General features: G+C 36.8%; 52 protein-coding genes, 8 tRNA genes and 1 pseudogene (1 of these 61 running past the window's edge). 28 read left to right on the top strand and 33 right to left on the bottom strand.

Features of this window, described 5'->3' with window-relative positions; genetic code table 11:
- Positions 1-219: 219 nt before the first annotated feature.
- Positions 220-1104: pseudogene (locus E2R68_RS11610) on the bottom strand (DUF6236 family protein); the annotation flags it as partial.
- A 221-nt stretch (positions 1105-1325) separates the two neighbouring features.
- Here E2R68_RS11610 and E2R68_RS13920 point away from each other — a divergent pair.
- Positions 1326-1496 (top strand): hypothetical protein, encoded by a 171-nt coding sequence (locus E2R68_RS13920; protein ID WP_166738852.1) that lies wholly within the window; start codon positions 1326-1328, stop codon positions 1494-1496.
- Positions 1497-2125: 629 nt separating this feature from the next.
- On the opposite strand, the gene pnp is transcribed toward E2R68_RS13920, so the two are convergent.
- Positions 2126-4237, bottom strand: a complete 2112-nt coding sequence (pnp, locus tag E2R68_RS11615) for a polyribonucleotide nucleotidyltransferase (protein WP_134277859.1) — start codon at positions 4235-4237, stop codon at positions 2126-2128.
- A gap of 241 nt (positions 4238-4478) precedes the next feature.
- Here pnp and E2R68_RS11620 point away from each other — a divergent pair, with 241 nt between their 5' ends.
- Complete coding sequence (locus E2R68_RS11620; RefSeq protein ID WP_134277860.1) at positions 4479-5147, top strand: glutathione S-transferase; 669 nt, start codon at positions 4479-4481, stop codon at positions 5145-5147.
- A gap of 43 nt (positions 5148-5190) precedes the next feature.
- Here the strand turns inward: E2R68_RS11620 and E2R68_RS11625 are convergent, their stop codons facing one another.
- From E2R68_RS11625 to E2R68_RS11655, 7 genes are all read right to left on the bottom strand, one after another.
- Positions 5191-5838, bottom strand: coding sequence for a TenA family protein (locus E2R68_RS11625; protein WP_134277861.1), 648 nt, complete (start codon positions 5836-5838; stop codon positions 5191-5193).
- 83 nt (positions 5839-5921) lie between these two features.
- A complete protein-coding gene (locus E2R68_RS11630) occupies positions 5922-6725 on the bottom strand; it encodes an ABC transporter ATP-binding protein (protein WP_134277862.1) in 804 nt (267 codons plus the stop codon).
- A complete protein-coding gene (locus E2R68_RS11635) occupies positions 6722-7627 on the bottom strand; it encodes an ABC transporter permease (protein WP_134277863.1) in 906 nt (301 codons plus the stop codon). Before E2R68_RS11635 ends, E2R68_RS11630 begins: the two co-directional genes overlap by 4 nt.
- A gap of 12 nt (positions 7628-7639) precedes the next feature.
- Positions 7640-8599, bottom strand: a complete 960-nt coding sequence (locus tag E2R68_RS11640; protein WP_134277864.1) for an ABC transporter substrate-binding protein — start codon at positions 8597-8599, stop codon at positions 7640-7642.
- A 421-nt stretch (positions 8600-9020) separates the two neighbouring features.
- Positions 9021-9290: a 30S ribosomal protein S15 gene (rpsO, locus tag E2R68_RS11645; protein ID WP_028870486.1), complete on the bottom strand. Its 270-nt coding sequence runs from the start codon at positions 9288-9290 to the stop codon at positions 9021-9023.
- A gap of 227 nt (positions 9291-9517) precedes the next feature.
- Positions 9518-11932, bottom strand: a complete 2415-nt coding sequence (locus E2R68_RS11650; RefSeq protein ID WP_166738853.1) for an ABC transporter permease — start codon at positions 11930-11932, stop codon at positions 9518-9520.
- Positions 11929-12615, bottom strand: coding sequence for an ABC transporter ATP-binding protein (locus tag E2R68_RS11655; RefSeq protein WP_134277866.1), 687 nt, complete (start codon positions 12613-12615; stop codon positions 11929-11931). The genes E2R68_RS11650 and E2R68_RS11655 overlap by 4 nt, the downstream gene beginning before the upstream one ends.
- Between E2R68_RS11655 and tesA the strand changes: the two genes are divergently transcribed.
- Entirely contained in the window at positions 12614-13225 is a 612-nt protein-coding gene (gene tesA, locus E2R68_RS11660) for a multifunctional acyl-CoA thioesterase I/protease I/lysophospholipase L1 (protein WP_134277867.1), read from the top strand. The two genes, E2R68_RS11655 and tesA, sit on opposite strands and share 2 nt — an antisense overlap.
- A 69-nt stretch (positions 13226-13294) precedes the next feature.
- Positions 13295-14170, top strand: coding sequence for a DMT family transporter (locus E2R68_RS11665; RefSeq protein WP_134277868.1), 876 nt, complete (start codon positions 13295-13297; stop codon positions 14168-14170).
- Positions 14171-14279: 109 nt separating this feature from the next.
- Here E2R68_RS11665 and E2R68_RS11670 read toward each other — a convergent pair.
- From E2R68_RS11670 to grpE, 9 genes are all read right to left on the bottom strand, one after another.
- Positions 14280-14365 (bottom strand) — tRNA-Leu (locus tag E2R68_RS11670).
- Between the two features lie 10 nt (positions 14366-14375).
- A tRNA-Cys gene (locus E2R68_RS11675) sits at positions 14376-14449 on the bottom strand.
- 8 nt (positions 14450-14457) lie between these two features.
- Positions 14458-14533 (bottom strand) — tRNA-Gly (locus E2R68_RS11680).
- 163 nt (positions 14534-14696) lie between these two features.
- Entirely contained in the window at positions 14697-15251 is a 555-nt protein-coding gene (gene pgsA, locus E2R68_RS11685) for a CDP-diacylglycerol--glycerol-3-phosphate 3-phosphatidyltransferase (RefSeq protein WP_134277869.1), read from the bottom strand.
- 137 nt (positions 15252-15388) lie between these two features.
- Complete coding sequence (gene uvrC, locus E2R68_RS11690) at positions 15389-17221, bottom strand: excinuclease ABC subunit UvrC (protein ID WP_134277870.1); 1833 nt, start codon at positions 17219-17221, stop codon at positions 15389-15391.
- A 76-nt stretch (positions 17222-17297) separates the two neighbouring features.
- A complete protein-coding gene (gene uvrY / locus E2R68_RS11695) occupies positions 17298-17942 on the bottom strand; it encodes a UvrY/SirA/GacA family response regulator transcription factor (RefSeq protein ID WP_134277871.1) in 645 nt (214 codons plus the stop codon).
- Between the two features lie 339 nt (positions 17943-18281).
- Positions 18282-19406 carry a molecular chaperone DnaJ gene (gene dnaJ, locus E2R68_RS11700; RefSeq protein ID WP_134277872.1) on the bottom strand — a complete coding sequence of 375 codons (1125 nt, stop codon included), beginning with the start codon at positions 19404-19406 and terminating at the stop codon, positions 18282-18284.
- A 102-nt stretch (positions 19407-19508) separates the two neighbouring features.
- Complete coding sequence (gene dnaK, locus E2R68_RS11705) at positions 19509-21428, bottom strand: molecular chaperone DnaK (protein ID WP_134277873.1); 1920 nt, start codon at positions 21426-21428, stop codon at positions 19509-19511.
- A gap of 210 nt (positions 21429-21638) precedes the next feature.
- Positions 21639-22241: a nucleotide exchange factor GrpE gene (gene grpE / locus E2R68_RS11710; RefSeq protein WP_134277874.1), complete on the bottom strand. Its 603-nt coding sequence runs from the start codon at positions 22239-22241 to the stop codon at positions 21639-21641.
- Between the two features lie 142 nt (positions 22242-22383).
- On the opposite strand from grpE, the gene nadK reads away from it, so the two are divergent.
- The 8 genes from nadK to ychF all read left to right on the top strand — a co-directional run bounded on the left by nadK (position 22384) and on the right by ychF (position 30537).
- Positions 22384-23283 carry an NAD(+) kinase gene (gene nadK, locus E2R68_RS11715; protein WP_134277875.1) on the top strand — a complete coding sequence of 300 codons (900 nt, stop codon included), beginning with the start codon at positions 22384-22386 and terminating at the stop codon, positions 23281-23283.
- 117 nt (positions 23284-23400) lie between these two features.
- The gene (recN, locus tag E2R68_RS11720; protein ID WP_134277876.1) at positions 23401-25080 is read left to right on the top strand and encodes a DNA repair protein RecN; all 1680 of its coding nucleotides are present in this window, start codon (positions 23401-23403) and stop codon (positions 25078-25080) included.
- A gap of 389 nt (positions 25081-25469) precedes the next feature.
- Entirely contained in the window at positions 25470-26081 is a 612-nt protein-coding gene (gene lolB / locus E2R68_RS11725) for a lipoprotein insertase outer membrane protein LolB (RefSeq protein ID WP_134277877.1), read from the top strand.
- A gap of 8 nt (positions 26082-26089) precedes the next feature.
- Positions 26090-26947 carry a 4-(cytidine 5'-diphospho)-2-C-methyl-D-erythritol kinase gene (gene ispE / locus E2R68_RS11730; RefSeq protein WP_134277878.1) on the top strand — a complete coding sequence of 286 codons (858 nt, stop codon included), beginning with the start codon at positions 26090-26092 and terminating at the stop codon, positions 26945-26947.
- 81 nt (positions 26948-27028) lie between these two features.
- Positions 27029-27976, top strand: a complete 948-nt coding sequence (locus tag E2R68_RS11735; RefSeq protein WP_134277879.1) for a ribose-phosphate pyrophosphokinase — start codon at positions 27029-27031, stop codon at positions 27974-27976.
- Between the two features lie 229 nt (positions 27977-28205).
- The gene (locus tag E2R68_RS11740) at positions 28206-28829 is read left to right on the top strand and encodes a 50S ribosomal protein L25/general stress protein Ctc (RefSeq protein WP_134277880.1); all 624 of its coding nucleotides are present in this window, start codon (positions 28206-28208) and stop codon (positions 28827-28829) included.
- A gap of 2 nt (positions 28830-28831) precedes the next feature.
- Entirely contained in the window at positions 28832-29422 is a 591-nt protein-coding gene (gene pth, locus E2R68_RS11745; RefSeq protein WP_134277881.1) for an aminoacyl-tRNA hydrolase, read from the top strand.
- 23 nt (positions 29423-29445) lie between these two features.
- The gene (gene ychF / locus E2R68_RS11750) at positions 29446-30537 is read left to right on the top strand and encodes a redox-regulated ATPase YchF (protein WP_134277882.1); all 1092 of its coding nucleotides are present in this window, start codon (positions 29446-29448) and stop codon (positions 30535-30537) included.
- A gap of 64 nt (positions 30538-30601) precedes the next feature.
- Here ychF and E2R68_RS11755 read toward each other — a convergent pair whose 3' ends face one another.
- Genes E2R68_RS11755 through sbcD form a run of 3 tightly spaced genes read right to left on the bottom strand, consistent with a single transcriptional unit; the run spans position 30602 to position 36351 of the window.
- Positions 30602-31363: a DeoR/GlpR family DNA-binding transcription regulator gene (locus tag E2R68_RS11755; RefSeq protein ID WP_134277883.1), complete on the bottom strand. Its 762-nt coding sequence runs from the start codon at positions 31361-31363 to the stop codon at positions 30602-30604.
- A gap of 57 nt (positions 31364-31420) precedes the next feature.
- Positions 31421-35143 (bottom strand): SbcC/MukB-like Walker B domain-containing protein, encoded by a 3723-nt coding sequence (locus E2R68_RS11760; protein WP_134277884.1) that lies wholly within the window; start codon positions 35141-35143, stop codon positions 31421-31423.
- Positions 35140-36351 carry an exonuclease subunit SbcD gene (gene sbcD / locus E2R68_RS11765; protein WP_134277885.1) on the bottom strand — a complete coding sequence of 404 codons (1212 nt, stop codon included), beginning with the start codon at positions 36349-36351 and terminating at the stop codon, positions 35140-35142. Before sbcD ends, E2R68_RS11760 begins: the two co-directional genes overlap by 4 nt.
- Before the next feature lie 245 nt (positions 36352-36596).
- Here sbcD and E2R68_RS11770 point away from each other — a divergent pair.
- From E2R68_RS11770 to E2R68_RS11790, 5 genes are all read left to right on the top strand, one after another.
- A tRNA-Met gene (locus E2R68_RS11770) sits at positions 36597-36673 on the top strand.
- A 10-nt stretch (positions 36674-36683) separates the two neighbouring features.
- A tRNA-Leu gene (locus E2R68_RS11775) sits at positions 36684-36768 on the top strand.
- Positions 36769-36823: 55 nt separating this feature from the next.
- A tRNA-Gln gene (locus E2R68_RS11780) sits at positions 36824-36898 on the top strand.
- Between the two features lie 143 nt (positions 36899-37041).
- Positions 37042-37116 (top strand) — tRNA-Gln (locus E2R68_RS11785).
- A 5-nt stretch (positions 37117-37121) separates the two neighbouring features.
- A tRNA-Leu gene (locus tag E2R68_RS11790) sits at positions 37122-37206 on the top strand.
- Positions 37207-37552: 346 nt separating this feature from the next.
- On the opposite strand, the gene E2R68_RS11795 is transcribed toward E2R68_RS11790, so the two are convergent.
- From E2R68_RS11795 to E2R68_RS11810, 4 genes are all read right to left on the bottom strand, one after another.
- A complete protein-coding gene (locus tag E2R68_RS11795; RefSeq protein ID WP_134277886.1) occupies positions 37553-37888 on the bottom strand; it encodes a PBPRA1643 family SWIM/SEC-C metal-binding motif protein in 336 nt (111 codons plus the stop codon).
- 78 nt (positions 37889-37966) lie between these two features.
- Entirely contained in the window at positions 37967-38443 is a 477-nt protein-coding gene (locus E2R68_RS11800; protein ID WP_134277887.1) for a threonine/serine exporter family protein, read from the bottom strand.
- Complete coding sequence (locus E2R68_RS11805) at positions 38443-39219, bottom strand: threonine/serine exporter family protein (RefSeq protein ID WP_134277908.1); 777 nt, start codon at positions 39217-39219, stop codon at positions 38443-38445. The genes E2R68_RS11800 and E2R68_RS11805 overlap by 1 nt, the downstream gene beginning before the upstream one ends.
- A 3-nt stretch (positions 39220-39222) precedes the next feature.
- Complete coding sequence (locus E2R68_RS11810; protein WP_134277888.1) at positions 39223-40179, bottom strand: methylenetetrahydrofolate reductase; 957 nt, start codon at positions 40177-40179, stop codon at positions 39223-39225.
- 221 nt (positions 40180-40400) lie between these two features.
- Between E2R68_RS11810 and rsmE the strand changes: the two genes are divergently transcribed.
- The 8 genes from rsmE to E2R68_RS11850 all read left to right on the top strand — a co-directional run bounded on the left by rsmE (position 40401) and on the right by E2R68_RS11850 (position 45519).
- On the top strand, positions 40401-41129 hold the full coding sequence (gene rsmE, locus E2R68_RS11815; protein ID WP_134277889.1) for a 16S rRNA (uracil(1498)-N(3))-methyltransferase: 729 nt from the start codon (positions 40401-40403) through the stop codon (positions 41127-41129).
- A gap of 55 nt (positions 41130-41184) precedes the next feature.
- Positions 41185-42138: a glutathione synthase gene (gshB, locus tag E2R68_RS11820; RefSeq protein WP_134277890.1), complete on the top strand. Its 954-nt coding sequence runs from the start codon at positions 41185-41187 to the stop codon at positions 42136-42138.
- A 101-nt stretch (positions 42139-42239) separates the two neighbouring features.
- On the top strand, positions 42240-42887 hold the full coding sequence (locus tag E2R68_RS11825) for a YqgE/AlgH family protein (RefSeq protein ID WP_208380225.1): 648 nt from the start codon (positions 42240-42242) through the stop codon (positions 42885-42887).
- Positions 42887-43321 carry a Holliday junction resolvase RuvX gene (gene ruvX / locus E2R68_RS11830; RefSeq protein ID WP_134277891.1) on the top strand — a complete coding sequence of 145 codons (435 nt, stop codon included), beginning with the start codon at positions 42887-42889 and terminating at the stop codon, positions 43319-43321. Before E2R68_RS11825 ends, ruvX begins: the two co-directional genes overlap by 1 nt.
- Positions 43322-43383: 62 nt before the next feature.
- Positions 43384-43890 (top strand): DUF3087 domain-containing protein, encoded by a 507-nt coding sequence (locus E2R68_RS11835; protein ID WP_134277892.1) that lies wholly within the window; start codon positions 43384-43386, stop codon positions 43888-43890.
- Complete coding sequence (locus tag E2R68_RS11840) at positions 43890-44519, top strand: LysE family translocator (RefSeq protein ID WP_134277893.1); 630 nt, start codon at positions 43890-43892, stop codon at positions 44517-44519. The genes E2R68_RS11835 and E2R68_RS11840 overlap by 1 nt, the downstream gene beginning before the upstream one ends.
- Positions 44520-44567: 48 nt before the next feature.
- Positions 44568-45179, top strand: a complete 612-nt coding sequence (locus E2R68_RS11845; protein ID WP_134277894.1) for an alpha-ketoglutarate-dependent dioxygenase AlkB family protein — start codon at positions 44568-44570, stop codon at positions 45177-45179.
- A gap of 79 nt (positions 45180-45258) precedes the next feature.
- Complete coding sequence (locus E2R68_RS11850; RefSeq protein WP_208380227.1) at positions 45259-45519, top strand: MFS transporter; 261 nt, start codon at positions 45259-45261, stop codon at positions 45517-45519.
- 38 nt (positions 45520-45557) lie between these two features.
- Here E2R68_RS11850 and E2R68_RS11855 read toward each other — a convergent pair whose 3' ends face one another.
- The 3 genes from E2R68_RS11855 to ung all read right to left on the bottom strand — a co-directional run bounded on the left by E2R68_RS11855 (position 45558) and on the right by ung (position 47830).
- The gene (locus E2R68_RS11855) at positions 45558-46232 is read right to left on the bottom strand and encodes a 2OG-Fe(II) oxygenase (protein ID WP_134277895.1); all 675 of its coding nucleotides are present in this window, start codon (positions 46230-46232) and stop codon (positions 45558-45560) included.
- A 286-nt stretch (positions 46233-46518) separates the two neighbouring features.
- Positions 46519-47064 carry a hemerythrin domain-containing protein gene (locus E2R68_RS11860; protein ID WP_134277896.1) on the bottom strand — a complete coding sequence of 182 codons (546 nt, stop codon included), beginning with the start codon at positions 47062-47064 and terminating at the stop codon, positions 46519-46521.
- 115 nt (positions 47065-47179) lie between these two features.
- The gene (gene ung / locus E2R68_RS11865; RefSeq protein ID WP_134277897.1) at positions 47180-47830 is read right to left on the bottom strand and encodes a uracil-DNA glycosylase; all 651 of its coding nucleotides are present in this window, start codon (positions 47828-47830) and stop codon (positions 47180-47182) included.
- Between the two features lie 381 nt (positions 47831-48211).
- On the opposite strand from ung, the gene grcA reads away from it, so the two are divergent.
- The gene (gene grcA / locus E2R68_RS11870; RefSeq protein WP_134277898.1) at positions 48212-48592 is read left to right on the top strand and encodes an autonomous glycyl radical cofactor GrcA; all 381 of its coding nucleotides are present in this window, start codon (positions 48212-48214) and stop codon (positions 48590-48592) included.
- A gap of 263 nt (positions 48593-48855) precedes the next feature.
- Here the strand turns inward: grcA and leuE are convergent, their stop codons facing one another.
- A complete protein-coding gene (gene leuE / locus E2R68_RS11875) occupies positions 48856-49536 on the bottom strand; it encodes a leucine efflux protein LeuE (protein ID WP_134277899.1) in 681 nt (226 codons plus the stop codon).
- A 236-nt stretch (positions 49537-49772) separates the two neighbouring features.
- On the opposite strand from leuE, the gene E2R68_RS11880 reads away from it, so the two are divergent.
- Positions 49773-51065 carry an alpha/beta fold hydrolase gene (locus E2R68_RS11880; RefSeq protein ID WP_134277900.1) on the top strand — a complete coding sequence of 431 codons (1293 nt, stop codon included), beginning with the start codon at positions 49773-49775 and terminating at the stop codon, positions 51063-51065.
- 125 nt (positions 51066-51190) lie between these two features.
- Here the strand turns inward: E2R68_RS11880 and E2R68_RS11885 are convergent, their stop codons facing one another.
- Complete coding sequence (locus tag E2R68_RS11885) at positions 51191-51586, bottom strand: ACT domain-containing protein (RefSeq protein WP_134277901.1); 396 nt, start codon at positions 51584-51586, stop codon at positions 51191-51193.
- A 105-nt stretch (positions 51587-51691) separates the two neighbouring features.
- The gene (locus E2R68_RS11890; protein ID WP_134277902.1) at positions 51692-53485 is read right to left on the bottom strand and encodes a protein adenylyltransferase SelO; all 1794 of its coding nucleotides are present in this window, start codon (positions 53483-53485) and stop codon (positions 51692-51694) included.
- 795 nt (positions 53486-54280) lie between these two features.
- On the opposite strand from E2R68_RS11890, the gene E2R68_RS11895 reads away from it, so the two are divergent.
- The gene (locus E2R68_RS11895) at positions 54281-55393 is read left to right on the top strand and encodes a PQQ-dependent sugar dehydrogenase (RefSeq protein ID WP_134277903.1); all 1113 of its coding nucleotides are present in this window, start codon (positions 54281-54283) and stop codon (positions 55391-55393) included.
- Between the two features lie 335 nt (positions 55394-55728).
- On the opposite strand, the gene E2R68_RS11900 is transcribed toward E2R68_RS11895, so the two are convergent.
- The gene (locus tag E2R68_RS11900) at positions 55729-57045 is read right to left on the bottom strand and encodes an ATP-binding protein (RefSeq protein ID WP_134277904.1); all 1317 of its coding nucleotides are present in this window, start codon (positions 57043-57045) and stop codon (positions 55729-55731) included.
- Between the two features lie 26 nt (positions 57046-57071).
- A protein-coding gene (locus tag E2R68_RS11905) for a response regulator (RefSeq protein ID WP_134277905.1) crosses the window boundary here: on the bottom strand, positions 57072-57671 show its 3' portion. It continues 102 nt past the right edge of the window; only the last 600 of its 702 coding nucleotides appear in the window; its start codon lies off the right edge, out of view — the gene reads right to left on this strand; the stop codon is at positions 57072-57074.

A 57671-nucleotide genomic window follows, 5' to 3' on the forward strand; every position in this document is an offset into this window, starting at 1 on the left:
CTGAGCGAATAATAACTATTAGATCACAGAGAGTCAGCTCAATCAAGGTTGTTTTTTGTACAATTAAAGGTAATTAGAAAAAACGCATAAAATGCGTTTTTGGGAGAAATTCTACAGCCTCAACGCCCGCTTAAGCGGAAAAAATAGTTGGCTATAATTGTGTAGCGGAGCGAAACAGCCAACTGTTTTTGTTCCGTTTAAAGCGCTTGTTAGGCAATACTAGCTACTAAAAAAACCATTGAATTCTGATAGGTATGATAGTTTTAGTTGTTCTGCTGTTTTAGGTGTTATCGGTGTTCTGGAAATATCAGCTGATACTTTTAATGTAGAAACAGCTACACCAAATAAAGCAGCAACACCTTGGGGTACATTATCAAGAGCAGGCACAAGTGTTGATAAATATTCAGCCGCACCTCCACTAGCTAGGTTCTTGTAATCAAAGGATATTGAAGGCTTAAAATTTGTAAGATGGAATCCTCTCCATCTCTCTTTTGTAACCCTCATAGAGGCTTCTACTGCTTTACCAAAATCAGTAACAATAAGGTTTTGAGCTAGAGCCCGATCAGGCTCTTTTTGAACTTGTAAACATAACTCATCCAAATAATACCAAAGTTCTCCAAGCTGTTCTTTTCTTTGATATTTGAATTCAAGAACATCTTCGATAGGAGTACTTCCAGGTGGGACAGGCATTATATTTGCAATATCTAGTGTTATATTACTACGGAGTTCAGAATGTTGATCTGCAAGGTTTAATCTATCTCCATCCTGCATGAAAACCCACTTTCCTGGCTCCATACCCATTAATGCTTCAGCAACGATTGCTTGAGCTTCTAAAAGCGATCTTCCACCATCCCCACCAATTTGATTGAGGGTAACCCTTGGCCGTCTAATTAAACCTTGTTCAATAAGAAGTTCTTCATTTTCTATTCCAAAATGCATTAAGCTATTTGTTGGAATGACTACATCATCCCAATACAGCAAGTAGTACCTAAGCTTCTCATTGCTCATACCAACTTTCAGAGAAAATTCATTTTTATGTCTTGATTTGACAGCAACCGGAGCTGCAATTATTCCTCTTTCCATTAGTGACTCACTTTGTTTGTATTGCCTAACAGCATATTATCCATAATTCACGATAGTAACGGATTATGAAATAAAAAATAACAAAACAATAATAATTAAATCATTACCTGTCAAAGCCTTATAGTCAAATAAGCGATCTTATTTGGACTATTAACCTTGTAGAAACTAAGCACTGCGGCTACATCAACTTCCCGTTATCGTTTTTCTGAATCAATCACTACCTTTAGCAAGCTAAGGCATGGATGCCGTTGCTAGTTCAGTTCGCCACAGGGATGTGGCGTATGAACGGTGCGCTAAGAAGGGAGTTATTTATTCAGATTAAAAAACGTTACGGGCGAGTTTCTTTTGGTTCTGTTTTCTTTGTTCGTATAAAGAAAATGAACTCGCCGACAGGGCGAAAACACAGTGAATAAACATCAAACTGACCGGACGAGCGCAGACGACTTAACACCTATTCATAAAGGTATCAAAGCACATCTAAACCAAGGCAGGATGAATCCTGCGCCCCAAAACCTAACCTTTACGCTTTGCTTAAAGTACAGAAATGACAAGTGAATACTCACAACATAAAACCTTACTCTGCATGTCTACAACTAGCCCACCGTTGAGCTTTCCCAAATAATTAATAACTTTCAGCAACAGCAAACAGGATGTTTGCTGTAAGTTCATTCGGCACATGGACGTGCCGTATGAACTGATGCGTTAAGAAAGTTGTTGATTATTTGGATCAGAAAGCGGTTCGGTAGCCAGTTTCTTTGCCTCCTTTCTTTTCTGGTAAAAGAAAGGAGATCGCCGACAGGGCGAAATAAACGCCAGTAAAAATCAAACTGCCACGACGAGCGCAGACGCCCCGATATCTAAAACTTGAGTAAATACCCTTTCCTACGCACACCATAGGAAAGGACTATTATTTAAAAAAGCAGGCTAAACCCAGCGGACCAAAACACCACCACTTTATTACAGGCACAAAAAAAGCAAGCCGAAGCTTGCCCTATAAAGTTATGCAAAGGTTTACTTAACTAAAAGCAAACCTTAAGAAAAATTACTCTGCTGCTGCTGGCGCTTCTTCTTTTTTCTCTGCTGCTTCTTTCATAGAAAGACGTACGCGACCTTGGCGGTCTACTTCTAGTACTTTAACTTTAACTTCTTGGCCTTCTTTCAGGTAATCAGAAACTTTTTGAACACGCTCTTCACAGATTTGTGAGATGTGAACAAGACCGTCTTTACCAGGAAGAATGTTAACGAATGCGCCGAAATCAGCTAGACGTACAACTTTACCTGTGTAAATAGTACCTACTTCAACTTCAGCAGTCAGTGCTTTAATGCGGTTGATTGCATCTTCTGCTTGCTCGCCGGATGTTGCTGCAATTTTAACTGTACCGTCATCTTCGATTTCAATTGTTGTACCAGTTTCTTCACAAAGAGCACGAATAACTGCGCCGCCTTTACCAATAACATCGCGGATTTTATCCGTGTTGATTTTCAGTGTGTGAATACGTGGAGCGAATTGAGAAATGTCATCACGACCTTCAGAAATTGCTTCATCCATTACAGATAGAATGTGTAAACGTGCAGCTTTTGCTTGGTTTAAAGCAATTTGCATGATTTCACGAGTGATACCTTCAATTTTGATATCCATTTGTAAAGCTGTGATACCGTTAGTTGTACCCGCTACTTTAAAGTCCATATCACCAAGATGATCTTCATCGCCTAAGATATCAGAAAGAACAACGAACTCTTCGCCTTCTTTAACTAGACCCATCGCGATACCCGCAACAGAAGCTTTAAGAGGAACACCAGCATCCATAAGCGCTAGAGAAGAACCACAAACAGAAGCCATTGAAGATGAACCGTTAGATTCAGTGATTTCCGATACAACACGTACTGTGTATGGGAATTCTTCAACCGTAGGCATTACAGCTAATACACCACGTTTCGCTAGACGACCGTGACCAATTTCACGACGTTTAGGAGAACCAACAAAACCAGTTTCACCTACACAGTATGGAGGGAAGTTGTAATGTAATAAGAAGTGATCTTTCTTCTCACCCATTAGACTATCGATGATTTGTGCGTCACGTTGTGTACCAAGCGTAGCTGTTACTAATGCTTGAGTTTCACCACGTGTAAATAATGAAGAACCGTGAGTACGTGGTAAAACACCAGTACGAACGTCAAGTGCGCGAACACTTTCAGGATCACGTCCGTCGATACGTGGCTCACCTTTAATGATGCGAGTACGTACAACAGTTTTTTCTAAATCATGTAAGTATTCACCTACTTGCTTAGCCGCTAACTCTTCGTCAGCCGCTAATAATTTTTCTTTAACTTCAGCAGTGATAGCTTTGATTGCGTCGTAACGCTCGCCTTTGTCACTGATTTGGTAAGCCGCTTCAAAACGTGCTTGTGCTTCAGTTGCAACAGCCGCATCTAATGCTTCGTTACGAACTGGTGCAGTCCAATCCCATTTAGGACGAGCTACTTCAGCAGCAAATTCTTTGATTGCTTCAACAACAACTTGTTGCTCATCGTGACCGTATACTACAGCGCCTAACATTACGTCTTCGCTTAAGATACCAGCTTCAGATTCAACCATTAATACTGCGTTGTCTGTACCAGATACCACAAGGTCTAGCTCACTTGTTTCTAATTCTGTTTTAGTTGGGTTAAGTAGGTATTGACCTTCTTTGTAACCAACACGAGCACAACCGATAGGACCATTAAAAGGCATACCAGAGATAGAAAGTGCCGCAGATGTTGCAATCATAGCAACGATATCTGGGTTAACTTCTGGGTTGATTGAAACAACGGTCGCAATCACTTGTACTTCATTTTTGAAACCTTCAGGGAAAAGAGGACGAACTGGACGGTCAATAAGACGTGCAATTAACGTTTCTTCTTCAGATGGACGACCTTCACGTTTGAAGAAACCACCAGGAATTTTACCTGCAGCGTATGTTTTTTCCTGGTAGTTAACAGTCAGAGGGAAGAAATCACGCTCTTGATCATCAGCATTTTTACCAACAACAGAAACGAATACACAAGTATCGTCCATGCTACACATTACAGCGGCAGTTGCTTGACGTGCAATTACGCCAGTTTCTAGTGTTACCGTATGTTCGCCATACTGGAAACTTTTTACAATAGGAGTCATTTTTTTTCCTTTATTAAAATAATTTTCTCTATGCTTTTTATCGCGCCCACAGTATACGTCAACCCGACTTTTTTTAAACTTTTTTAGGTTAATTTTTTACGATTTATACGTCACTAAAGAGATAAATTAGCGATAATTATCAATTACCTTAAAAAATAGATATAAATATGTGAAGTCATATATTTGTCTCTTAAACTAAATTGCTACACTGCAACTATCCAACAATACCCAAGGTTTCATCATGACACCTCAAACATTGCCTATTCTTTACTCTTTACGTCATTGTCCTTATGCGATGCGAGCACGTGTTGCCATTTTTAAATCCAATCTGCCTGTTTTATTACGTGATATAAAATTAAATAACAAACCATCAGAGATGCTTGCCCTATCGACAAAAAAAACAGTGCCTATGATGGTGATAAAAACAGATAATTCATTACAGGTGCTCGAAGAAAGTTTAGAGATAATGCTAAAGCTATTAACGACAAATGATCCACAGCAATTATTAAGCCCGCCCAATACAACATTAGAAGAAATGCTGTCACTTATTCATTATTTTGAAGCTGAATTAATTCCTGCAAATGAAGCTTATAAATGTGCCAAACGTTACCAAGAAAAGAATATTGTTGAGTGCCGACAAGCATGTGAGGTTTATCTTCAACAATTAGAATTACGATTAACTCAACATCGCTATTTATTATCAGATAATGAAAGCTTAATGGACATTGCTTTAATGCCATTTATTCGTCAGTTTTCAAAAGTGGAACGTCAATGGTATCAACAATCCCCCTATCCTAAATTAAGAGCTTGGTTAAACCATTATTTGCAGAGCCCTATGTTTACCAAAATAATGGCAAAGCATGAATTATGGGTAGATTGTCATCGAGACATCATTTTTGGAGCAAAATAAGCCAACATAATAGAATAACTAAATGTTGGCTTTAACTTGTTTTTTATTGATAACAAGCATCAAAAAACTGCTTTTCTAATAATACAGCTTGTTGAAAATACTCTTGCATTGATGCTTGTTGAGTTGCATCTGCTTCATTAAATGCAGTATCAAGTTGAGAGCGTAAATGCTCAATGACAGATTCAAAATACTCACCTGAATGTAAAGTGATCCATTCACCAAAATAAAAGGGTAATGATTCAACAGCCCCAACCATTGGTTCTGCCCAGCTTAAATAAACCCATTCAGCAACACATAATACCGCGATCATATTTACGTATTCACCACTGTTTGCCGCTTTCAGCATTAACGCTTGGAAATCACTGGTTGGTGTTAATAATTTAGGCGCTGTTCGTTCTGATTCAGGCACATTCAACATATCAAAAGAGCGTTGAAAATAAGTATTCTCAGGGCCGGCAATGATCCCTAAAAAATGCGCTAACGGTAAACGGTCTGGTAAAGAAGGTGCATGATGAATAGCTGATGCCGCTAAACGCACAAAGTTATCGATGAAAGTATAATCTTGAGCTAAATAAACTCGCATTTTTTCTAATGATAAACTTCCATCTGCTAGCTCAATACAAAATTTATGGTTAGTTGCAGCTGACCATTCTGCGATACAAGTTTGTTTTAATTGTTCACTTGGGCGCATGATAATCCCTCATCCATAATGTTTTTATGTGTAATAAAAAAAGAGCTATAAAGCTCTTTCTATTTAAGTTGAAAAGTTAAAAATTAAGCGCCTAACAATAGCTTATCATCATCTAACTCTTCACCATCAGTGCGCGCTTGTGCAAATAGGTTTAATAAGTCTTTAACCTCATAACCAGCACGTTTTTCACCTGATAAGTCAAATATGATTTTACCTTCGTGAAGCATGATAGTACGAGAACCATGATCTAAAGCTTGGCGCATAGAATGGGTAACCATCATCACTGTTAATTGTTTTTCAGCAATGATCTGCGAAGTAATATCCATTATTAATGCTGCTGTTTTTGGATCCAGTGCAGCTGTATGTTCATCTAATAATAAAATAGTACTTGGTTGCAATGCAGACATTAACAAACTAACTGACTGACGTTGCCCACCTGATAACAATCCCATCTCACTGTCGAGTCTATTTTCAAGGCCAAGGTTTAAGCGACTTAACTGTTCACGAAAAACCTTACGCATATTACTATTTAAAGCTGATGAAAGACGTCCCCTTTTTCCTCGACCATAAGCAAGAGCCATGTTTTCTTCGACGGTTAAATCGCCACAGGTACCGGCTAACGGATCTTGAAAAACTCGGGCTATATCTGCTGTTCTTCCCGTAGCGGGTAACTTAGTAACATCTCGCTCACCAAAAAGGATTTTGCCTTTAGTACTGCTTATATCACCTGCAATGGTATTTAATAAAGTCGATTTCCCGGCACCGTTAGAGCCAATTACAGTAACAAATTCACCCATCGGAATAGTTAAATCGATACCACGTAATGCTAATTTTTCAGTGGGTAAACCACGGTTAAAAGTTACATGTAAATCTTTACAACAAATCATGCTTCATTCCTCGCAGCTTGTTTTGCTTTCCACTCTTTACGTAATTTAGGGAAAATTAATGCTAAAGCAACAAGTACCGCAGTTATCAGATTTAAATCTGATGCACTAAAACCTAAGAAATCGGCATTAAGCGCCATAGAAACAGCGATTCGATATAACACAGAACCGACAATACAGCTGAGTACAATGACGTACATTGAGCGACTAGCAAATAATGATTGACCAATAATAACGGCAGCTAAACCAACAACAATTGTACCAATACCCATTGTTGAGTCAGCAAAGCCATTAGTTTGTGCAAACAAAGCACCCGCTAAACCAACTAATCCATTAGACAACGCTAGACCAGCATAAACCTTTTGTTTAACGACAATACCGTTTGCTTGCGCCATACGCTTATTAGAGCCAACCGCTCGCATTGCCAAGCCATACTGTGTTCTTAAGAACCAAGCAACTAACAAGCCACCAGCAACAGCACAGATACCAACAAATATCACCCGCATATACATATCGGGCAGACCAAACAAACCTTCAAAAGGTGTTAATATGGTCGGCTCCATTATAAGCGCGACATTGGGTTTGCCCATCACACGTAGGTTAATGGTATATAAGGCAGTCATTGTTAAAATACTGGCTAACAAATGCAATATATCAAAGCGTAAGTTCAACCAAGCGGTTACTAGCCCCGCACATGCTGCGGCAAGAGTACCGGCAAGTGTTGCTACTAACACATTAACGCCCATTACAATCAGTGTTGCTGTAACAGCAGCTCCAAGTGTGAAACTGCCGTCAACGGTTAAATCAGGAAAATCTAAGATACGAAAAGTGAGGTAAACACCAATGGCAACAAGGCCATAAATCAAACCAATTTCTAACGTACCTAAAAAAGAAAAAAGAGACATTGTGATCCGTTCTTATTTAATAATTTTGGTTGCACGAGCTAACGCATCAGCAGGAATCTCTACACCCATGCGTTTAGCCATTTTAGGATTAACATACAAGTTTGTACCTTCTGCCATTTTCACATCAATCTCACCTGGCTTTTCACCTTTTAGTATACGTACAACTAAGTCACCTGTTTGACGACCTAAATCGAAGTAGTTATAGCCAACAGCAGCGACTGCGCCACGAGAAACTGAATCGGTATCACCAGCAAAAACAGGAATTTGAGCATCAATCCCCACTTTAACAACTGATTCAACAGCACTAATAATAGTGTTATCAATTGGGCAGTAGATTGCATCAACTTTACCAACTAACTGCTTAGTTGCGATCATCACATCAGAAGATTTAGGGGCAGCTGATTCAATAATTTTGATGCCCATTTCAGCAGCAGCTACTTTTAATGCAGCAACGCTTGATACTGAATTGGCTTCACCTGGATTATACGGAACACCAACTGTTTTTAAATTAGGTATAAATTCTTTCATCAACTCTAAATGTTGTTTCACATTTACCATGTCAGACAAACCTGTCACATTGCCACCTGGCTGTTTTAAGCTAGGGACCAATTTAGCGCCAATTGGATCGGTTACTGCAGAAAATACAACGGGAATATCACGACTTACACTAACCGCAGCTTGTGCGGAAGGTGTTGCAATAGCAACAATAACATCAGGTCGGTCGCCTACCATTTTACGCGCAATTTGTGCGGCAATAGCAGGCTGTCCTTGAGCACTTTCATAAGTGAACTTTAAGTTATCCCCTTCATAACCATTTTCAACTAAAGATGACTTAATTCCATCACGTACGGCATCTAATGCAGGGTGTTCAACAATGGCTGTGGTGGCAATATAAACAGGCTTTGCTTGTAAACTAGTAGAAATGACGGCAACAGCCAGAAGAGTACTTTTAAGAATTGAATTGAGCTTCATATTTTAGTCCCTTAAATTAGCTTTATTGTTAGAAGGATCAGCATAAAATTTTTGATATGTTAACTCTTTTAACGTGGGTAGGCAGTATTGTACGAGTTCTAACCGTATCAGTTAATATTAATTTAACCAATAGGAAATGGATAAAATAGTTAACAAATCACTGCATAATGACAGAGATTTTATCTCTCTTTATAATATTGAGACTAGGCCGCTTGTTTTTTGTGCATCGCTTGATGTCGTTTTCAACAAAAAAACTAAAGGTTCCTTTAGCAACAGGCTCTAAGTCGATTTTAAGTGCTTATAAACGATATAGATCTAATTCAACTTCTAATACCTTTGATGAGTAATAGCTAAATATTCATTAAGCAGAAACAAAAAAAGAGCCCTTAGGCTCTTTTTGGAATCAAGATTTAAGTCGAAATTAACGACGTAGACCTAATTCTGCGATTAATGCTGTGTAAGCTGCAACATTTTTACGCTTTAAGTAGTCAAGTAATTTACGACGTTGACTAACCATGCGTAATAGACCACGACGGCTGTGGTGATCATGGATGTGCTCTTTGAAGTGACCTTGAAGGTGGTTGATTTGTACTGTGTACAATGCAACTTGAACTTCAGGTGAACCAGTATCGCCTTCTGCGCGACCAAATTTTGCTACAATCTCAGCTTTCTGTTCTGCACTTAGTGACATAACGTACTCCGATATTTTGTGGTTATGTGAATAACCTATTTTAATTATTATCGCCGATCACTAATTCAGCGATAAAGTGAACGCCGAATAATACGGACTTTATAGTGACTGTGCAACTATAAAAGCGGCTTATTTTAGCTGTTCTATTAAAATTGTTAATAAACAGAAAATGGGGGTTAATAAACCGATATAAATGAAGAATTTATATCGGCCTGACCAATCCCATTTTATCTTAATGGTTTCAATAATGCTTTAATCACAGAGCTTAAACTAGCAAATACAATTAACACCGCAAGAAGCGGTAATAAAAACCACATTGCCGGATGTAATTGGGCAGGCAATTCAAAGCCCCACCTCATCAAAGCAAACAAAATCATTTCAGCAGCAATAGCTGCGACAATACCAGCACTCAAGCCTAATAAACCATATTCAGCCCACAATGTATGACTAATACGTTTTTTGCTCGCCCCTAAGGTGCGATACAAGGTAATTTCTCTTTTACGTTCATTAAGACTGAGTCGCAACAAGGTAAATATGAGTAAAATTCCAGCCATAACACCTAAAGTAGCTAAGCCAGTCAAAGACCAAGAGATTTGCCTTAATAAACTTTGAATTTTATTCGCCATTGTCCGTAAATCTAGTAACGTTACCGTTGGATAGGAACGTGCTAATTGAGTCACCCTGTCAGTTTGATTTTCTTCTGCTCTAAAACTCACCATCCAAGTGGCAGGTAAATCAGCAATAGCATCTTCACTAAAGATAAAGACAAAATTAGGTTTCAAACTTTGCCATTCAACAGCTCTAAATGAGTTGATAGTGGCACTAAAGCTTTGACTATTAACTTCAAAAGTAAGCTTATCGCCCAATTTCAGCCCTAATTCATCAGCAATATTTTGCTCTACTGATACCGTTTTTTCTCCACTCCACTGTCCAGCAACCACTTCGTTATATTCAGGTAGCTGATCCATCCAAGTAAAGTTAACTTCCCTTCTTAGAATGCGTGTTTCTGCACTTTCATAAACGGCCATATCGGTTGTTTGAATGTCATTTATTTCTGTCACTCGTCCACGAATAATCGCAAAAGCATCACTACGGGGCAGCGTTAATGAATCTATATCCTGTAAATAAGAAGCGCGTTGTTCAGGACTGATATTAATAGAAAATACATTGGGTGCATCTGGTGATAATGTTTGCTGCCAATCTCCTAGTAAGTCACTTTTAACAAGCCAAATAAGTGACACCAGCATCAAAGAGCCAGACAAAGCAGCCAACTGCATCATGCTATTTTTAGGCGAGCGACTGATTCGGCTCAGCGCTAAACTCAGTGCAGCACTCCACTTCAATTTCGCTAATAAAGTTAATAAACCATAACTCAATCCTGCTAGTACAATAAAGAGGATCAACAATCCAGCTAACACCATCCAAACCAATTTGTTACTACCATAGAAAACAACTAATGCAGTTATTGGGAGCAGCAATAACCACCAGCTTTTTTTAGAGTATTGTACGGTTTGTTTTTGAATAACATTAATAGCAGGCGCATCTAACAAACGCATTAATGGTATCAATAATGCGGGCAACCCAATACACAGGGAAACACCAATAGCGAATAAGAAAGGTTGTATGCCAACACTTGGTAAAACTTTAGGTAGGATATCAACTAAGGGAATACGTAATAAATATTCTAATAATAATCCTAATGAACTCCCCACCACAAAAGCAACAACAAACATGATCAATACTTGCGTTGTTAACCAACTACGTAACCAAGCTCTACTTGAGCCCATGCTTTTGAGCATGGAAACAGTTTCACTGCGATTACGAACATAATGCAGACAAGTTAAAATCAAGGTCACGGCAGCCATTAAAATAACCATTAAAATAGTTAATGATAAATACTGCTTCGCTTTATCCATCAACCTAGCAGCTCGACTTTCACTATTTTGGTCAACCCATCTTTCACCAGCTTGTAATTCATAGTTACTTTGAAAAGCTGCGAGAGTCGTTGGTTCGCCATTAATAAATAAACGATGTCTAACTCTACTGCCTAATTGTATAGCCCCTGTTCCCTCTAAATTACTACTGTGGATAAATAAGTTAGGAATACTGTTAAATGGGTTATAAGCCAATTCAGGCTCATCAATAATCACACCGCTAATCGTTAATTCTGCATCACCAATTGCAACGGTTTCTCCGACCTTAGCTTCTAATATGGACAATAACCTGGCCGATACCCATAACTCATTAGGGTTAACTTGGTGTTTTATCTGCTCAGTTTCATCACGTAAGTTTAATACTCCACGTAATGGATAAGTACTTTCAACACTTTTAACCGTAACCAACTGCATTTTGGTATCGCTAAAAGCCATGGTTTGAAAACGACTTTGTGTTGAAACCGTTAATCCGGCCTCTTCAGCTTGATTAATCAATGAGGGTGAAATAGGGTTAGTGGAGCGTAATACAAGATCCGCAGCCAATAAGGTTTTACCTTGGTTTGTCATCACCTTTTCAACCCGTAACGCTAAGGTTGATAAAGCAACAACACAAGCAATGATTAAGGTTAATGCCACCATCACAGGCCATAATTGGCCTGACCAAATTTCTCGCCAACTCCAGCTAATGATCATTTTATTTGCTTTCATACGCTTTCCTGACATTGACCATCATTAATAATCAGCGTTCGCTGACAGCGCTTAGCAAGTTCAGCATCATGTGTAATTAAAACTAATGTTGTTCCCTGCTCTGTATTCATTGCAAATAATAATTCAATAATATTTTGTGCTGTTTGCTGATCTAAGTTTCCAGTTGGTTCATCAGCAAATAAAATTTTAGGTTGAGTTACAAATGCACGCGCTAAAGCAACGCGTTGCTGCTCCCCACCTGATAGTTGAGTGGGTAAATGTGTTTCTCTACCGGATAAACCGACTTTTTCTAACAATGCTTTGGCTTTAAGCTCATTGTTTTTTTGATCTTCATTACCACGTAACAACATAGGTAAAGTGACATTTTGCAATGCTGTTAAAGAAGGAATTAATAGAAAATTTTGAAAGACAAAGCCAATAGACTCACTGCGAATTTTTGCACGTTGTTCATCATCCATTGATGAAATAGTAGAATCTAATAATGTAATGGAACCTGATGTTGGTTGATCTAATCCTGCTAACAATCCCATTAATGTTGATTTTCCTGCCCCAGATGTCCCCATAATTGCAATAGATTCACCTTCCATAATATTAAAAGAAATCCCCTTTAATATAGATAATTGGTTATCATTACTGATGACAGATTTTGTAACATTTTCAACACTTATAATGGATTGACTCATGATTAAACGTATTCCCTTATTGTTTATATTTTTTATTTTAATGGCATCTTCATCTTTGGCTTACAGTACCACGTTACTCATTATTGGAGATAGTTTAAGTGCTGGTTACCGCATGCCTGTGGAGAAAAGTTGGCCTGTACTATTACCTCAAAAGCTACAACAACAAAACAAAGAAGTTAATGTTATCAATGCAAGTATTTCAGGTGATACTAGCGGCAATGGTTTAGCAAGACTCCCTGCATTATTACAACAACATCAGCCAGATTATGTACTGATTGAATTAGGTGCTAATGATGGTTTACGCGGTTTTTCACCTAATATTATTAGTCAGAATTTAGCGACTATGATTGACCTGATAAAAAAACAAAATGCGCAACCATTATTAATGCAAATACGCGTGCCTACCAATTATGGACAACGTTATAGCAACGCTTTTTCTGGGCTTTATCCAAAATTAAGTGAGCAAAAAGAAGTGCCGTTACTTCCCTTCTTTTTAGAACACGTGATCACCCAACCTGAATGGATGATGAGTGATGGTTTACACCCCAAAGCAGCTGCGCAACCGTGGATTGCAGAATTTGTCGCAGAAGCGCTCAGCAAAGTAATATAATAACAATTTATTAACATACCGCAACCACAGTATTTATCAATAAGGATAAATATACATAGAGTGAAGTAGATGATTAAAAATCAAAAAACAGCCACCTTATTTGCTCTTTTAGCCGTATTGATGTGGTCCACTGTCGCCACTGCTTTTAAAATCACATTAAGCTACTTTAGTGCACTACAAATGCTCTTAGTGGCCAGTTTAGTTAGTAGCATTGTATTAGTGATCATTTGTCATTTTCAGCACAAACTGACTTTACTTAAATCGAGTTTTTTAAAAAAACCATTTTTCTATTTATTAATGGGTGGCATTAATCCCTTTTTATATTACTCATTACTTTTTCAAGCCTATGACTTATTGCCCGCACAACAAGCGCAATCATTAAATTATACTTGGGCAATCACCTTGTCTTTATTAGCCGTCCCTGTTTTAGGTCATAAGTTACGTAGAAATGATGTCATCGCTATTGTTTTAGGCTATTTAGGTGCATTAGTGATTGCAACTAAAGGTGATTTATTTGCAATTAATTTTGATAGCCCTCTTGGTGTTACTTTAGCGCTTCTCAGCACGATTCTTTGGGCTTGTTATTGGATATTTAATAGTAAGAACAATGCAGAACCGATCATCGCATTATTGCTATGCTTTTTATGTAGCATGCCTATGATATTTCTCGCAGTATTAATCTTTGATGATATTAAATTAATTGCTTGGCAAGGTTGGGTAGGTGCAACCTATATTGGATTATTTGAAATGGGATTAGCATTTGTCGCTTGGTTAACGGCACTTAAATACGCGGAAAGCACGAGTAAAATAAGTAACTTAATTTTCATATCTCCTTTTGTCTCATTATTATTATTAAATCAGATTATTGGAGAGACTATCTATCCAGCAACAATCATAGGCTTAATTTTAATTATCACAGGGTTATTGATTCAGAAGAAATCCTAACAGAGAAAGTTGGATGCGAAGATAAACTAAGTTTTCAAAAGAGATAAATAGCTCATACTCAAATTTTAGGCATAAAAAAACCAGCTAGAAGCTGGTTGATTTATAGAATTGGTGCCCGGAGCCAGACTTGAACTGGCACGCCTATTGAGCGAGGGATTTTAAATCCCTTGTGTCTACCGATTTCACCACCCGGGCAATTCTATAATGGAGGCGGAACCCGGAGTCGAACCGAGGTGGATGGATTTGCAATCCACTGCATGGCCACTCTGCCATTCCGCCAAAACATTTGGAGCGGTACACGAGACTCGAACTCGTGACCCCAACCTTGGCAAGGTTGTGCTCTACCAACTGAGCTAGTACCGCATCACTATGTTTATCTCAAGAAGAAGTAGTAAACTATTTCCCCTCTCGATGTGTGCGCATTCTAATGATTCTTAACAATGAGTCAATATAAATTATCGACTTTTTTACTTCTTTTAATCTGTTCGACGTTTTTTTAGACGAAGCGTTTATATATTCAGCAAATTTAGAAATCATTACTCTTTTTTAATAAAGGCCATGCAGCTTTTAAATAAACAATCATTGACCATAGCGTTAATGCGGTTGCGATATATAGGAAAGTAAAACCAACCCACTCCATTAATGTAGAGTATTCCCAAATTAATAAGAATAATGCAAACATTTGCGAAGCTGTTTTAATTTTTCCAATAGAAGAGACAGCAACACTTGCTCGCTCTCCTAATTCAGCCATCCATTCTCGTAATGCGGAAATAATTATTTCACGACAAATCATCACCATTGCTGGAATAGTGATCCAAATAACAGCGTAATGCTCAACAATCATCACTAAAGCGACAGCCACCATAATTTTATCTGCAACCGGATCTAAAAAAGCACCAAAAGCAGTTTGTTGATTAAGACGACGAGCTAAATAACCGTCTAATAAATCTGTCACTCCCGCTAACCAAAAAATAAAAGCGGCCATTCCTGCAGACCATGTCATGGGTAGGTAATAAACAACTACAAATACAGGGATCAAAAGAATTCGAAAACTGGTTAATATATTGGGAATGTTAAGCATTAAAATATCCTTTAAGGTAAGCCCTCTCATTTTGGCATTTTATGCTTTGCTTTTGCAAATACTTAACTCATAAAAGCGACAATTAAAATTAATCTTACTCTTTCTTACTTTATTTTTAACAACACTTAAGACAGGTATCAATGATGTAACACTTCATAAATAGTTTCAGCTAAGTTTTTACTAATACCGTTGAGCTTAGTTAATTCATCAACACTCGCATTTTTAACGCCCTGTAAACCACCAAAATGGTTCAGTAACATTTGTCGGCGTTTAGCCCCAACACCTGCAATACCTTCTAAGGTACTCGTTCGTCTTACTTTATCTCGCTGCTGTCTATGCCCCATGATCGCAAATCGATGCGACTCATCTCGGATCTGCTGGATCAGGTGTAAAGCAGGTGAGTGACTATCTATCTCTAATATTTCATGGCTATCAGCTAATATTAACGTTTCTAAACCTGCTTTACGGGTTACTCCTTTTGCGATACCAATTAATAAAGGGTACTTATGAGGAAAGTTATGTTCGAGTGAACTAATAATCGTTTCAGCTTGGCTTAATTGCCCTAACCCACCATCAATGAAAATAATATCGGGCGTTGTCTCTTCGCTTTGCACATCCTTAAAACGCCGTGCTAACACCTGTCCCATGGCAGCATAATCATCGCCAGGTGTAATTCCCGTAATATTAAAACGGCGATAGTCAGATTTTTTAGCGCCTTCACGATTAAATACAACACAAGAAGCCACTGTTTTTTCACCCATCATATGAGAGATGTCATAACATTCCATACGAGAAATAGGTTGTGTTAACTCTAACTTATCTTCTAATAAGCTATAACGCTGTTGAATGGATTTTTGTTGGCTCAAGTGAGTGCTCAATGCAATATTGGCATTAGTTTTAGCAAGTTTAGTAAAACGTAAACGCTCGCCCCGCATAACAATTTTAAGTTTAGTTTTATAACCACTATGTTCAGAAAATAGATCTTCAAATATTTCTCGATCACTAAAATCATTTGTTAATAGAATTTCACGAGGGATTGCCCTACCATTTTGCCCAGACAAATAAAATTGACTTAAAAAGCTGCTTAAGATTTCTTCTTCAGCACTATTTTTAGGTACTTGAGGAAAGTAATTACGACTCCCTAATACTCGACCTTGACGAATAAAAAGCATATGAATACTGGCAACACCATGTTGATAAGCAAAACCCAATACGTCTAGTTGTTCAACTTCACCACTCACCCACTGCTGCTCTTGTACCTTCTTTAAAGACTGAATTTGATCTCGCCTTACCGCAGCTTTCTCAAACTCCAAAGCCTCGCTTGCCGACTCCATTTCAGTCACTAATTTTTCAATGACATGCTGGCTTTTACCCTGTAAAAAGGACGTAGCTAATTCAACTTGATGAGTATATTCCTGCTCAGGCATGGCATTGACACAAGGGCCAAGACAACGCTTAAGTTGGTACTGTAAGCAAGGACGAGAGCGGTTTTTATAATAACTATCTTCACATTGGCGGATAGGAAAAAGTTTTTGCATTAAATGCAAACTTTCTCGCACAGCACCACCACTTGGATAAGGCCCAAAATAGGTTCCTTTACGCTTTTTATTTTGAGAGCGTACTAAAGTCAGCTGCGGATGTTTATGGTCACTTAAGAATAAGTATGGATAAGACTTATCGTCACGTAGCAACACGTTATATTTAGGTTTATGTTGCTTAATAAAATTATGTTCGAGTATTAACGCTTCTGTTTCAGTATGCGTAATGGTCACTTCAATACGCACGATATGACTGACTAAAGCCAATGTTTTAGGATGTTTCTGGGTAAGACTAAAATAGCTACTTAAACGCTTTTTAAGGTTTTTAGCTTTACCGATATAGATGATCTCATCTTTATCGTTAAACATTCGGTAAACACCAGGTTCAGTTGTTACCGTTTTTAAAAAAGCATCAGAGTTAAACTTTGGCATAGGCTAAATTTACTTTACTGAATAGATGACAAATCGAATATAAGAAAAAGGCACCGCAAGGTGCCTTTATTAAATGCTAAAGTGTATCAGCATCTAACATGCCATAACGAATGGCAAGATGTGTTAATTCAACATCTCCATGAACACCTAATTTATCAAATAATCGATAACGATAACTATTAATGGTTTTAGGGCTCAAATTAAGCTGTTCTGAAATATCAACCACTCGCTGGCCTTTAGTTATCATGATCATGATTTGTAATTCACGCTCAGACAACACACTAAATGGGTCTTCATTACTTGGAGATAATTGTGACAATGCCATCTGTTGTGCAATTTCAGGCGCTAAATAACGTTGTCCTGAATTAACTGCACGAATAGCATTTAATACTTCCTCAGGTGCTGCCGCTTTACTTAAATAACCTGCGGCCCCCGCTTGCATTACTTTTGTTGGAAATGGGTTTTCTGTATGCATGGTTAGCATAATAATTTTAATGTCTTCATTGATGCGTAAAATTTTATGCATCGCATCAAGACCACCGATCCCGGGCATATTGATATCCATCAAAATCACATCGGGTTCATTACTTCGGCACCACTTAACAGCTTCTTCTCCGCTTTCAGCTTCGCCAATTACTTTCATGCCTCGAACATCATCAATGATACGGCTTATCCCTGTACGAACTAATTCATGGTCATCGACCAACAGGATATTTATCACTAAAATTTTCTCCGTATGAGTAATAAATTACTCATGATACTAAACAGGTGAGTGTAAAAATTTGTTAGGTATAGTACCGACTCAGTCAGCTATCGCATATATAAAAAGAGTGATGTTCTGAGCTAGTTAACAATTATCATAAAAGGTAGATTATTTATTATTCTAATAATATATCTTCACCTAATTATTTAGACTTTTTAACACATTTAAACAAGCAATGCTCTTATTTTCATTATGAAAATTAAGTCATCAATTAAGTGACATACATACTATCAAACTATCTACGATTAGATATAAAAAAGGCCACTTAAAAGTGGCCTATATTAATAAGAGTTCAACTTACTTACTAATATCATCAAAAAACGTTTTTAAACTATTTAAAAAACCTTCTGATTTTGGTTTGTGTTTTTTGCTGCTGCTCGAACACAGTGAGTTTTCAAACTCTTTTAATAACTCACGTTGTTTACTTGATAATTTAACCGGTGTTTCTACCGTCACTTTACACATTAAATCACCAACAGAATGACTGCGAACTGATTTAACACCTTTATTACGCATGCGGAACATACGGCCAGTTTGTGTTTCAGCTGGTATTTTTAATTTAACACGGCCATCTAAAGTAGGCACTTCAATTTCCCCACCTAAAGCAGCTTCAGTAAAGCTGATCGGCACTTCACAATATAAATCATTGCCATCACGCTCAAATACATCATGAGGACGAACATTCATTTGTACGTATAAGTCACCAGCTGGAGCACCATGTTCTCCGGCTTCACCTTCACCACTTAAACGAATACGATCGCCTGTATCAACACCAGCAGGAATCTTAACTGATAATGTTTTACTACGCTCATAACGACCGTCACCATGACATTTATTACATGGATCAGTAATGATCTTACCTTTACCACGACAAGTAGGACAAGTTTGGTTAACCGCAAAGAAACCTTGACGCATTTGTACTTGGCCTTGGCCATGACATGTACCACAAGTTTTTGCATCTGTGCCTTTTTTAGCACCTGAACCATTACATTGTTCACAATGTACTAATGTTGGGATTTCAATCTCTTTAGAAATACCTTTAACAGCTTCTTCTAACGTCAGTTCCATATTGTAACGTAAGTCAGAACCTTGCTGTGCACGTTGGCCTCCACCGCGACGACCACCACCAAAAATATCACCGAAGATATCGTCAAAACCACCGCCACCAAAACCACCGTGACCACCTTGGCTTTGTTGATTAACACCATCATGACCATATTGATCAAATGCTGCTTTTTTCTGAGGATCGCTAAGAATTTCGTAAGCTTCTTTTACTTCCTTGAACTTTTCTTCTAGCGCGTCATCACCTTTAGTACGATCTGGGTGGTACTTCATCGCTAAGCGTTTATAAGCTTTTTTAACTTCTTTTTCTGTCGCATCTCGGCTTAAACCAAGTACTTCATAACAATCACGTTTAGACATGGATATTTCTCAAATCTCTGTTTATTGAAAACAAACACGCGGATTATAGATAAATCCATAACCCGCGAGTTGAAACGATATAACTTATTAGGGGTTACCTAATTATTTTTTCTCGTCTTTTACTTCTTCAAACTCAGCATCAACGATATCATCGTCTTGCTTAGCTTTAGCTTCAGGTTGCTCTGCACCAGCTTCACCAGCTTGTGCTTTTTGTTGAGCAATTTCCATTAGCTTTTGTGACGCTTCTGCAAGTGCTTGAGTTTTAGCTTCGATTTCAGCTTTATCTTCACCTTTGCTCGCAGTTTCAACTTCAACAATTGCAGCTTCTATTTTCTCTTTCTCGTCAGCTGGTAGAGCATCACCTGCTTCTTCAATTTGTTTCTTAGTACCGTGAACCATTGCATCTGCTTGGTTACGAGCCGTTACTACTTCTTCAAATTTCTTATCCGCATCAGCATTTGCTTCTGCGTCATTTACCATTTTTTCAATCTCTTCGTCAGATAGACCTGAACTTGATTTGATAGTAATTTTTTGCTCTTGGTTTGTATCTTTATCTTTAGCAGATACATGCAAGATACCATCCGCATCCATATCGAAAGTAACTTCGATTTGTGGTGTACCACGTGTAGCAGCACGAATACCTTCTAGGTTAAATTGACCTAAAGATTTGTTGTCTGCAGCACGTTTACGCTCACCTTGAAGAATGTGGATTGTTACCGCACTTTGGTTATCTTCAGCCGTTGAGAACGTTTGTGACTGTTTAGTTGGAATCGTTGTATTTTTATCGATAACTTTCGTTAATACACCGCCCATTGTTTCGATGCCTAAAGATAACGGCGTAACGTCTAATAGTAGAACGTCAGTTTTGTCACCAGAAAGTACAGCACCTTGGATCGCAGCACCCATTGCAACCGCTTCATCAGGGTTCACGTCTTTACGAGCAGCTTTACCAAAGAATTCAGCAACAGTTGCTTGAACTAGAGGCATACGTGTTTGACCACCAACTAAGATAACGTCATCGATTTCACCAACAGAAAGATCTGCATCTTTAAGAGCAAGACGTAGAGGTTCAAGTGTTGCTTTAACCATATCTTCTACTAAAGACTCTAATTTAGAGCGAGTAACTTTAACATTTAAATGTTTAGGACCTGTTGCATCAGCAGTGATGTATGGCAAGTTAATTTCTGTTTGTTGTGCAGAAGACAATTCAATTTTTGCTTTTTCAGCTGCTTCTTTAACACGTTGCATTGCAAGTGGATCTTTAGTTAGATCGAAGTTTTGTTCTTTTTGGAACTCGCCTACTAAGAAGTTGATTAAACGGTTATCGAAATCTTCACCACCTAAGTGTGTATCACCGTTAGTTGATAATACTTCAAATGTTTTTTCGCCATCTACTTCATCAATTTCAATGATTGAGATATCAAATGTACCACCACCTAAATCGTATACTGCAACTGTGCTGTCGCCTTTAGAGTTATTAACACCGTAAGCAAATGCAGCAGCTGTTGGCTCATTGATGATACGTTTAACATCAAGACCAGCGATACGACCAGCATCTTTAGTTGCTTGACGTTGCGCATCGTTAAAGTAAGCAGGAACAGTGATTACAGCACCAGATACTTTTTCACCTAGGTAATCTTCAGCTGTTTTTTTCATTTTTTTCAAAACTTCAGCAGAGATTTGTGGAGCAGCCATTTTTTTATCGCGTGCTTCAACCCATGCATCACCGTTATCAGCCTTGATAATTTTATAAGGCATGATTTTAAGATCACGCTGTACTTCTTCATCTTCGAAACGACGACCGATTAGACGTTTAATTCCGAATAAAGTGTTTTGTGGGTTAGTTACAGCCTGACGTTTAGCTGGTTGACCAACTAGGATTTCACCGTCTTCTGTGTAAGCAATGATTGAAGGAGTTGTACGTTCACCTTCTGCGTTTTCAATGATTTTTGCTACATCACCATCCAGTACAGAAACACATGAATTTGTAGTACCTAAATCAATACCGATAATTTTACCCATTTTAACTCTCTCCACACTTGTTAATAGTTGTTACTTGTTTAGTTGGCTCATCTGCAATTTGCAGTGCCTGTTTGATACTTTATATATAAGGGGGTATTTTTTTGTTTCAAGGGCAATTAACAAAATAAATGTATATTTATTAAAAAATATTTAAATTGCCATAAAAAAAGGTGCCGAAGCACCTTGTGTCATTACCATCTAACAAGATGATTAATCAGCAGCTTTTGCAACCACAACCATTGCAGGGCGAATAACTTGACCACCGCTTAGTTCATAACCTTTTTGCATTACTGCAACGATTTGGTTAGCAGGAACACCTTCAACGACTTGCATACTCATTGCTTGGTGTTTTTCTGGGTTTAATACTTCTCCCACAGGATCAATTTGTTGAATACCGATACTTGAAATTGCTTTTAATAGTTCAGTTAACGTCATTTCAACGCCATCAAGCATAGGCTTAATCGCTTCATTTTCTTTGTCAGCATGTTGAATAGCTAGCTCTAAATGATCTACTACAGGCGTTAATGCATTCGCAAATGTTTTTAATACTGATTTTCGACGATTTTCAGCATCGATACCCGCTTTACGAATTTCATTTTGAGCAAATGCAGTGGCACGAGCAATGCCATCTTTTTGTTCTGCAATCGCTTCTTCTGCAACAGCTAACTTTTTAGTTAACTCTTCTATTTTAAGAGCTTGCTCATCAACAGGCTCAGCAGCAACTTCTTCTACTTCAGCATTTTGTTCTGCTACATCATCACCTAAAACAGTTTCAATCGGCTCTTCAACTGTGTTTTTTTGTTCTTCACTCATATTTCAATCCTACCTAACATTAATATTGGTCAATTTTATAAGCTCTATTATGGGGATAGTAATAATAGTTTCAAGCCTGTTAATAAAAACATTTATTAGAGGTATACTGAAAATCATCGCATTTTTAGCTAATGGGCATTTTATGAGTCAAGATAGTACGCAACAAAGCCAATTTAAAACTATTGGATTAATTGGCAAACCACAACATAGTGAAGCATTGCAAACTTTGACAAGCTTATATCATTTCTTACAAGCCCGAGGCCATTCAATTATTGTTGATCGCCGTCTATGTGATGATCTTAATCTAGCAAAAATAAAATATGATGATTTAGTGGGTATCGGTCATAAGTGTGACCTTGCAATTGTTGTCGGTGGTGATGGTTATATGCTTGGAGCAGCTAGAGTACTTGCTCGATTTGATATTTCAGTCATTGGCGTTAACAGAGGTAATTTAGGTTTTTTAACTGACTTAGATCCTGAAAATTTTGAACAGCCTCTAGCAGAAGTATTAGAGGGAAACTATCAAACAGAAAATCGCTTTTTATTAGAAGCACAGGTTCATAGCCATGGCCATATGAAAAGTTGTAATACCGCGGTTAACGAAGCCGTTTTACACCCTGATAAAATTGCGCATATGATTGAATTTGAAGTGTATGTAAATGATAACTTTATGTTGAATCAACGTGCCGATGGATTAATTTTATCAACACCTACAGGTTCAACTGCTTACTCGCTTTCTGGAGGCGGACCAATATTAACCCCTAATCTAGATGCAATTAGCTTATTACCTATGTTTCCACATACATTGAATAGTCGTCCAATAGTGATTGATGCTAATAGTACTGTGAGATTAAAAATAGCACAGACTAATTCAACCGAAATGCAGATTAGTTGTGACAGCCATGTGAATTTATCCGTTTTACCAGGTGACGAAGTCATTATTAAAAAAACGCAACATCAATTAAAACTGCTACATCCACAAAACTATAATTACTTTCACGTACTCCAAAATAAATTTGGATGGGGTAATAAACTCTATTAATTAAAAATTTAGCATAAAATCATCACATGACACTTTACTGTTTAAAAAAACAGTACTACACTGTGTATTAAAACAGTAGTTTTGTAATCATTATGATCAACATAGGATGTGAATTTTATGCTAAGCCAACTAACCGTTCAGCACTTTGCTATTGTAAAATTTTTGGAACTAGACTTCCGTCAAGGCATGACCACTATTACAGGGGAAACTGGAGCGGGTAAATCAATCGCGATTGATGCACTTGGTTTATGTCTTGGTGACCGTGCAGATATCAGTATGATCCGACAAGGTACTGATAAAGCAGAAGTCAGTGCAAGGTTTAATCTTAGTGATACACCAAATGCATTGATTTGGTTACAAAATAACGATCTAGAAAATAGCTTAAGTGACAATCCTAACGAATGTTTATTACGTCGGACTATCACCAGAGAAGGTCGTTCTCGCGCTTATATAAATTCTACCCCCGTCCCTCTATCGCAATTAAAAAGCTTAGGGCAACTACTTGTTAATATTCATGGTCAACACGCGCATCAAAGTTTATTACGTAATGATATTCAGTTATCGATTATTGATGAATATGCAGATCATCAACAACTACTACAAAAAGTGAAAGATACTTATCAAGGCTGCCACTTTTTAAAAAAACAATTGAAACAACAGCAATTAAGCCAGCAAGAAAAACAAGCACGTAAACAATTATTAGAATATCAAATTGTTGAATTAAATGAATTTGCACTAGCAGAAAATGAATTTTCAGAAATAGAATCTGAGCATAAAAGATTAGCAAATAGTGGTGCATTGATAGAAAACACACAAATGAGCTTAAATTTATTAAGCGATTCAGAAGAAGTTGATGCTTTGAGTTTATTACAAAAAAGCATTTCACTTATTGAATCACAAGTACAGCACGATGAAAAATTATCAGTCATTGTAGATTCTTTACAAGAAGCAGTAATTCAAATTGAAGAAGCGGGTTATGAATTACGTCAATATGCAGAAAAATTAGAACTAGACCCTGAAGAGTTTGAACAACTGGAATATCGTTTAAGCCAAGCTATGACACTTTCAAGAAAACATCAAGTTCAGCCTGAAATGTTATATTCATTCCATCAAAAATTAAGTAAAGAATATCAACAGTTAAATAATAGTGAAGCTGAAATTGAGCAATTAACGATTGAACTTGAAAATGCACAAAAAAACTATGCAAAACACGCAAAAAAATTAAGCCAGAGTCGCCAACGATATGCAAAAGAGCTAAGTAAAAAAATAACAGAGAGCATTCAAAAGTTGAATATGGAAGATGGACAATTCCACGTGCTAATTACTCAAAACGAAAGTAATAACCTTAGCCCATTAGGGATTGATAATATTGAATTTCAAGTGGCTGCAAATGCAGGACAAGGACTGCAAAATTTAGGCAAAGTTGCTTCTGGAGGAGAATTGTCACGTATCAGCTTAGCAATTCAAGTGATCATTAGCCAAAGAGTCTCAACACCAACACTTATTTTTGATGAAGTCGATGTTGGGATCAGTGGTGCTACAGCAGCTGTTGTTGGTAATTTGTTACGCAAGCTTGGTGAAAGTACACAAATATTTTGTGTTACTCATTTACCGCAAGTTGCCGGAAATGGCCATCAACAAATGATAGTGAACAAAAAAAGTGACGGTAAAACTACAAATACTAACATGCAGTTATTAGATTCCACTGAACGAATTCAAGAACTTGCAAGGTTATTAGGAGGAGATGTGATCACAGAACATACATTAGCAAATGCCAAAGATTTACTTATCGCATAAGCCCATGCAAATAATAATGATACAAAGATATTTACCGATTAATTATTTACAGGGTCTTTTTAATCGGTAAGACTAATCACAATAAATAGCGTATCTATTTTACTGGTTAAAATATCCCACTTCCTCGTTATAAACTTTGTAAAAGTAACTACCATTTACGTCAATTTATGCCTTGAATTGAGCTATTTTTTCAGTTCAATATTTAGATGGAATATTGAATGTTATCGGTATAAATATTTTTTGATGGGTCCAAAATGCAACAAACAGTAACTTTGTAAATGAATTAAAATAGACCTCTGCCCTACTATTTTTAAATTTTTATCTCACAACAAAGCCATCATGCAAATAGTTTGTTATATTAAGTCTACTTTTTATGATTGGTTTTAAAAATGAAAAAGCTCCTATTTATATTCTTCATCATCACTTTATCTGGTTGTAGCCAATTGAATCAATCAACGACTTCCCATGAAACGACAAATAAAACCTGGGATGAACAGCAACAACAGTTACAACAACTTACCTCTTGGACTATCACTGGTAAATTAGCAATATTTTTAGATAATGAACGCCAAACAGCCAATTTACATTGGCATCAAGAAGGTGATAATTACAAAATCCAATTAACTTCATTCATCGGCACTCGTGTTTTACAAATAACTAAAAATGAACAAGGCGTTGAAATTATTAATAATGATGGGGACAAATTTGTAGGGTCTGATGTGAATACTTTAATAAAAAAACTTGCCCCAAACCTCGCTTTTCCTGTTTCGGCCTTACAACAATGGATCAAAGGTGATCCTGATGAGGCTACTTATATCATCAACTCTCAGCAACAGGTTAAAGAATTAACAGGTACCGATAAAAGTGGTAGTTTGTGGACTGTACATTATCAACAGTATCAATCTTTTTCAGGGTATATATTACCCACAATGTTGGATCTAAAACGAGATAAAATTCGAGCAAAAATTGCAATTAATCAATGGACAATAGCAACTAATTAGAGCTTACGATGCAAACTAAAACAATACGTTGGCCTGCCCCAGCAAAATTAAATTTATTTTTATACATTACAGGACAACGTTCCGATGGTTACCACGAACTACAGACCCTCTTTCAATTTATTAAACGTTGTGATTATTTAACAATCACAGCAAATAGCAGCAATAACATTACCATAGCCCCCGAACTTAAGAATGTGCCCCTTGAAAGTAACTTAATTTATAAAGCAGCAACCTTATTAAAAAATTATGCTTCTTATCCCTATGGCGCGCATATTGAATTAGAAAAAAACCTTCCTATGGGTGGAGGTTTAGGGGGAGGGTCTTCTGATGCAGCAACAACTTTAGTTGCTTTAAACTATCATTGGGATTTAAATTTAAGCGATAAAATACTATCTGAATTGGGGGCATCTTTAGGGGCAGACATTCCTATTTTCATCCATGGTAAAGCAGCGATTGCAGAAGGCATTGGTGAAAAACTAAGCTCAGTAGAACCTAAAAAATCACATTATTTAATTGCCATGCCAGATTGCCACGTTTCAACACCAGTTATTTTTAATAATCCAGATTTAAAAAGAGATACCCCAAAGCTCCTACATCATGAACTAATGAACAATAAATGGGAAAATGATTGTGAAAATTGCGTTAAAAAACATTATCCTGAGGTTGCTAATACTATCGACTGGTTGCTAGAATACGCACCTACTCAGCTAACTGGAACTGGTGCATGTGTTTTCAGCACATTTGACCATGCTGATGAAGCTGAGTTATTAGCTGAAAAAACGCCAAAATGGTTGAATTGTTTCACCTCGGAAGGCTTAAATATTTCACCATTACGTGAACTATTATCTACACTAAATAAAAATTAATTAGTTGAAATTTCAATTAGTTACACTTGTTAATAATATGATTTTATTAACTAAATCAACAGGATGAAAGAGGTCCTCACAGTGCCAAACATGAAACTATTTGCAGGTAACGCAACACCCGATCTAGCTCAAAAAATCGCAGATCGTCTTTTTATCAAATTAGGAAGCGCAGACGTAGGTCGTTTTAGTGATGGCGAAATTCACGTTCAAATCAACGAGAATGTTCGTGGTGATGATATTTTTATCGTTCAATCAACTTGTGCACCAACTAATGACAACTTGATGGAATTAATCGTAATGATCGACGCACTTCGCCGTGCATCAGCTGGTCGTATTACAGCGGTAATTCCATACTTTGGTTATGCTCGTCAAGATAGACGTGTTCGCTCAAGCCGTGTGCCAATTACTGCCAAAGTAGTAGCCGACTTCCTTTCTAATGTTGGTGTTGACCGTGTAATGACTGTGGATTTACATGCAGAACAAATTCAAGGTTTCTTCGATGTACCTGTTGATAACGTATTTGGTAGCTCAGTACTACTAGAAGATATGTTAGAGAAAAAATTAGACAATCCTATGATTGTTTCTCCTGATATTGGTGGTGTTGTTCGTGCTCGTGCACATGCAAAACTGTTAGATGATGCTGATTTAGCAATCATTGATAAACGTCGTCCAAAAGCAAACGTTGCACAAGTAATGCACTTAATTGGTGATGTTGAAGGCCGTCATTGTATTATCGTTGATGATATGATCGATACAGGTGGTACATTATGTCAAGCTGCTGCGGCACTTAAAGATCGTGGTGCTTTATCTGTTTATGCTTACGCTACACATGCAGTATTCTCTGGTTCAGCAGTTGAAAACATCAAAAACTCTGTAATTGATGAATTTATTGTTACTGACTCAATTCCACTTACAGCTGAAATTTTAGCAACAGGTAAAGTTAAACAACTTACTTTAAGTGGTATGTTAGCGGAAGCAATTCGCCGAGTAAGTAATGAAGAATCTATCTCAGCGATGTTCCACTACTAAAAATCAATGAGATAGCAAGCTCTATTTCAATCAGATTTTTTAAAAACGCCTATTTATAATAAATAGGCGTTTTTTTTGGCATTTAAATTGTACAAAAATGTTTACTGCGTTATTATGGCGCGCCTTTTTTATACACCCTATTAAGGGGAAGGTGGTTATCGCTGGTCGCAAACGATAATCTATTTTAATTTGAAAAAATAATTTAATTTTTTCAACAATGGAGTTTACCATGTCAATTACATTAGTCGCTACAAGCCGTACAGATTTAGGGAAAGGTGCGAGCCGCCGCCTACGTCACACAAACCAAACACCTGGTGTTGTATACGGTGCAGGAAAAGATCCAGTATCACTTACTTTCGAACATAAAGAATTAATGAAAGTAGAAGCTGTTGAAGCATTTTACTCTTCAATCTTAAACTTAGAAATTGATGGTGTTTCTGAGCAAGTATTGCTTAAAGATATCCAACGTCATTCTTTCAAAGACCGTATCCAACATTTAGATCTTTTACGTGTTGATGCTACACATAAATTACACACAACAGTACCTTTACACTTCTTAAACGAAGATACTGCTGAAGCTGTTAAAAACGGTGGCGTAATTGCTCACTTAGCAAACGAATTAGAAGTAACTTGTTTACCTGCTGATTTACCTGCATTCTTAGAAGTTGATATTGCAAACGTTGAAATTGGTCAAACAGTTCATATTTCTGATGTTAAACTTCCTAAAGGTGTTGAATCTGTTGAGCTTATTAAAGGTGAAGAATACGATTTACCTCTTTTAGCTATCACACTTAAGAAAGTAGCTACAGAAGAAGCTGAAACTGAAGCAACAGAAGCTGACGCTGCTGAGTAATCGTGTCAACTACGATTAAATTGCTTGTGGGCCTGGCTAATCCAGGCCCCGAATATGCAAACACTCGACATAATGCCGGACAATGGTACCTACAACAACTCGCCTCTCAAGAAAATATTCAGCTAAAACCTGAAGCAAAATTTTTTGGTCACACCGGACGTATTCAATTTGCTGGTAACGACATTCGTTTATTAGTTCCAACAACCTTCATGAATCTAAGTGGTAAAGCTGTTATTGCAATGGCAAAATTTTACCAAATTAAACCTGAAGAAATTTTAGTGGCTCATGATGAATTAGATATTCCTCCTGGTGTTGCAAAATTTAAACTCGGTGGAGGACATGGTGGACATAATGGATTGCGAGATATCATTTCAAAGCTAGGCAATAATAAAAATTTTTATCGTTTACGTATTGGCATCGGGCATCCCGGTGACAAAAGTCGCGTTAGCGGTTATGTGCTTGGTAAAGCAACAAGTACGGAACAAAATTTGATCGAGCAAAGTATCGATGAAGCAGCTCGTTGTACACACATATTAGGTGTAGACGGCATTGAAAAAGCGATGAATCGCTTACATAGCTTCAAAGCACAATAATAGATAATTAATAGGATAAAATCATGGGTTTTAAATGTGGTATTGTTGGTTTACCCAACGTTGGTAAATCAACCCTTTTTAATGCATTAACAAAAGCAGGCATTGAAGCAGCTAACTTCCCTTTTTGTACAATAGAGCCAAATACTGGGATTGTTCCTGTACCAGACCCACGTTTAGATCAACTTGCGGCAATCGTAAACCCGCAAAAAGTGTTACCAACTACCATGGAATTTGTTGATATTGCCGGCTTAGTTGAAGGCGCATCAAAAGGTGAAGGCCTAGGTAATAAATTCCTAGCAAACATCCGTGAAACTGATGCAATTGGACACGTTGTTCGTTGTTTCCAAGATGAAAATATCGTTCACGTAGCAGGTAAAATAGACCCACAAGAAGATATTGAAATCATTAATACTGAGTTAGCATTAGCTGACTTAGAAAGCTGTGATCGCGCTATTTTGCGTTTAGCTAAAAAAGCGAAAGGTGGTGATAAAGATGCTAAATTTGAATTACCTATTCTTGAACGCATCAAAGCACATTTAGAAGCCGATGGCATGGTACGCGGCTTAGATTTTGAAAAAGAAGAACGTGCAGCAATCGACTACCTTAGCTTTTTAACATTGAAACCAACAATGTATATTGCAAATGTTGCCGAAGATGGTTTTGAAAATAATCCATACTTAGATAAAGTACGTGAAATTGCTGAAAAAGAAGATGCAGTTGTTGTTCCAGTTTGTGCATCTATTGAATCTGAAATTGCAGAATTAGACGACGAAGACAAAGCTGAATTCTTAGAAGGTATCGGTCAAGATGAACCAGGTTTAAACCGTGTAATTTACAGTGGTTATGAACTATTGCACTTACAAACTTATTTCACAGCTGGTGTTAAAGAAGTACGTGCCTGGACAGTACCCGTTGGTGCTACAGCTCCTCAAGCAGCCGGTAAAATCCACACTGACTTTGAGCGTGGTTTTATCCGTGCTGAAATTATTGGTTATGAAGATTTCATTGAGTTCAAAGGTGAAGCTGGTGCAAAAGAAGCTGGTAAATGGCGCTTAGAAGGAAAATCATACATCACAAAAGATGGTGATGTTATCCACTTCCGCTTTAATGTTTAATTCTTTATTCAAAACTGAATAATATCCAATGGCAACTTCGGTTGCCATTTTTATAAATCTGCTTTTAATCCTTACAAATTTTAATATTGATCCCTTGAGCTTCAAACAAAGAAAGTAATTTTGGATCTGAGGCTACATCAGTCACAAGACAATCTATTTTATGTGCGTCACAGACTTTATGTTTGCTCATTTTCCCCAATTTAACATTAGAAGCTAATGTCACAACCTGTTCTGATTGTTCAATAATAGTAGAAAGTGTCTCCGCTTCATCTATATGATTTATGCTTAACCCTTTACTTGGGTGTAAAGCACAAACACCTAGAAAACAGGTATCAAAATAAATTTTACGTAACATGGCATTTGTTGTGGCTCCTAATGCCATCACTGCAGGTTTAAATATTTTCCCGCCTAATAAAATTAACTCAATATTATTATGATGAATTAATTTAGTAGCAACCAATGGACTAGGTGTAACAACAGTAAAATTAAAATCTGTAGGCAGATTCATTGCCAATTGCAAACAAGTTGTTCCTGAATCAATTAAGATGGTTTGTCCTTCTTTAATTAAAGGAATGGCCGCTAATGCTACACGCAGTTTCAACGGATCAACTTCTTCGTGTCGTTCTCGATACTCTTGGTTTTGATGCTGTAAAGGTAACGCACCACCATGTACACGACGTAATTTCTTTTGTTCATCAAGCAGTTTTAAATCACGACGAACGGTATCTTCAGACACACCGAGTTGCAAACTTAATTCATTTGCATAAACACGCCCAAATTGACTTAATAACTCTAGCGTTTTACTGTGTCTTTCTTGCTGTAGCATAAATTTCCCTGCACTTCTGTGTGATATTTCTAGATAGCCACTCTACTCAATAATTTTCTATTGGGCTTCATTAAATTGATATTGTTTAGCTAATTGGCTGAATCCAGCTGATGCCCCTTTTGAAACATGAATCTGATGGCTAATGCGCTCTTTTAAGGCATCTACATGAGAGATTATACCAATTAACTTACCTGTTGCATTCAAGCGTTCTAACGCTTCTAAAGCAACCTCTAATGTATTTGCATCTAAAGTACCAAAACCTTCATCTAAGAATAAAGATTCTATTTGTGTTTTATGACTAACTAAGTTGGATAAAGCTAATGCTAAACCTAAACTAACTAAAAAGCTTTCTCCACCTGACAAGGTCTTCACATCACGTATGGTATTAGCTTGCCATAAATCGATTACTTGTAACGCTAACGGTTGATTAATGTTACGTTTCAATTGATAACGTTGATGTAGATTCGCCATCTCTTTGTTCGCTAAATAAACTAAATTATCTAGGGTAACTCCCTGCGCAAAGGTTCTAAATTTAGCCCCATCTGCCGAGCCAATTAATTTATTTAGCAGTGTCCAGTGTTGCGCATTTTCTTGTTTTTGTTGTTGCTGTTTTAATAAATCTTGTTGTTTCAGTTTGGCATGTTCATCGGCCTGTAACAGCCCTAATTTCGTTGCATAAATTTGCTGATACTGTTCTATTTTACTTTCAGATCCCTTTAATGCTTGCGATGCTTGTGGCAAATCTAACTCTGTAAGTTTTAATGCTTGTTGCGCTGCGAACTGACTTTCTAACGTTTGTAAGCGTGTTGTTTCAGTTAATAACTGCTGTTGTAATTGTTGACGTAATGCCATTAGCGACTGCATTTCATCTTGTGTTAAACAGGCATCAAGATAATCAGCTTGGTCAGTGAATAAAGAAACAGCTAATGCATTGCTAAACTTAGCTTCAACATTGGCTAAGTGATCTTTGTACTCTTTTTCTAATGTAATTAACTGCGAGCTTTCACCTTGTAACGCTTGCTCCGTCGCATTCAATGCATGAAGTGCTAATTTAGCTTTTTCTACCTGCTCTTGGCAATGTGTTAATTGCTGTTGTGCCTGCTCACGTAACTGCTCTTGAGAAACCTCACCAAATTGCGACTTTCTCTGCTGTAGAGCGTCATTAATTTGCTCAGTTAAGACATTCATTTGAGTTGTAACTTGCTGTAATAGTTCGCTATGTTGCTGCATCACTTGTTGAGCTAACAAATGTTGTTGCGATAACTCACTCAATTGCTGTTGTAGCTGCTGCTCTTGCGTCAACTGTTGTTGATAATCTGTAACTTGCTTGGTTGCTTCAGCTAACCATTGTTCTGGTTGATTAAAGATAGATTCAGGGTTTAAGAATGTTAAATCACTAGATGCCGATAGCTGATATGGTTCTGGTAAACTCGTCACAATTGTTTGTTTAACCGCATCCATTTTTAATGTCATTTGTGCAGCATCAGCGGATAACGCATCAAATTGCTCTGTTAATGAATTTTGTATATGCACACTCTGCTGCTGTGTTAATAATAAATTATTCTTATCAGCTGATAGTGTTTGTATTTTATTTGATTGTTCAGAGTGCAGGCTCTCTAAGCGACGAACCTCTTCTATTTTTTGAGTTAACTGTTGTACTTGTAAGGCTAACGACTGTTTTTGCGCTAACAATAACGCATTACTTTGTGCATTATATTCTTGCCCCATCAAATAGGCATTACTTGACCACAACTGAAGTTGCGCTTCTCTTTCTAATAACAAAGCTTGTAGCGATGACTGAACTTGCTGTAACTGCTGCTGATTGCTTTTTAATTGCCCGTTTAATTCACTGTAACGATTACGCGCTTCAAGTAACAGCTGCTGCTGCTCATTTAAACGGGATTGATGGTGTGATGTATCGATTTTTTGATAATTAATTAAAGCAGGATGCTCTAACGAACCACATAAAGGACAAGGTTCACTCTCTTCTACCTTCATTTGCAATGCACTCAAGCTTTGTATTATTTGATCCTGCTCGAGTAACTTTTCAGTATTATTAACCTCTTCAGCTAATTTCTGTCCTTGGCTTTTCCATACTAATAACTGCTCATTTTCGGCTTGTAATGTTGTTTCTAAATGGATTTTATTGTCTGTTATTTTCACTAAATCCGCTTCAATACGATCTAGCTTATCCACCAGCGGTAAAGCAGACAGACACTGCTCTAACTGAATTTGTATATTGTTTAATTCAGTACTCGCAGCCTTTATTGAAGCATCCGGTAATAAAGAAAGCGCCCTATTAATATCAGATTTAGTCTGTTGTAAGGTCGATTCTAGCGGTTCAACTTGAGTCATTAATGATTTTATAGCTTGCTGAGCATGAGCATTTGATTTAATAGCATCAAACTTTTTCTGTTCAATCGAGGTTAATATTTGAGAAAGCGTTAACTGCTTATCTTGCATTTCACTTAGTTGATTTAACTGTAATGAAATAGTGGATAGTTTTTCACTAATTTTTGGAATATAAGCACGAGACTGCAATGTTAATTGAAGTGTTTGCAGCTGCTGATGATGAGCCGTTATTTGTAGCTGTTGCTCTGCTAATTTCTGTTTTTCTTGTTTTACTGTCGCTGATTTTTCAAGCTGCTGCTGGTTGAGTTGTTGGGATTGTGATTGTTTATCTGCAATGGCTAACTCTAACGGCATTAAAACACTGTTAATTTCATCTAAGACTTGTGTCGTTTTTTGCTGCTGAACTTGTAACTGTGTGCTTTTCAACTCTTGATCTTTTAAGGCATCTTCCATCAAGGCTTTATTGCTCTTGCGCTTTTGTTCAATCTCTAACAGCTGTTGTTTAACTTTCTCATGTTGTTTAGCCGCTTGTTGCTTTGATTCAAACAGCGGTGTTAACTTTGCCGCTTTCTCTGCATTAATTAAGGCTTTTTCTTTGCTTTCAAAGTGCTGCTTTTGTTGATTTATCTTAGCAAGCACTTGCGTCTGCGCTTCGATATCAACGGATATTTTTTGGGTTTGTTGCAACCAATTAAACGCAGTTTCTAACGCTTTATGCTCTGCTGTTAAGTTTTTTTGCTGCTGAGTTAACGTAGCGATTTCAGCATCTAATTCTGCACGTTGCGTTTCATCTAATAAACTTAATACTTTAGATTGTTCTGTTAACAAGGTTAATTCAGCTTGGATCTGTTTATTTTGCTGATAAACATACTGCGCTATTTCGCAATAGATCTCTGTGCCTGTTAACTCCTCTAACAATTCAGCACGTTCACCGCTAGTTGCATTTAAGAAGGCTGCAAAACCACCCTGTGCTAATAACATGGACTTAGTAAAACGAGAAAAATCTAATCCAGTTAATTCAGTCACCAGTTTAAGTACTTCACTGCTTTTAGTCGCTAAGACCTTACCCGCAATTTCTGTTAATTCGCAAATGGGAGCTTGTAAGTTTCCATCTGCATGGCCACGAGCACGCTTTTGAGACCAATAAACACGATAAGCTTTACCTTTAACGGCAAACTCCACTTCTGCAAAGCAATCACCACAGCCTCGAGTCATTAACTCATTTTTACTTTGAGTTAATTTATCTAAACGAGGAGTTTGTTGATATAAGGCTAAACAGATAGCGTCTAAAATAGTACTTTTACCCGCACCGGTTTGCCCTGTGATAGCAAATAAAGCGTTATCCTGAAAAGCTTGATCTTGAAAATCAATTTTCCAATGCCCTTTTAAAGAATTTAAGTTTTCAAAACGTAATGAAAGGATCTTCATGATTGATGCTCCACAGCAGATAACACTTCTGCGAATAAACCTTTTAACTGCTGCTTCTGCTCTTCGCTAATATTTTCTTCAATATCAAGACGATGATCAAATAATTGTTCTGGTGTTACATTATCTAAACTTTTTTTATCACTCTCTTGCCATTGATTCATTTCGTTAATTTGAGGACTACTCACTTTCAAAATATCAATCTGGGTTCCTTCTACTAGCTCACTTAAATGACTTTGTAGATCTGACATGTAATGCGCTTGTTTGAGTTTGATTTCAACCCACACACTTTGATTAGACATTTCATTTTTTAAAGTATTAATTTGCTCTGTCATACTTTCTAGATCACCAGAGATAATTTTTAAAGGCTGAAAAACAGGAATATCTAATTTATCCACTTTTACATCTTCTTTATTAGTAAATTCAATAATATTCACTTGTTTAGTTTGTTTACTTTCATCAAAGCTTAATGGAATAGGTGAACCACAATAACGAATAACATCAGATTTTTGTACTCGCTGTGCTTTATGAATATGTCCGAGTGCAATATAGTCAAATGCAGGAAATAAAGAGGATGGAAATGCAGTTAAAGTACCGATATAGATTTCACGAACAGAATCAGACACAGCACATCCCACGGCAGTAAGGTGACCTGTTGCTAAAATAGGTGTAGTTTCATCAACACTTTCTACCGCTAACTCATAGATGGTTTGATAAGTATCGGCAATCCCCTGTTGCAAAGACATTTGCTTTTGCTCTGCCGAACTCCCTTGTTCGCTAAGCATCACATCCGTTGCTCGTAAAAAAGGTAATGCACATAATAAAGCTTGTTGTTTTCCACTTTTATCTTCAAGAGAAATAATATGCTCAGATAAATCATCACTTAAACCTGCTAATACAGATACATTTAAAGCTCTTAATAAAGATTTACTTTCATTCAACACCGCAACACTGTCATGATTTCCTGAAACAATAACTAACTGAGAACAATAGCTCTGTTGTAATTGCACAATAAAGTCAGCATAGAGTTTGCGAGCATAGGAAGCAGGGGAAGCACTATCAAAAATATCACCAGCAACAATAACCGCATCCACTTTATGATCATTAATAACAGCAACTAACCACGTTAAAAACTGTTTATGTTCATTTTCACGGGTTTTCATCATAAAATATTGGCCAAGATGCCAATCTGAAGTGTGTAATATTTTCATAGCTCACTAATATTGAGTTTTAATTATCTGCAGTTTATCTTTTTAGTTAATATAAAACTCTATTTAGACTTATTTTTAGTTATGTTTGCACAAAATAAAAACAACTTGATTAGCAATTAGGCAAATAAACAAAAAAACGATTTTTTTCTTAAAAATTAGTTGACGATGAACGCTGATATCCGCATAATGCGCCCCATCGAAATGACGCACTGCTTAGCAGTCGTGATAGAGATTAAAGTAAAAATGGCTACATAGCTCAGCTGGTTAGAGCACATCACTCATAATGATGGGGTCCCAGGTTCAAATCCCGGTGTAGCCACCATTTACTTATTGCGGAAGTGGCGGAATTGGTAGACGCGCTAGATTTAGGTTCTAGTATCGCAAGGTGTGAGAGTTCAAGTCTCTCTTTCCGCACCATTCTTTATTTAATTAAAGAATTCAATTTAGAGATTAAACTCTTAAAAATAGTAATTGGGATATCGCCAAGCGGTAAGGCACCGGGTTTTGATCTCGGCATTCAGAGGTTCAAATCCTCTTATCCCAGCCACATTCACTAATTTGTTATTAACAAGTTAGTATCCTTGAAGAAGGTTAAACTTACAATACAGCAATCGGTTATGTATCGAGAGATTTTAATATAGAATCTCAGCAGTATTAAAAAGAGAATGAACTCTTATAAAATAAAACAACTGGGATATCGCCAAGCGGTAAGGCACCGGGTTTTGATCTCGGCATTCAGAGGTTCAAATCCTCTTATCCCAGCCACATTTGCGGAAGTGGCGGAATTGGTAGACGCGCTAGATTTAGGTTCTAGTATCGCAAGGTGTGAGAGTTCAAGTCTCTCTTTCCGCACCATATTTAGCCACTCGCTAAAATAATGAAACCAGCTTATAGCTGGTTTTTTTATACCTAAAATTCATGAATTAATTATCTAAGTCATACTAAATAAAGATTTAGGTTCAGCTATTCTAGACCGAATGCTGGAGGTGTGAGGGTGATGGATTAAAAATAGAAGTGTAAAATATTTTAGATGGGTAAGTATTGAGTGATACAAATAAAATAATATCTGGAATGAATGCAAAAATTAAAAAGAGTAATAAGTAAATCTTATAAAACCCAATTCAATTAGAGATCGAAATAAGGCCTTATAAGAAGGTCATAAATATCTAGCTTTGCTAATGAGCAGAATATTTATTTACTATTAACCACAACATTTTTTGTATTTTTTACCACTGCCACAAATGCAAGGTTCATTACGAGTAGGCTTTTTTTCAAAACGTGTTGTAATAGGCTTATTAATTAGTACATCAAGTTCTGTTGTATTTTCTGCTTGTTCAGCATCAACAGTAATAGCTATCACTAAATTATGCTCTGTCGCTAATGCTTGGATCTCTTCAGCACGTAATTCACTATTAACCGTTACTTGTGCTGGTAACTCTTCAGTACCCGCTTTTACAGCACGCTTTGTATTAAAACCATAACTTGAGTGTTTTGGTTTTTTCTCTTTTTTACCTTTGAAGAAAAACTTATCTGACATAATTAACCTTTTTTATTCATCGCCTAGCATTTTTCGCACAGTGTACAGTATTCACAACATAATTGATCATACAATTGTTCAGACAATTGGGCGCCCACGATAAATTAAAATAGATGGTAATGCTAAACCAAAGCTTAATGCTGTGAGAATAAATAACGTACGCAAACCATTTTCCATCACTACTTGCATTAGCTCTAAACTATATCCACCAGTATTAATTTCTACTAGTCCCACCATAGCCGCAAAAGCATAGCTACCCGGGATCATTGGGATCACAGAAGCCACTGTAAAAACAGGACGAGGAATAAGGTGTTTACGTGACCAATATAGACCTAAAAAACCCATACTGGTTGATGCTATTAATGTAGCCCACTCAATTGGCATACTAAAATGCATTAAAAGAAATCGTAAACTATGTGCAAATGCTCCACCTAATGCACAATAGATCAGCATTTTACGTGGCACATTAAACACCATTGCAAAACCAACAGCTGGTATCCATGCAAACCAGGCATCTAATAGAAACAGATAGAAAGTATCCCAAAATGCTGTCATTAGTGTGCCCACCCAGATACGCCAGTGACTGTCATTGCCGCCACAATACCAATCGATACACTTACTGCTAATAAGGTTGCAAATACCCAGCGAGCAATACCCATACTAATATACCCTTTTAACATATCAGATACGGCATTAATCAAAGGAAATCCTGGTACAAGCAATAACACACTTGCAGCCATCGCTATTTGAGGATGTTCTCCAACTTCAAGCACAACGCCTAAACTCGTTACTGTAGTCGCCACAAATGCCGCCGAAGCAAAAATAACAAAAGGATTATGATGCCTATGTGCTAACTCTTGGCGTAATAACATCGCTAAGCTTGAAGCAACAAAAGTGGTCCAATAAACGGCTGTATCTCCATCAAAAAAATGGCTGAAACTCGCACATGAAAAACCAATCATTAATACCACTAACCAACGGTTGTGTTTAAAAGGTTTTAAACGTTGAAGCCTTTTTTTTACTTCCTGTGCATCTAATAGTTTTTTCTCTGCCATGACACAAATACGTTGTACATCGCACACCATTTGCATATTGATACCACGGTCGAAACAACGTCTTGTTGTGGTCACGCAGTGTCCAGAAATTAATGTCGTTACAACAATGGCATCAGGACTGATTGACAATTCAATATTATCAGCCCCCAACGCAAGACCTAGGCGTTGTGTAGTTTGTTCAATTAAACGACTTTCTGCACCATGTTGGTGTAAGGTTTGTCCAGCTAACACGGCAATGCGTGTTAACTCTGTTTGTTGCTCTTTTGATAAGTTCATCATTTATAATTGTGATTCAGCGAGTTTCAAATCTAAGGTTGCTTTAAGTAATTTGAATAATAATATAGCTGCGTCTATCTCTTCTTTGCGATTAGTTAAACTTTCAATGTTTAATCCTAATGGAATATTTAAAGGTAAGACGGCTTGCAAAACTTGTTCAAAATTATTACGGCTAATTTGCAGTGATTCTTTTAATGGATTATCAGATTCTAAAATACGTAATGACGTTGCTTCTGGAACAGAAATACCTAACCACTCAATAAATTCTAATGTCTTAGCACTACCACAAGGTGAGAAAGTCAAAATAACACGTTTAGGTTGTACACCTTGTTGTTTACATTCACTTGCATAGCGCGTTAATAGATCAATGGTTGCTTGTGCATTATACACAGCCTGAGTAATAAAATATTCACAGCCCTGCTCTTGTTTATGAAGTAAACGTAAATGCTCATCTCCTTTAGCAACATGGCGTTCCGCAATTGTCACTCCTCCTAAATAAAAGTTTTGAGGGTGTGCTTGTAAAGTATTGTACGCATCGGCTAACGATAATTTAATTTCCCCCTCAGATGAAGGAGAGCCAACTAATACAATATCGCGCACTGAAAATTGATGCCAAGCATCAGATAACCATGATGAAAAATCTGCTGCATCACGTTGTGAAACACTTTTATAAGTGATCACCGGCTTACCTACTTTATCGTGTAATAATTTGGAATATAAACGTGAATCATGTGTGTATTTAAATGGAAATGGGCGAGGTTTATCAATACGCGAGGTTTCATCTTGAATATCATAAACAATAAAACCGTCGTAATCGATCTCTTCTAATCGTCCTAATAATTTATCCGCAATACCTGAAACTAATTCCAAGTCGGTATCTTGTTTAGGGGGGGTAGTACCAATGAAATAAACACCACGCTTGGGGTCGGTAGTAATACTTTTTAACTTAGAGTTATACATAACAAGATCCTAAACCATCACACAAAATAAAATTAAAAAATTATCCCATATCTTGTAGTGAATTGATATTAAGGAAATAACAATTAAATCACTCTCTTCATAATATTTTCAAAATAATGAATCAGGTTAAATCGTATTGTTAATTGATCCTATTAAGCAATAGCGATATGCAAAGTTTTCGCGTTATACTAAGCCTTATTTATAATCAAAAAGTCACTCTTATGCGCAATCCACGTTTTTATGAACCACAACCATTAGCTGAAAATACATATATTGAGTTATCCGATGATGCAGTCCAACATATACGTGTTTTACGTTTAAGCATCGGTGACCAAATTAGCTTGTTTAACGGTCAAGGTGGACAATATTTAGCACAATTAAGTGAAGTTCAAAAACGTCATTGCCAAGCTAAAATTATCTCATTTCAAGAAACTCATAATGAAAGCCCATTACATTTACATCTAGGTCAAGTTATCTCTCGTGGTGACCGTATGGAATTTGTGATACAAAAAGCAGTAGAGTTAGGTGTTAATGAAATAACACCTCTAATCAGTGAGCGTTGTGGGGTTAAATTAAATGCTGAGCGCATGGCCAAAAAACAACAGCAATGGCAAAAGATTGCTATTGCAGCTTGTGAGCAGTCAGGTAGAAACCTAGTACCAACAATACATCCAACTCAAACACTTGTAGAGTGGAGTGAAATAGATATTGATTGCTGTAAATTAACTTTACACCCAAGAGCTAAGTATTCAATTAATACCTTACCAAGTGATATTAATCATGTACGATTATTAATTGGCCCTGAAGGTGGATTAAGTGATGATGAAATAACACTGACAGAATCATTAAATTTTACAGAAACATTATTAGGACCACGTGTTTTGCGTACTGAGACAGCGGCATTAACAGCGTTAACAGCATTACAATGTCGTTTTGGTGATTTAGCTTAAGCTGTTGCAGTTAATTACTAACATACTTTAAATATATTTAAGAATAGGAAAATATATGACTATTAAAATTGGCATCGTGATGGATCCCATTGCTAACATCAACATTAAAAAAGATTCAAGTTTTGCTATGTTATTAGAAGCGCAGTCTCGTGGCTGGGAGCTTTATTATTTAGAAATGAAAGATTTGTATCTTGAAAATGGTCGTTGTTATGCAAGTAGTCAAAAACTAACAGTACAGCGTGAAGAAGGTAATTTTTATCAATTAGAAGAAACGGTTGATCACCCTCTTTCTGATTTAGATGCTGTATTAATGCGTAAAGATCCTCCTTTTGATACAGAATATATTTACGCAACTTATTTATTAGAGCGTGCAGAAGATGAAGGTTGTTTAATTGTTAATAAACCACAATCATTACGTGATGCAAATGAAAAACTCTATACCGCTTGGTTTAGTGAATTTACACCAACAACTTTAGTAACTCGTCGAGCAGATAAAATCCGTGCATTCCACCAGCAACATAAAGATGTTATTTTAAAACCTCTTGATGGTATGGGCGGCGCATCTATTTTCCGTATCAAAGAAAATGATAGTAATATCGGCGTGATCATTGAAACCTTAACAGAACATGAGCAACGTTATTGCATGGCACAAGCCTTTATCCCAGAAATTAAAGCCGGTGATAAACGTATTTTAATTGTTGATGGCGAGCCAATGCCTTATGCATTAGCACGCATTCCTGCTAAAGGTGAAACTCGTGGTAACTTAGCAGCAGGCGGAACAGGTGTTGCACAACCCCTATCTGAGTCTGATTGGCATATCGCAAATACCATAGGTACAAAGTTAAAAGAAAAAGGACTTATTTTTGTTGGCTTAGATGTTATTGGTGACAAAGTGACTGAAATCAACGTGACTAGTCCTACTTGTATTCAAGAAATTGATAAAGCTTACGGTACTAATATTAGTGGTAAGTTAATGGATGCTATTGAAAAACGTGTAAAAGGCGCTTAATCAAGCAACTTATATATTTCCTCACTCATCACATAATAAAGTTTGAATTTATTGCCAACTTTAAAATGGCAATAAATTCATCTGTAATGAAGGGTCACACCATGATTGATAAAAAAAAACCTTTTGCAGATCCTGATATCAATTCAGATAATGATTCAGCCAACATCAGTAATCCTTCTGCGACAGAAATCATTAGTTCATTAAAGGATCACTTCTTAATTGCAATGCCATCATTGACAGACCCATACTTTAAGCAGTCTGTAGTGTATTTGTGTGAGCATGATGAACAAGGTGCAACAGGGTTTATTATTAACTTTCCGGTAAAGCTGACATTACAAGAACTATTAAAAAATGTAGAAAATATCGATTATGAGCCTAATCCCCCACTCACTGAATCTGTATTTTTAGGTGGCCCATTAGATATGGAGCGTGGATTTGTCTTACATACCCCTTTATCTGACAACTCCAAAAGTACACAACTTAATGAACAATTAATGATGTCTAACTCTAGTACTATTTTAGCATCACTAGGTACTGATGATGCACCTGAGAAATATATGGTAGCTTTAGGTTATGCTAGTTGGGATTCAGGACAATTAGAAGAAGAGATGAACCAAAACCAATGGCTCACCATCGACTTTGAAAACGATATTATTTTTAATACTCCTGTCGATCAACGTTGGATTTCTTCTTTACAACGTTTAGGTATTGACCCATCACATTTAAGCAGCGCAGTAGGCCACGCATAATGACAACAAAAGAAATACCAACCACATTATTAGGATTTGATTTTGGCACTAAAAGTATCGGTGTTGCTACAGGGCAGATGATCACAGCAACAGCTCAACCAATTTTAGCAATCAAAGCAAATGATGGGATCCCTAATTGGGATATAGTTGAAGCTGTTATCAAAGAGTGGAAGCCAGATTTAGTTGTCGTAGGCTTGCCTCTTAATATGGATGGTAGCGAACAAGCTATCACCCAACGAGCTAAAAAGTTTGGTAACCGCTTAACGGGTCGTTTTGGTGTAAAGACAGTATTCCAAGATGAACGCTTAACAACAGCAAGTGCCAAAGAGTTTATTTTCGAGCGAGGTGGTTACAAAGCGCTTGAAAAAGGTAAAGTCGATAGTGTTTCAGCTGCGCTTATTTTAGAAAGTTGGATGGAAAGTTATTATCAATAACCCCCATATTTAACGACTATATTTCATTTTTAATGACTTCCGCTTACAAGGATATAAGCAATATGCAACTTACAGAAATCAATCCAGAGCGATACCGTCAGCGTTTAAATAAAGTGATATTTGCTTGTATTGGTACTTTAACAATTGGTAGTTTAGGAATAAGTCAGCTCCTTATTTTATTAATGCCCTCTTCTGAAGGTAGCCATTTCCATTGGAATTTATTTGGTGTTGTTGTTACTAGCCTGGTTGTTTTAATTACCTTATTAAAATTAAAGTCTCACGATTTTTTTTATGAAGTGAGTTATGTTTGGGATTTAAAACAAGCATTAAACAAAATTAACCGACGCATTAAAAAAATTGAAGCAGCAGCAAAGCAAGGTGATACCGTAGCGATGCAAATACTACATTTCAGTTACTCAGCTTCGCGACAACTTTGGGAATTAGACAATAACACGATTACATTGGGGCACTTAGCCTCACTAGAAAAAAAACTTCAAGAATTAGCTGACACGCATCAAGTCACTCTTGATATTAACCAATATAACAGCACACAACTAGCGAACTACTAATGCCTATTTTACATATTGAAGCTTTTTTAATTGCCATTACCATCTTAACGATGACCCCGGGTTTAGATACAACACTGGTCATTCGAAACACCAGTCGAGGTGGCGAAAAAGATGGTTTTATTACTAATTTAGGAATTTGTTGTGGTTTATTTTTCCACGCATCGTTATCTGCAATTGGTATTTCACTCATACTGTCGCAGTCACCGACACTATTTCAAACGGTACAAATTATTGGTGCAATATATATTCTATATCTTGGGGTACAAGGATTAAGACACAGTTTTTCAGTATCCGCAAAAGATCCAGAAAAGTTATCTTGCAACGGCAGCTTTAATTTCATTAAAAGTTTTAGAGAAGGTTTATTATCTAATGTCTTAAATCCTAAAACAGCCATTTTTTACCTCGCTTTTTTACCACAATTTATTAATCCAGAATATTCAGCGTTCATGCAATCAATGCTCATGGCAACCATTCATTTTGTGATTGCATTATGTTGGCAAGCTTTTATAAGCCGTATGATAGTCACAGCTCAAAAACGTTTTGATGGTGGTAAAACACAGCTATTAATGGAGCGTTTAACAGGTGTTGTTCTTATTGCTCTCGCTATTAAATTGTTATTAGGGAACTAGGCTAGGTTAAATTAAGTAGGATTAAGTTAAACACAAAATGAGTAAACGATGAATTTATTTCGCCAATCAATCATCAACCCAGAAAACCTTCTTCCTAAAGAAGGTACTGCTTTATATTATGGTGAGCTACTTTCCTTAGATGCTTCAGATAGTTATTTTCAGCATTTATTAACAAATATTGCATGGAAACATGATCAAGCTGTGATCAATAATCAAACTATTACCACTAAAAGAAAAGTGGCATGGTATGCAGATCAAGCTTTTAAATACACCTATTCAAAAGTAACAAAACAAGCCCTTCCTTGGACAAGTGAATTACTACAATTAAAAGTAATGGTAGAGCAAAGAACGGGTGAACAATTTAATGCTTGTTTACTGAATTTATATCATGATGGCAATGAAGGCATGGCGTGGCATAGTGATGCAGAAAAGGATTTAAAAATAAATGGAGCCATCGCATCCTTAAGTTTTGGTGCAGAAAGAGTTTTCTCTTTTAAACATAAAACAACCCAAGAAATGATTTCAATCATTTTAGAACACGGCAGTCTGCTAGTGATGAAAGGCACAACTCAACAATATTGGTTACATCGTTTACCTCCGAGTAAAAAAATAACAGAACCTAGAATTAACTTAACCTTTCGTACTATATCTCCAAATTAAAACAATTCACTCGTACCCAACTATTTCAAAAACTCATCACTAAACAGCAACGTAGTCCAAAAGTATCATCGGTGGTTTGATGATGACAGATGCGCCCAAACAAGAAGTATCAACTCAATCAAAAACAGCTGTTGCACCACGTGACTTCACACTTACAGAAGCGATGAAAAGACCACAGTACTGGTTATTAGGTTTAATCTTCACAACTGTTTGTATGAGTGGTCTATATGTTATCGGTGTGGCTAAATATATCGGTGAAAACTATGTACATTTAACAATGACAACTGCTACAACCTCGGTCACTATCATCGCTGTTGCTAACTTCAACGCCAGTAAATAAGTCTGCTGGCGTTTTTTTATTCTATTAATACCTGAATACTACAAAGGTGGATCAACTTTATCTGTGACTGAAGTATTAACCCGAAACCAACCAGCAATAGAATAACGATCTCGATTAGCTGCTAATACCTCATGAGGAAACTCCTCGCTTAAAAAAGCCACAATGGTCCCCATTAAAGGAACCACTTTAATTCCTTCTTTATCAAGGTCATCTTTATATAACACTAATTCTCCAGCATCACTTGGTAGCCACTGACTATTAAAATAAACCACAATTGATAACACTCGATTTGATTCGCCTTTAAAAGCATCATAATGACGTTTGTAATAATCACCAGGGCGATAATGTGCGAAATGACTTTCAAAGGAAAATAATCCTAGAAATAATCGTCGATTTAAATAACGTTGCAATTGTGTCGTCCAATCTAACCAATCTTGACCTGCAGCTGTATTATCTGTGATCCAACTGATTGCGTCGGTCCTTACAAATTCATTTTTTAAATACGCTTTCCCCCTACCTATGCCTGCATTTTTAAATTTATCCACTTGCATTGTTTGTTGATGAACAAATAAAGTATTAGTTAATATATCAGGTAAAGCAGCAGGTAAAACACTATATCCACGCTGTTCAATATCTTGTGCAATAAGGGCAAACAAAGATTCATCGATGGTATCGTTGCCTGCAAAGTGGCTAACTGTACTTGTAGCTAACAAAGTGGTGTCCTTTCCTAACAAAATTGATATAAAAATTTCGTTAAAATATTGAATAAACGTACTAAGACCTATTAATAATAAAAATATAAAAGCATAGGCGAATTCAAACCCTAAGAGCTTGATTGAGGAGGCTAGTTATTGGTAGTAAAAACTCAAAAGAAATGTGTCAGCATAGTGACAGTTTTAAGTGAAAAGAAAAGCTTTATTAAATAGTTATTGGTAAATAAAAAAGCCGCTCTCTAAATACATAGAGAGCGGCTTTAAAAATAAAAAATACTAATTTAAATTATCGCTTAACCAATTTAAGACTATCAGCTAGCGCTTTAAATTCATTACTAATTTTATCACCAAATAATGGTTCAACATATTCGTTATGTTTCCATTGTTGATTTAAGTTTAACCAGTCATCCGGTGATAAACTGCTTTTGATTGCAGGGAAAATTTCTTCTTCTTCATAAGTTAAATGTTGTTTTTGTTTAACCACAAATTGCTCAAGCTTTTCAATAAACAACTCTTTAGAAATAATCGCATCCAATAAAATCATGCCTAACATTTCATCAAGTTCTTTAGTGATTGTTTTTAATTCTTGGTGATCTTGACTTAATCGGTTAGCTACTTCATCTGGCACAACTCTATATTTTAGGTAGTGTGCATAAATTAAATTTTCCATTGGGTGATGATATTTGTCAGAATAATTTTTAAGGTAGCTCATAATAGATTTTACAATCTGATAATCTATTTTTTTATCTTCTTTTAAAAATTCTACTTTGTCACTCAAAGCATTTAACAATAGCATAATGTTTTTATGGTCTTGATGGATACGATCAATCATTGTAAGTCCCATTTAATAATTAAATAAAATTCTATGTTTCGATTATAGTCAAAGTAACTTAATAAAATCCTGAACTAAATCAAGAAAGTCTCAATGACTAAACACTCATTAGAGGTTACCAATTTATAGCAGAATCTCCTTGCGCTAATAATAATTGGTTAGCTTTAGAGAAATGCTTACAGCCAAAAAACCCTCGATAGGAAGACAAAGGTGAAGGATGTACTGACGTTAAAATATGGTGTTGTTGAGCATCTATTATCTTAGATTTTTTTATGGCATCACTTCCCCACAACAGGAAAACAACACCTTGTTTATGCTCATTAATATGTTTTATCACATTATCAGTAAATTGCTCCCAGCCTTGTTTTCGATGACTACCCGCACGCCCTTTTTCGACGGTTAAAACGGTATTTAATAACAAGACACCTTGTTTTGCCCATAACGTTAAGTCTCCACTCTCAGGCATCACTGTACGGGAAAGATCATCTGCAATCTCTTTATATATATTACGTAATGATGGTGGCAACTTGATCCCTTCAGGAACAGAAAAACTCAAACCATGAGCTTGCTTTTCACCATGATAAGGGTCTTGTCCTAAAATTACTATTTTGACATTTTCTAACTCAGTTAATAAAAATGCTTTAAAACGATCTTCTTCAGCAGGATAGATGATTTTTCCAACAGAAATTTCATGATCAATAAACTGCTGAAGTTTTATAAAATATGCCTGTTGCTGCTCTTTCTCTATAAAATTTATCCACGACATATTTATCCCTTGTTAAAACGCATTAAAAATTCAAGAAAAATATAGCATATAAGTATTTGTTAATTATTAAGTTTAAATTAAATATTTCCCGTTTATTTTTTTATAATAAAACAACAATTAAAACAACTTTAATAACCCATCAAAAACAATGACTTGCAATTTTACACTGATCTATCTCAATTTAAGCGCAAATAAACCACACAAATAACAGGTGAATATTGATTTACATCAATCCCTAGCAGTAATATAATCTTAAGCAGATTAATTAACCACCACCGTTATTTGTATATTTACTACCATTTTGTAATTTAATTACACAATTGATTGTAAAAAAACATTTAACATACATTAAGTATTTTTAACCAATATTAAGGAAATATCATGGCTTTAGGTATCCAAATCACTAAATCAGATAACGCTTCATTATTAAACTCTTTCTGGTTATTAGATGAAACAAATTCTCAAGCACGTTGTTTATGTGTGAAAGACAATGCATATGCAGAAGATCAAATCATCTCTTTAGCTGAATTAGGCGACATCGAATACAAAGAAGTTGCTGTTCAAGCTCCAGCTATCCAAGAAGGTGGTCAACACTTAAACGTGAATGTTTTACGCCGTGAAACATTAGAAGATGCAGTTAAACACCCTGAAAAATACCCGCAATTAACTATTCGTGTATCAGGTTATGCAGTACGTTTTAACTCATTGACTCCAGAGCAACAACAAGACGTATTAACACGTACTTTCACTGAAAGCATGTAAGCTAATCGCTTATTAGTTGTGTAAAAGTTTAAAACTAAAAAGGGAAGCAAAGCTTCCCTTTTTTTTATACCTATCATATTATTTTATAATCCATACCCATCAAAATACTCAATGAATTTTCTATACTTGTTGATAACTAACGTAGCTATCTAAATGATTTTTGTAAAAAAGCTTCAGTTTATTATTCCACTGTTTCACCATCAAATATTATGTACTAACTTTTTCATATTTCCTTATATGTTTAGCCACAATAAAAAGTAAAACTATCCTGTTGTTGCTAAAGCTAACTTAATTGCAAATCCCATAAAACCAACGCCCACACCACCAGCAGAAACAGAACTGACTTTTTGACGTTTTCTAAACCCTTCCGCCAACCTTTGTCCAGCATAAATCAGCACAACTAAATAAGTAAAACTTAATATTTGCAGTGTTATAGCTAAAATTAAGAACGGTATTACAGGCTGTGGGTAGCTAGGATCAACAAACTGAGCAAAGAACGAAATAAAAAATAGAATTGCTTTAGGGTTTAGCAAGCTCACCAATAATGATTTACGGAAGGCTTTGCCGTTACTTGTTTTTTTCTCAGTAATGGAATTTTGTATATCCTGATCTGCTACATTTTTCCAACCTTTAATTGCATCTTTAATTAAGTGATAACCTATATAAAGTAAATAAGCAGCACCGGCATATTTAATCACCATAAATACAGCAGGATAACTCACCAAAATAGAAACAGCCCCTAATGCAGTTGCTAGCATTAATATTGAATCACCTACTAGAATGCCAAATAATGCAGACCAACCAAATCGAGCGCCTTGTCGAGCAGACAAAGCTAATACATACAAAGAGTTAGGCCCGGGTAATAACACAATAAATAATGCACCAATAAAATAAGTGACATAATTCACCACACCGAGATCTTGTAAATTTAAACTTTCTAACATTTTAACTCCCTAAGATAACTTTAAAGCTCAATCCATTTTTCACGAGTATACTAGCTTAAAATATTGGACACCGTATGTAATGAGTATTATTAAGTTTAATGTTTAGATGTCCACTACTTTCCAATAATATAGATTTCAACATCTTAGATAAAAAGCTATTGTAGTTGTTTTAATCAGTAAAATAGATCTGCTATTGCTATTCGTTTCACTCATCAACATACAAAAGGACTGTAACTTTGCAAACAAGTTTTATCGATGGAACAACTTTATATCGTCAGCACAATTTCAAATTACCACTTGATCACAATAAACCAGATGCAATACATATAACTGTTTTTGCACGTGAATTAGTTGATTTAGCCAAAGATAAACAAGATTTACCCTGGTTAGTTTTCTTTCAAGGAGGCCCAGGCTTTCAATCTCCGCGAGCAAGTGGAGAAACAGATTGGTTAAAGCGATTATTACAAGAGTATCGAGTACTACTATTAGATCAACGTGGTACAGGACACAGCTCAGAGATCAGCCAAGCATCCTTAGCAGGCCTATCTGCAATCCAGCAAGCAGAATACCTAACACACTTTAGAGCTGACAATATAGTACGTGATGCAGAAACGATCCGTATTAAACTTAACATCGAAAAATGGGCTACTTTAGGGCAGAGCTTTGGTGGCTTTTGTACATTAACTTACCTGTCATTATTTCCCGAAAGCCTTTCTCGTTGTTATGTAACAGGTGGCATCCCCTCAATTACTCGACATGCCGATGAGGTTTATCAAGCAACTTATCAACGTACAATTGATAAAAATAATGTATTTTTTGAGCAGTTCCCAGCAGCACAAAAAATATGTAACGATATCGCACAATATTTATTGGATCACGAAGTAAGCTTGCCTAATGGTCAACAGTTTACAGTTGAGCAATTTCAGCTTATAGGTATTAACTTAGGTCGCTGTAATGCAAATTTAGCACTCTACTACCTATTAGAAAGTGCATTTATACAAGTTAATGGCTGCAAACAACTTAGTTACAGTTTCTTAAACCAAATGCAGCAAGAACAAAGTTATCTTACCAACCCTCTGTATGCCATTTTGCATGAATCTATTTATTGTCAAGGCACAGCCTCAAACTGGTCTGCACACCGAGTACGTGAACAATATTCACAGTTCAACTATCAAACAGGTAAAGCATTTATCTTTACTGGAGAGATGGTTTACCCATGGATGTTTGAGCAGTTAGAAACATTAAAACCATTGCGCGAAACAGCCAATTTATTAGCTAAAAAGCAAGATTGGGGCAATTTATACGATGCCGATATATTAAATAAAAACAAAGTACCACTAGCTTGTGCAGTATATGCGGAGGATATGTTTGTAGAACTTGATTATAGTCGTGAGACTTTAGCTAACATCCCAATGTCTAAAGCTTGGATAACCAATGAATATGAACACAATGGAATTGGTGTAGACGGAGAGAAAATTCTAAGTCGTTTAATTGAAATAGCCAATACGTTAGATAATTTACCCAAGTAGTTTTTTATTATTTTAGCGTTCAACAAATAAGATCAATAGCACCTAGTATTACAGAAAATGGATTCATAGGCTGAGTATTACTTGCTTTTTAAAAAGCAAAAACTAAGCCCATCGATTACTTTATATTATGCGCTAAACTCTTTTAACGCAGATATTGCTTGCTCTGCTTTATTAGTTTGTACAAAAATATGATCGTGATAATACGCAGCGATCACGTTTGCACTGATGCCTTTGGATGACAACTTATTAGCGACTGCAGCAGTAAGTCCAACGGCATCTAAACTAGAATGGACTGTTAACGTAATTTGGCTATACGTACCCTCAAAAGATAAGCCCGCTTTTTCCGCTATTGATTTTTCAACAACAAGTGTTAGACCTTCGGACTCAATAAAAGTAGCAATCGGGTTTAAATCCACATACTCTTTGAGATCAGCTGAAACGGTACAAAAAACAAACTCAGCATCAATCAGTGTTGGACTCATTGAACGCAATAACTCATCTAAATCTGTAATGCCTGACATAGGGACACTTCCTTATAATATTAATGTCCAAATAACGGACGAATAAAGCTTGGCTATATAAACATAACGAACCAAGCTGCCATTTTACTGGTTAAACTTAACTTATCACGACGAGCAACTAAGATGAGAGACACCGCCCATATTAAAGAACTCAAGCGGTTTTAATCGATAGAACTTATCTTCCACCTCCGGCGACTGCTCCGTATAAGGTTGTGTCATCACTTCTTGTAACTCTCGAATGAAAGCGTAATTCCCAAGGGTTGCTTGCTGATAAGCAGGCACAACAAACCACTCACGCAAAATGTATTTGGGGTTAACCAACTTCATCTGCTTAGAAACGGCTTCAATGCTGCTACCATTTGCATCACAATCGATGTTGATCAATGCTTTCCATTTTGACAACCACTCTATCCAACGTGTATCTGTCTGATTGCTATCTGACTCATGTGCCGTATTATTTGAGCTATTGTAAAAGCTTTTTTTAAGTGGACGAATATCATTCGGTATCGATGAAAGTTCTCGAAAGAAAATAGTATAATCCACAGGCATTTGTATCATCAACGTTTGTAATTCATTAAGCAGCGCCTTGTGAGCTGCATTGTCCAAGGTACTAAAACCCAGTTTAGCTGCCCACATGCTTTGCATTTTCGAATGCATAAGCGTCGAGAATCCTCGTTGAATTTCATCAAGTGCAAGCAAAGCATCCTGGTGTTCTACCAGTAACGGGCGTAATGCCGAACAAAACATCTCAAAGTTACTTTCTGCAGCTTTAGGTTGGTTCATAAACGAAAAGTGATGACCACCACCTGTCCAAGGCTGATATTGTGGATTAAACACATCGCAAAAACCAAACGGACCATAATCAAGCGTAAAACCACCTGCAGCACAGTTATCGCTGTTAAAGTTACCTTGGCAGAAACCAACACGGATCCAGTTTGCTATCAATGACGTCACGCGGTCACGAAACCCACTTGCCAACAACACTATTTTTTCAGACAACAAAAGTTGCTTATCGATAACATCAGCGTAATCACGATCAATTAAATGCAGCACAATTTTTTCAAGCTCTTGCATTGCTTTAAGTTGCTCATCAAACTGCTCATCTTCACGAGTACGGCGAGCAAAAAGTTCAAGTTGGCCAACACGAAGGAATGACGGAGCAACACGTGTTGTAATAGCAACGGGTTCAGATATCAACATATCAGGATTTTCAGAACGGGCCCCCTCTGAGTACCATCCACGCTTTACAGTTTCTGTTTTTGAAACATACAAACTCAACGAACGAGATGTAGAGACACCAAGTGCATGCATGTGTTCCTGAGCCAAGAATTCACGGACACTAGAGCGTAAAACTGCACGGCCATCTGCACCACGACAATAAGGAGTACGACCACCACCTTTTAATTGCATTTCCCAGCGTTGCTCCTTGATAACAGCTTCAAGTACTGAAATCGCACGACCATCTCCATAACCGTTACCCGTTTGGAACGGACATTGATGAATAAATTCAACACCATAAATAGAAAGCGCATATCCAGTCGCCCAACCTAGTTTGTTCATCGGCGCTGGCACCTGAGAAAGATCGCCAGAGAACATACGCATAAAGTCAGCAGACTCTGCCATCGAATCAGTTAAACCAAGCTCAGCAAAAAAAGGTTTACTATGCGTAACATATTCAGGATCTTTAATTGGTGTTGGTTTGACAGGAACATAATGACCCGAGAAAACTTGTCGAGCTTCATAATCAACACCATTTTCTGTCGCGTCAGGATCGCAGTTAAGTGACTCCATTAAGGAATAATCAGCTAATTTAGCAAGATCCGCTAACGTCGATATGGCAGGTATATTCGGTATAGAAGATGTAGACGAGTCTTTTTTCTGAGGCTGCTGATTTGTCATAGTTTTTTATACCAAGGTTCGTAAAAATAAATGTTAATAGTTTGTATCTTACCTTGTTATTTTAGAGAGATCTGTAGTTGTTCTAATTTGAAAAATATTAGTATGTTGTAGATTGAGTTTGTTGATATTGACTTTGTTGAGTTCGTCTACACTCATCGAGTCAGTCTGATATTTTTAACTTTAGATGTCACCCTTTCATCGAGTTACTTTTTTCTCTACCAGCAGAGACTGGCACCTAATCGCTTTCTTGATCCAAGAAATGCACTCATTTTAATAATTAACTAATTGATATTATTGGCTTCAATGTATAGGGAGCAATACTTTGCTTCTTTTTTTGGGGCGTAGGATTGATCCTACTGTTTTTTAAATATCTTCTCGTTCCTATGGTCTACGTGGAAAACCATATTTTAGTATTCAGATTGTATTGGCTCGTCTGCGCTCGTTGAGTTGAGTTGATATTGTTAGCTTTAGATTTCCGCGCTAACGACGTGTTACTGTCTTTTGCGTGCCCAAAAGATCCACACCAACAAAAGCAAAGAAAAAGGCACTCCGACTGGATGAGCGCAGACGAGATAATACCTGTTCATAAAAGTACCAAACCACATTCAAACCAAAGCAGGATGGATCCTGCGCCTCAATTACGTTTCAACTAAAGTACAAAAAACATAAACGAAATTAGCAAATTAAACCTTGTAAACTTATTCCTACATTTGCATAGTAAAGTAACTAAAACCAAACAATGAGTATTAATCAACATTCAGTGACAACCTACTTTCATGTAGAAAAGGAGTAAATATGAAATTTTGGCAGACACTATTCTTCATTCACCTAAGTCTTTTAGCCACTTCAGTTCAGGGTATGCAAACACTTTCACTCACTGAAGATAAAACACCTTACAAAACAAAAGTGCTGTGGTCTGATATAAGCATCCCTTGGGGAATGACTCAATTGCCGAATGGAAAAATATTAGCGACCGAACGTTCTGGTAAGTTGTGGTTATTAACCGAGGGGAAACCTCCCGTGGAAATTATCGGTTTGCCTGCAATAGATGTGAATGGCCAAGGCGGTTTACTGGATATTGCATTACACCCTAAATTTTCAATCAATCATCTTATATTTTTCACCTATGCGAGTGAAAACAAAACCGGAAGCAATACGGCTTTAATGCGCGCCAAGTTAGATATTGAACATAATCAGCTAGCTGAGCAGAAAGTATTATACCTTGGCGAAGGAGACTCAACCCGAGGAAACCATTATGGTAGTCGTATCGCCATCACAGATGAGTTTATCTACTTTTCAATTGGTGACCGTGGGCAGCGTGATAAAAATCCACAAAACTTATCCCTTGATGGTGGTAAAATTTATCGATTAAATCTTGATGGCACCATCCCAGCCTCCAACCCTTTTTATCAACAAGCCAATGCTAAAAAGGCGATTTATTCCTATGGTCATCGTAATCCACAAGGGTTAATTACGCTCTCTGAACGTAATCAAGTTTGGTCACATGAGCATGGTCCAAGAGGTGGTGATGAAGTTAATCTGATTGAAGCTGGTAAAAATTATGGCTGGCCAGTGATCGGCTATGGCACAAATTATATTGGTACCAATTATACCGACATCACTAGAAAAGAAGGAATGGAGCAACCTAAATTATACTGGGATCCTTCTATTGCCCCATCAGGAATGGCGTATATTACCAGTAACAAATACCCTCAATGGCAAGGCAAAATATTACTCGGTTCAATGAAGTACGGATATTTAGTGTTACTAGAAATAAACAACGAACGCATTGTTAAACAAACTAAATTACTCGCAGATGTAGGTAGAGTAAGAAATGTTATTCAAGGTAATGATGGATATATTTATCTGGGTATTGATGGCAAAGGGATCTTAAGGTTAATGCCGTAGTTTACTTGCTAAAATATTGGAAAAATTCAATAGTGAGGAGATCATAGCTATTTTTAGTTTTGATCCGTCTCCGCTCATTGGATCTAATTGATTTTTATTGGCAGAGGTTTATCCCTGTCCGCGACTTCAATGTATGGCTATCCACTACTTTTAAGACTGAGCCATAGCGAACGACCTTCAAAATGCAGAAATAAACAGTTTTAAAAGATAGTTTAGGTTTTAAATTAATTCAAAGTAGATGGGTATCCGCTAATTTTCACTAACTTTGTCTATGATGAGTTACTCTATGTAGGATAATTCGCCGCTACATTGTTTTTATTTCCCACTTAAATTGATTATCTTTTCACTGAGCTATTCGCATCAGGTTTATAAGATAAAGGTAATATGATGTCAAAGCTGGGACCACTTCGGCCTTCTGTGACGAAAATATCTCCGTTATGTTGTTTTATAATTTGCTTAACGATTGCGAGCCCCAACCCATGCCCACCACTTTGTCGACCTCGTGATTTTTCAAGTCGAATGAAAGGTTCAAAAATGCTTTTACGATCTTCAACTGGAATATTAAGACCATCATTTTCAATACTAATACGCATTTCAGATTCCGTTTGATGTATTGATATTGTTACCTCTGACTTTGCATATCGATACCCATTACGAATAATATTTCCCACGGCCCGTTGGAATGGGCGTACTGAAATCGGGGCATAACAAGACATTGATGTTGCTAAAATAAGTTTTTTGTCAGTTTCAAACTGCAAGTGAGTTAACTGTACATCTAGCAGGTTATGTATATCTATTTCTTCAAGATCAAACTGGCTATCAAGGCGCTCCATTTTAGCAAAATGCAATAACTCTTCGACCATACTGCATAGCTCATCTAAGTCTCCCTGCACTCCCTCAAGATAGGGCAATTGTTCAGGACGGACACCCGTATCGTCTAGCATGTCTAGGTTACACTGAATACGAAAAATGGGTGTTCTAAACTCATGCGCAACTGCATTGGTTAAATTACGATTACTACGAATAAGCTGGGCTATTCGCTCTACCATCGAATTTAGTGTTGAATTGAGGTTGCCAACGCGGTATAAAAAATGTGTAGAAGCTCGTGCATCAAGGTCACCCTCAGCAAAAGCCACACATACTTTTTCTAAGCACCGCAACCTTCTGCCTAACATCAAAAAGACAATAAATGTAATAACAGCAAGCGCCAGACAAATTTCAAGCAAAAAGAAAAATTCATATTTACTTTCTTGCTGCCAAAATTCAGATTTATAATCCGTTTCAATTTTATAAATATGCTTTTTATTACCAAAATTAAAGTAAACAAGCATGGCATCAACATCTTCAATAAATAAGTTTTCTTTCTCGATTTTAGATATTATTTTATTATTAAGCGTTGGATCTTTTGCTTCATATATTGATAACTGAAAGTGCATTTTTTGCGTGAACGTTTGTAATGCTTGCTCAGCATGATCCTGACCTTTAGCCTGTGCTATTTCGTCGAGCAGGTAACTGGTCGCAGTAACATTTTGCTGAAGGTCTTGCTCATCCCATTTATCTGAGGAAAATAACGAAAATTGTTCCATTACAAGTACGGTGATAAAAAAGGTGACAATGATTAATAAATAGGCTGAAATAAAAAGCTTTTTCATAGATGAACCTTAAATTGTAAAAAACATTACCAACGCTCTGGCACAAACAGATAACCTTTGCCTCTAACGGTAATTATTTTTCGTGGTAAGGCCGGATTATCCCCCAGCTTTTTGCGTAATATGACGACTTTATTGTCTATAGTACGATCAACACCGTCATATTCTATGCCGCGTAGTGTTTTAACAAGAAATTCGCGAGAAAGTACTTCCTCTGCATGAGAGGAAAGTAACCACAATAAATCAAATTCACTACTGGTCAGTTTGATATTGAGGTTGCTGAGTAAACACTGTTTACGTTGTTTATCTAAAGACAATTCGCCAAAGTTTATTTGATTAGGGTCTAATGTTGGCGTAACGAGGTTATTTTGTCTACGCAATAACATTCTAAGACGTGCCAGTAGTACTCGAGGTTGCACTGGTTTAGATACAAAATCATCTGCCCCCATTTCCAATGCGGTAACCTGATCAAAGTCATCTTCACTTGCCGTTAAAAATAACGTTTTCCCCTGATATGAGGGTTTAATCTGTCGATAAATAGTGAAACCATCTGCATTGGGTAGCATCAAATCTAAAATCACGATGTCTGGCTGCTGCGTAATAATAACGGCCGCTGCTTCAGCACCATC

Origin of the sequence: Psychromonas algarum (assembly GCF_004376845.1) — a bacterium.
Classification (GTDB): Bacteria; Pseudomonadota; Gammaproteobacteria; order Enterobacterales; family Psychromonadaceae; genus Psychromonas.

What these genes read in the sequence shown, in the direction of transcription:
- E2R68_RS13920 (WP_166738852.1), top strand. Translation starts at nt 1,326, where the DNA reads ATGCCGTTGCTAGTTCAGTTCGCCACAGGGATGTGGCGTATGAACGGT.
- pnp (WP_134277859.1), bottom strand. Translation starts at nt 4,237, where the DNA reads ATGACTCCTATTGTAAAAAGTTTCCAGTATGGCGAACATACGGTAACA.
- E2R68_RS11620 (WP_134277860.1), top strand. Translation starts at nt 4,479, where the DNA reads ATGACACCTCAAACATTGCCTATTCTTTACTCTTTACGTCATTGTCCT.
- E2R68_RS11625 (WP_134277861.1), bottom strand. Translation starts at nt 5,838, where the DNA reads ATGCGCCCAAGTGAACAATTAAAACAAACTTGTATCGCAGAATGGTCA.
- E2R68_RS11630 (WP_134277862.1), bottom strand. Translation starts at nt 6,725, where the DNA reads ATGATTTGTTGTAAAGATTTACATGTAACTTTTAACCGTGGTTTACCC.
- E2R68_RS11635 (WP_134277863.1), bottom strand. Translation starts at nt 7,627, where the DNA reads ATGTCTCTTTTTTCTTTTTTAGGTACGTTAGAAATTGGTTTGATTTAT.
- E2R68_RS11640 (WP_134277864.1), bottom strand. Translation starts at nt 8,599, where the DNA reads ATGAAGCTCAATTCAATTCTTAAAAGTACTCTTCTGGCTGTTGCCGTC.
- rpsO (WP_028870486.1), bottom strand. Translation starts at nt 9,290, where the DNA reads ATGTCACTAAGTGCAGAACAGAAAGCTGAGATTGTAGCAAAATTTGGT.
- E2R68_RS11650 (WP_166738853.1), bottom strand. Translation starts at nt 11,932, where the DNA reads ATGAAAGCAAATAAAATGATCATTAGCTGGAGTTGGCGAGAAATTTGG.
- tesA (WP_134277867.1), top strand. Translation starts at nt 12,614, where the DNA reads ATGATTAAACGTATTCCCTTATTGTTTATATTTTTTATTTTAATGGCA.
- E2R68_RS11655 (WP_134277866.1), bottom strand. Translation starts at nt 12,615, where the DNA reads ATGAGTCAATCCATTATAAGTGTTGAAAATGTTACAAAATCTGTCATC.
- E2R68_RS11665 (WP_134277868.1), top strand. Translation starts at nt 13,295, where the DNA reads ATGATTAAAAATCAAAAAACAGCCACCTTATTTGCTCTTTTAGCCGTA.
- pgsA (WP_134277869.1), bottom strand. Translation starts at nt 15,251, where the DNA reads ATGCTTAACATTCCCAATATATTAACCAGTTTTCGAATTCTTTTGATC.
- uvrC (WP_134277870.1), bottom strand. Translation starts at nt 17,221, where the DNA reads ATGCCAAAGTTTAACTCTGATGCTTTTTTAAAAACGGTAACAACTGAA.
- dnaJ (WP_134277872.1), bottom strand. Translation starts at nt 19,406, where the DNA reads ATGTCTAAACGTGATTGTTATGAAGTACTTGGTTTAAGCCGAGATGCG.
- dnaK (WP_134277873.1), bottom strand. Translation starts at nt 21,428, where the DNA reads ATGGGTAAAATTATCGGTATTGATTTAGGTACTACAAATTCATGTGTT.
- grpE (WP_134277874.1), bottom strand. Translation starts at nt 22,241, where the DNA reads ATGAGTGAAGAACAAAAAAACACAGTTGAAGAGCCGATTGAAACTGTT.
- nadK (WP_134277875.1), top strand. Translation starts at nt 22,384, where the DNA reads ATGAGTCAAGATAGTACGCAACAAAGCCAATTTAAAACTATTGGATTA.
- recN (WP_134277876.1), top strand. Translation starts at nt 23,401, where the DNA reads ATGCTAAGCCAACTAACCGTTCAGCACTTTGCTATTGTAAAATTTTTG.
- lolB (WP_134277877.1), top strand. Translation starts at nt 25,470, where the DNA reads ATGAAAAAGCTCCTATTTATATTCTTCATCATCACTTTATCTGGTTGT.
- ispE (WP_134277878.1), top strand. Translation starts at nt 26,090, where the DNA reads ATGCAAACTAAAACAATACGTTGGCCTGCCCCAGCAAAATTAAATTTA.
- E2R68_RS11740 (WP_134277880.1), top strand. Translation starts at nt 28,206, where the DNA reads ATGTCAATTACATTAGTCGCTACAAGCCGTACAGATTTAGGGAAAGGT.
- ychF (WP_134277882.1), top strand. Translation starts at nt 29,446, where the DNA reads ATGGGTTTTAAATGTGGTATTGTTGGTTTACCCAACGTTGGTAAATCA.
- E2R68_RS11755 (WP_134277883.1), bottom strand. Translation starts at nt 31,363, where the DNA reads ATGCTACAGCAAGAAAGACACAGTAAAACGCTAGAGTTATTAAGTCAA.
- E2R68_RS11760 (WP_134277884.1), bottom strand. Translation starts at nt 35,143, where the DNA reads ATGAAGATCCTTTCATTACGTTTTGAAAACTTAAATTCTTTAAAAGGG.
- sbcD (WP_134277885.1), bottom strand. Translation starts at nt 36,351, where the DNA reads ATGAAAATATTACACACTTCAGATTGGCATCTTGGCCAATATTTTATG.
- E2R68_RS11795 (WP_134277886.1), bottom strand. Translation starts at nt 37,888, where the DNA reads ATGTCAGATAAGTTTTTCTTCAAAGGTAAAAAAGAGAAAAAACCAAAA.
- E2R68_RS11800 (WP_134277887.1), bottom strand. Translation starts at nt 38,443, where the DNA reads ATGACAGCATTTTGGGATACTTTCTATCTGTTTCTATTAGATGCCTGG.
- E2R68_RS11805 (WP_134277908.1), bottom strand. Translation starts at nt 39,219, where the DNA reads ATGAACTTATCAAAAGAGCAACAAACAGAGTTAACACGCATTGCCGTG.
- E2R68_RS11810 (WP_134277888.1), bottom strand. Translation starts at nt 40,179, where the DNA reads ATGTATAACTCTAAGTTAAAAAGTATTACTACCGACCCCAAGCGTGGT.
- rsmE (WP_134277889.1), top strand. Translation starts at nt 40,401, where the DNA reads ATGCGCAATCCACGTTTTTATGAACCACAACCATTAGCTGAAAATACA.
- gshB (WP_134277890.1), top strand. Translation starts at nt 41,185, where the DNA reads ATGACTATTAAAATTGGCATCGTGATGGATCCCATTGCTAACATCAAC.
- E2R68_RS11825 (WP_208380225.1), top strand. Translation starts at nt 42,240, where the DNA reads ATGATTGATAAAAAAAAACCTTTTGCAGATCCTGATATCAATTCAGAT.
- ruvX (WP_134277891.1), top strand. Translation starts at nt 42,887, where the DNA reads ATGACAACAAAAGAAATACCAACCACATTATTAGGATTTGATTTTGGC.
- E2R68_RS11835 (WP_134277892.1), top strand. Translation starts at nt 43,384, where the DNA reads ATGCAACTTACAGAAATCAATCCAGAGCGATACCGTCAGCGTTTAAAT.
- E2R68_RS11840 (WP_134277893.1), top strand. Translation starts at nt 43,890, where the DNA reads ATGCCTATTTTACATATTGAAGCTTTTTTAATTGCCATTACCATCTTA.
- E2R68_RS11845 (WP_134277894.1), top strand. Translation starts at nt 44,568, where the DNA reads ATGAATTTATTTCGCCAATCAATCATCAACCCAGAAAACCTTCTTCCT.
- E2R68_RS11850 (WP_208380227.1), top strand. Translation starts at nt 45,259, where the DNA reads ATGATGACAGATGCGCCCAAACAAGAAGTATCAACTCAATCAAAAACA.
- E2R68_RS11860 (WP_134277896.1), bottom strand. Translation starts at nt 47,064, where the DNA reads ATGATTGATCGTATCCATCAAGACCATAAAAACATTATGCTATTGTTA.
- ung (WP_134277897.1), bottom strand. Translation starts at nt 47,830, where the DNA reads ATGTCGTGGATAAATTTTATAGAGAAAGAGCAGCAACAGGCATATTTT.
- grcA (WP_134277898.1), top strand. Translation starts at nt 48,212, where the DNA reads ATGGCTTTAGGTATCCAAATCACTAAATCAGATAACGCTTCATTATTA.
- leuE (WP_134277899.1), bottom strand. Translation starts at nt 49,536, where the DNA reads ATGTTAGAAAGTTTAAATTTACAAGATCTCGGTGTGGTGAATTATGTC.
- E2R68_RS11885 (WP_134277901.1), bottom strand. Translation starts at nt 51,586, where the DNA reads ATGTCAGGCATTACAGATTTAGATGAGTTATTGCGTTCAATGAGTCCA.
- E2R68_RS11890 (WP_134277902.1), bottom strand. Translation starts at nt 53,485, where the DNA reads ATGACAAATCAGCAGCCTCAGAAAAAAGACTCGTCTACATCTTCTATA.
- E2R68_RS11895 (WP_134277903.1), top strand. Translation starts at nt 54,281, where the DNA reads ATGAAATTTTGGCAGACACTATTCTTCATTCACCTAAGTCTTTTAGCC.
- E2R68_RS11900 (WP_134277904.1), bottom strand. Translation starts at nt 57,045, where the DNA reads ATGAAAAAGCTTTTTATTTCAGCCTATTTATTAATCATTGTCACCTTT.